This window comes from Sphingomonas sp. TX0543 (assembly GCF_048565505.1).
Classification (GTDB): Bacteria; Pseudomonadota; Alphaproteobacteria; order Sphingomonadales; family Sphingomonadaceae; genus Sphingomonas.
In genome coordinates, this window is the sequence record NZ_JBLZUS010000002.1 from 3,412,491 (window position 1) to 3,468,867 (window position 56,377).

Consider the following 56,377-nt stretch of genomic DNA (forward strand, 5'->3'; position numbering starts at 1 on the left):
TACAACTCACGCGGCAACGCGATCTGCGGATGCTTTTGCCCCGGCACTGGCATCGCGCGCACCGCCGCCACCGGATCGGCGACCAGTTCCGCAATAGACACTTCCGGGTCTGCGATTCGATTCACGAACGAGGAGTTCGCGCCATTCTCCAGCAGCCGGCGGACGAGATAAGCGAGAAGCGTCTCATGCGTCCCCACCGGTGCATAAATGCGGCACGGTCGATCGAGCTTATCCTTTCCGACAACCTCGTCATAGAGCGGCTCGCCCATGCCGTGGAGGCACTGAAACTCGTAGCGGCCGATCGAGAAATCCGGCCCGGCCATCTGGTATATCGTCGCCAGCGTTTGCGCATTGTGCGTCGCGAACTGCGGGAAGACGTGGTCCGTCGCGGCCAGCAATTTGCGCGCACAGGCGATATAGGCAACGTCTGTGTGGATCTTGCGGGTATAAACCGGGAAGTCTGAAAGGCCGTCCACCTGGGCGCGCTTGATCTCCGCGTCCCAATAAGCTCCCTTCACGAGCCGAACCATGATCCGCCGCCCGCTCCGCCGCGCCAGATCGACAAGCCAGTCGATCACGAACGGACAGCGCTTGCCATAGCCCTGCACCACAAATCCGAGTCCATTCCAGCCAGCGAGTTCGGGATCGAGGGCAAGGCTTTCGAGCAGGTCGAGCGAGAGCTCCAGCCGGTCGGCCTCTTCCGCGTCGATGTTGAAGCCGATGTCATGGCCTTTCGCCATGGCAGCCAGCGCTTTCACGCGCGGCAGCAACTCGCCCATTACCCGTGCCGCCTGGGCGCGCGAATAGCGCGGGTGCAGCGCGGATAGCTTGATCGAGATGCCCGGCCCGCCATAGACGCCGCGCCCGCCCGAAGCATTGCCGATCGCGTCGATCGCCTTTTCGTAATCGCGGTAGTAGCGGTCCGCATCCGCAGCCGTCGTGGCTGCTTCGCCCAGCATGTCGTAACTGTACTGGAAGCCTCGCGCCTCCAGTGCTTTCGCCCGCTTCACCGCCTGTTCGATCGTCTCCCCGGTGACGAACTGTTCGCCCATCATCCGCATCGCCATGTCCACCCCGCGCCGGATCACCGGCTCTCCGGCGCGCGCGATCAGCCGGGTCAGCGCAGCGCCAAGACCGCTGTCGTTGACACTGCTGGTCAGCTTGCCGGTGACGACAAGGCCCCATGTCGCCGCATTGACGAACAGCGAGCGTCCGTCCCCCACATGCGCGCGCCAGTCCCCGCCGGCGATCTTGTCACGGATCAGCGCGTCACGCGTCGCATCATCGGGGATGCGCAGTAACGCTTCGGCAAGGCACATCAGCGCCACGCCCTCCTGGCTCGACAGCGCATATTCCTGAACGAGGCCCTCGACCCCGTCGCCCTTGCGCTTGGCGCGCAGCGTCGTGATGAGCGCGGTCGCAGTGCGTTCTGCCTCGACCACCATCCACGGGGCCAATGTCGCATCTTCCATCAGCGCTCGCACGCATTCCACCTCGGGCCGGCGATAGGCGGCGGTGATCGCTTCGCGCAGCGCAGACTGTGCACGAACGGACGGGGCGAAATCTGCGAACAGCGGCGAGGTAGCGTTTGTCATGCCGTCCGGTAGCAGATTATTCGATAGCAATCCGCCTGATGATCGATCAAATCAGGACCATCTGAACTAATTGAAGCTGATGCTTTGAGTTAAACAGGCTAGATAGCATTGAAAGATAGTCCGATCGACCCATTCGACCAGCGCATCATCGAAGCGTTACGCGACGACGGACGGATGTCCGTGACCGAGCTCGCCGGAAGAGTCGGCCTGTCGAAAACCCCGTGCCAGATCCGGCTTCGGCGATTGATCCATGATGGCTATATCCGCGGCTTCCGCGCGGTGATCGATGCGACCAAGCTTGGGCTGGATCACATCGCCTTTGCCGAAGTCAAACTGTCGGACACGCGCGAAGCCGCGCTGGAGGAGTTCCGCCGCGCGGTCCTGAAGATCCCCGAGGTGGAGGAATGCCATATGATCGCGAGCAGCTTCGATTATCTGCTCAAGGTCCGCACGGCGGACATCCGGCGCTATCGCGTCGTGCTGGGTGAGCGTATCTCCAGCCTGCCGCATGTGGCCAGCACATCGACATTCGTTGCGATGGAAACGATTCGCGAAGCCTCGATGTGATCTCTTGCAAACGAAACACGGGATGGTCGGAGACAGATTCCTGACCTAATTTTTCCACGCGCTAAGGCATTGATGTTACGTCGCCACACAGCTCGTCTGTCAGCGAGTGGTAAAATACGGGGTACAGGTAGACAAGTGCTTGAGCGCCACGCAGCGGAACGCCGAAGGCGGTGCAAGACCCAAATGCGGTCATTCGGCGCAGCATTAACACTTCCCGATTCTTGCTGTTCGTTCAGCTTGAAAAAGGCGCCTCTTCCACCGCCAAATCGAATGACCGAACGTCTGGCACTGGGGGGGCGGAACGACCGCTTACGGGAACGCCGATAGCGGTAGCCGACATGCCGGGGTACCGCCTTTTCCCCGAACACGATGGTGTAGTGGGAAAGCCCTATCCGGTCAGTGACGGGTGAACGGTGGGATGAGGCGCAGGAAAGAAATATTGCCGGGTTTGCTTGTTTCGGCAGATCAGGCCGGATCCCCACCCAAGATTGCACGCTGTCTCGTCAAAAAGGATACAAGATCGTTCGCGGGCCGCCCGCTCAACCGCTCGACCTCGTCGGTCGTCCGATCCTCGACGCCATGCGCAATGGCATCGTCCATGGCGGCAAGCTTCGATGCGTAATCGCGCGGGATGCCAAAGCTGGCGTAGCGATCCGTCAGTTCGTCCGTCGAGAGGCGGTGATGACCCACGGGACGACCGCTCGCCGCGGTGATCGCGTGCGCCACCTCGTCATAGGTGAGCGCTCGCGGCCCGGTCAGCACGTGCTCGCCGGAGCCAAGCGCCGGGTCGGTCAGCGCCCGGACCGCCACGGCGGCGATGTCCGTCGCATCGATGAACGGCACGCGGCCGTCCTGCGTTGCGGAATAGATGCGGCCTTCATCGAGTATCGACGACAGATGCTGAGTCGTGAAGTTCTGCATGAACCAGCTCGGGCGCAGCACCGTCCAGCGCGGCGCATGGGCGTGGACCCAGGCATGCACCTCGCCCATCATCGGCCCACCCTCGGCCAGGGACGAAGCACTCAGCAGCACCAATCGCCCCGTCGCCTGCGCCACCGCCTGCTCCAGAAACGGGAGCATGACTGGCAGATGCTCCGTCCGGTCGGTGGGCGCGACGAGATAGACCGAGCTTACGCCATCGAGCGCCGGACCATAAGTCGTCGTATCCTCCCAATCGAACCGGACCTGATCGGGCGCTGACGGACGCCGGGTCGCTATGCGCGCCTCCGCCCCGCCGGCCACCAGCTGCTCCGCAACCGATCGGCCCGTCGTGCCGGTGCCGCCTGTAACCAGGATCCGATCACGCATGATCGGCCTTTCCGGCAACGAGCGCATCGATCAGCGCTGCACCCTTCGTTGCCCGCAGCGCGACGAGCGGATTCCAGTAATCGCGATAGTGGACGATGCGCCCGCCCGACGTGCGGATCACCGAGATGTAGCTTTGGTCATATGGCTCACCGGTCGTCACGCCGCGCCCGAAGCCTTCGAACTCCAGAACCACGATATCGGGATCGGTCGATGGATGAACGACAGGCTCCCCCATGCGATCGAAGGCGATCATCTTGCCCGCCTCCTCAAGATGGCCGGCAATGGCGGCGCGGCCCTCCAGGCGGGTGGCCAGCCCTGCTGGCGCATAAGGAAATTCCATCACTCCGTCGTCAGCCATCATCTCAACGAAGGTTGTGGCATCAGCGTCGATCCTGTCGCCCAGCGCCTGACGGAGCATGGATGAGAAGCTTTGAATATTTTCGGTCATGCATTATCTCCAAGCCGATGGAACGCCACCGTTCCGTCGTTACATAGGCAGGACACGATGGAACGCAAACGTTCCGACGAAGAAAATTCGCAAGCGCGCGCGCCAAGTGGTGCGGCTGTCATGCGCGTCGAGGTGACCGAGGCGCTGACACGCGCCTTTTTCCAGGAGTGGGCGCGCACAGGCTATTCGGGCCTGAGCCTTGAGCGCGTCGCGCGATCGGCCGGTGTCGGAAAGGCCGCGCTCTATCGGCGGTGGCCTGAAAAAGCTGCAATGGCGAGTTATCTCCTGTCGCGCGTTGGGCTGACGATCACCGATGTCGATGCGCAGGGATCGCTGGAAGACGATCTGAAAGCGACGCTGTTCGCTATTCGACGAGTGCTTCGACACCGCGCGGTGAAGCGCATCCTCATGGATCTTCACGCAGAGATCGAACGGACCCCGGCGCTGGAGCGAGCCATACGACCGTTCCAGCGCGCGCGGCGAGAAAGGATTGACGCATTGATCGACCGCGCGATCGCGCGGGGGGAGTTAGCCCCATCGATCGATCGTGGAACCGCAGCCGATCTCATTGCGGCCCCGCTATACTGGCGATTGGCGGTTCTGGGCGGGCGATCAGACCGGGCGCATATAGAGCGGCTTGCCCGGATGATCACTGCTGCGCTGCGCGGTCAGGGATGATCATCCGTCATCTCGAAAACGAACCCGTAGCGGGAAGGTGACGCTGCCGATCGCATTTCCATGATGATGCTCCTCGAAGATTGGAAAGGGGCGGGCGCGGGTCAGGCAGGCACCGGCAGCTTGCCGGCGCGCATCGCCGCGATCACGCCGCCATCGATCAGCAGGTCGCTGCCGGTGATGAACCCGGCCGTTGGGCCTAGCAGGAACGCCGCGGCCTCCGCGATCTTCTCGGGCGGGGCCATTCGCTTTGCCGGCGACGCTTCCATCACCGCGCCGCAGCCAGCTAGGGGAACAGATGAGGCATTCATCGCGCAAGCGGCCATTGAACGATTCCACGAAGCCGTTCTGCTGCGGCTTGCCGGGCGCGATGTAATGCCACTCGACGCCTGTGTTTCGACACCAGGCGGGCACGGCATGCCTGGTCAGTTCGGTGCCGTCGTCGCTGAGCAAGCGAGATCGGTCATGTGGCAGCCAGCCGCTCGGCGATTGTGGAGACCCAAATGCAATCGTCCCGAGAACACCAGCTTACTCCCGCCTTCGGCCACTGGTTCATCCGCTCGGCGACGTTTTCAAATTGGGAGCGACTCCCTCGCGCGGGAGTTTGTCGGGGATGACATCACTGCTTTTACGCTCGACGTTCCGCCTGTGTCCCGTCAAACCGCTGTTCTATGATGTGGGGAAATGGTGTCGAGCAGTCGGGCTATCTACCCTGACCGCGCTAATCAGCGCGTGCGCCTCGATCGGCCCATCGACGAAGCTTGCCGCCCCCGCCCCTGTATTTGCGCCGTTAGCCTTCTTCACCGGACATACCGTCGGCGAGGGCATTCTGCGTGTGACCCTATCACACGCACGCCGGGTCCATGTCGTCAGCGATGGCCGGGTCGAACCCGACGGTACGCTAGTTCTCATTCAACGCGTAGAGGAAGGGAGCAAGCCGCCGCGCGAGCGCACCTGGCATATGCGCGACCTCGGCGGTGGCCTGTTCGCGGTGTCGCTTAGCGACGCGATCGGTCCGGTTGAGGCCGACGTGGCCGGCAACCGATTGCATCTGCGCTTCCGAGCGAAGGGCGGGCTCGGAATTGAGCAATGGATCTACCGCCAGCCTGGCGGCGATACCGCGTTGAACCGCATGGTGGTGCGAAAGTTCGGCCTGCCCGTCGCCTCGCTGCACGAGACGATTCGGCAGGTTCGTTGATGCGATCGCGGCCCATTGTGTCGCCAGCGTCACTCGTATTGGCGCCAGGGCTCAGCCCCGGTCGCGCTTTGTCCACGCGGGAACGCCCAAATTCGCGTCTGAATGACGATCGCGCAGACCCAGAGCTGGTCGTTCACGCGACGTGATAGGTCTCCCGGAAGCAGACATCCGTTCATGTACGTCTGATGGCGTCTGACGCACATAAGGATAGACAGATGGCCGTTCGTTTGACGCGCGATGGCGCGGTTAAGGATCAGAGACTCGCGGCAACATGGAACGTCGGTGTCGTGGTCAACCTCTCGATCCGTTCGGGGTCCGGTTTAAGCAGGCCGCGGGATTGCGGAAGCGTCTGCCAAGGCCACCGCTCACGCTGGGGGCTTTTCGTAGGCCATGGCGGGTCGCGCTCCCACGTTTAGCGTAGTAGGTCTTGGGCAAGCACATTGCGATGAAGAGCAGGACTACGGTTGTCGACGTATATCGAGCAATTCGACTGGGCTTCCACCCCTCTCGGGCCCAAAGAGTCGTGGCCCCCTGCGCTCCGCACGACCTACGACATCCTGATGTCGAGCGGCTTCGGCATGTGCGCCGTCTGGGGGCCTGAGCGCACCTTTTTCTATAATGAAGCCTATATTCCGTTCCTGGCCGAACGTCATCCGCAGGCGCTGGGTCGGCCGATCGATCAGGTCTGGGTCGACGTCTGGAATGACATCGAGCCGCTGGTCGATCGGGCGATGGCGGGCGAGACCGTGCATCTCGAGAACCTGCGCCTCGTCATGACCCGCAAGGGCTATGAGGAAGATACCTATTGGACCTTCTCGTACAGCCCGCTGCGTGACGGCGACCGGATCATCGGCTTTCTCGATGTCGCCGTTGAGACGACCGAGCTGGTCGCCGCGCAGGAGCGCGACCGGGTGAACGCCGAACGCGTCCAGCTCGCGCTAGGCGCAGGCGCAATCATCGGAACATGGTTCTGGGACCTTCCGACGGACAGCTTCACTGTCGATGCGGCATTCGCCCACAGCTTCGGCATGGATCCCGCGCTGGGGCGAACGGGCATTCCGCTCGAGCAGGTCATCGCGACGGTTCATCCCGACGATCGCGATGGCCTGCTCGCGGCAATTGGTGACGTCATCGCCCGGAGCGGTGCCTACGCACACCAATATCGGGTTCGCAGGAATGACGGACGCTATTATTGGATCGAGGCCAATGGGCGTGTCCATCATGATCCCGACGGCACCCCCCGCAGCTTCCCCGGCGTATTGATCGACGTCGAGGACAGACGCGCCGTCGCGGCGGAGCGTGATCGGGCCATTGAGACGCTCAGGCATCTCAACGAAGAGCTAGAGCACCGCGTCGAAGAACGAACGCGGGAGCTGCGCGACTCGATGGATTTCGCTCGACTGGCCCTTTCCGCCGTGGGCGGCGTCGGTGTCTGGACGTTCGACGTCGCGAAGGACTGCTTCACCTGCGACGCCAACGTCGCCGAGCTCTACGACATCGATCCGATCCAAGGCGCCAAGGGCATTCCTCGAGCCGATTTCCTGGCCAACGTGCACGAGGACGACCGGGCGAAGCTGCGCACCACGATGGCGGGCGGTCTGATCGAGCCAGGCGACTTAGAGCTCGAATACCGTATCGTTCACCGCGACGGGTCAACGCGCTGGGTGCTCTCGCGTGGTCACACCTATTTCGACGACGCGGGACGGCCCGTTCGCCGGACGGGGGTGGGTGTCGACATGACGTCGCAACGGCTGGTCGAGGATCAGTTGCGGCAGGCGCAGAAGATGGAGGCCGTTGGCCAGCTCACCGGCGGGATCGCGCACGACTTCAATAACCTTCTCCAGGGTATTACCGGCAGTCTGGAGATTATTGGCCGCCGCATCGCCGAGGGCCGAACCAACGACGTTGGCCGTTTCATCACAGGCGCGACGACGGCTGCGAACCGGGCTGCCGCGCTGACCCACAGGCTCCTGGCCTTTTCCCGACGCCAGCCGCTCGATCCCAAGCCCGTCCGCGCCAACACGCTGCTCGCTTCTATGGAGGATCTCCTTCGCCGGACGATCGGCGAGACGATCGCGATGGAGTTGGCCCTGGCCGATGACTTGTGGATGACCCGATGCGATCCGAACCAGCTCGAGAACGCCGTGCTCAACCTGGTCATCAACGCCCGCGACGCCATGCCGGATGGAGGATGGCTGACAATACGGACGGCGAACGCCCATCTCGAAATGCCCCTTGAGGCCAAACAGCGCGGTGTCATGCCCGGCCAGTATGTGTGCATTAGCGTGACCGACACCGGGATCGGCATGAGCGCCGACACGATCGCGAAAGCCTTTGAACCGTTCTTCACGACCAAGCCGATTGGACAAGGCACCGGGCTCGGCCTGTCGATGATTTACGGTTTCGCGCATCAATCGGAAGGACACGCCAAGATCAGCAGTGAGGTCGGCGAAGGCACAACCTTCACCATGTATCTGCCGCGCTATTTCGGGGCTGATCTGGAGGACGAGGGCGTCGCGGCCAACGAACAAGCACGCTCCAGCGAGGCTGGCGGAGTTGTTCTCGTCGTGGAGGACGAACGGGTCGTGCGCGGACTGATCGTGGAGGAGCTCGGCGAGTTGGGCTACGCAACGCTCGAGGCCGCCAATGGGCCTGAGGGGCTGTCAATACTTCAGTCCCGCCGCCATATCGACTTGCTTGTCACCGATATCGGCCTGCCGGGTCTGAACGGGCGGCAGCTGGCAGATGCCGCGAGAGCGTTTCGTCCTGGCCTAAAAATCCTGTTCATGACCGGCTACGCAGAGAATGCGGCTCTGGCGTCGGGTTTTTTGGAACCCGGCATGGCAATGATAACCAAGCCATTCGCAATGAAAACGCTTGCCAGCCGCGTGACCGAGTTGATCGAGAGTTGAGTTTGTCGCTTCACGTCGAGGGCGCAGAGTAGAGATTCTCATCGTTTCCGTTAGTGCAGCTTGAAAAAGGCGCCTCTGCCACCGCCAAATCGAATAACCGAACCTCTGGTCGTCCGGGAAGGACGCCCGCGGCTCTCGTTCCCCGCGAGGGACGGGCTGGCAGACCCGGCTAAACCGTCTTGCCGGCGAGCCGCTCGACGAGGAAGTCGACGAACACGCGCACCCGCGCAGGGATAACGAAGCCACCGACGAAGACCGCGTGGATCAGTTCGACGTCGCCTGGATTGTAATCTTCCAGCAGTGGGACGAGCCGCCCGTCCGCGATCTCGGCTGCGACGCTGAAGCGGCCGACGCGGGTGATGCCGACCCCGGCGGCAGCGAGCTGGCCCAGCGTCTCGCCATTGTTAGCGATGATACCGCCCTCAACGCTCAGCGTGAAATCTCCGCCGCCGCGCCGGAACGGCCAGGTCGGCTCGGCCCGGCGGAAATTGAAGTTGAGGCAGTTGTGAGCGTGCAGGTCCTCCGGCAGCTGCGGGGTGCCGGCACGCGCGAGATAGCCGGGCGAGGCGACGATCACCCGGCCGGACTCGCCCAGCTTGCGCGCGGTCAGCCCGCTGTCGGCAAGCGGGCCGAAGCGGATCGCGACATCCGCCTGTCCTGCCGCGACGTCGACCAGCGTGTCGGTCAGCGCCACGTCGATCAGGATGTGCGGATAGGCGTGCGCGAAGTCGCCAAGCAGCGGTACGACGCACATCCGGCCATGCGCCAGCGCCGCACTGATCCGCAGCCGTCCGCGCGGCGCGCCATGGTCGGCGATCTGCTGCTCGGCATCGTCGAGATCGGCGAGGATCCGCCGTGCCGCGAGCAGATAGGCCTGCCCCTCGGCAGTCAGCGTCAACGCCCGTGTAGACCGTAGCAGCAGCCGCACGCCAAGCCGTGCCTCGATCCGGCCGATGGCCCGCGCCACCGCCGATGGCGTCAGCCCGAGCGTACGGCCGGCGGCGGAGAAGCTGCCTTCCTCCACCACGCTCGCGAACAAGGCAAGCGATCGGGCACGATCGTCGCTGCCGGCTGTTTTTGCGTCCAAGGCATAGATCCTTTGCATCGGCGGCCGGTTCCACCGCGCTGTTTCACCGTCCATCTATGCGCGTGACGATGAAATTCGCAAAGGATCGGTAATGGAATATCGGCAACTGGGATCGTCCGGCCTGCGCGTGCCAGCGCTGTCGTTCGGCGCGGGCACGTTCGGCGGTAAGGGCCCGCTGTTCAGCGCCTGGGGCACAAGTGATGCCGCCGAGGCGCGGCGGCTGGTCGACATCTGCCTAGACGCAGGGATCACGCTGTTCGACACCGCGGACGTTTATTCAGATGGCGCGTCGGAACAGGTTCTCGGGGAAGCGATCAAAGGGCGGCGCGGTGCCGTCCTGATTTCGACCAAAACCGCCCTGCCGATAGGAGACGGCCCGCAGAATTGGGGCGCGTCGCGGGCGCGGCTGATCGGCGCCGTCGAGGCGGCGCTGCGACGATTGGGCACCGACCATATCGACCTGCTGCAGCTTCACGCCTTCGACGCCTCCACCCGGGCCGATGAGGTGATGGGCACGCTCGACCGGCTGATCGCCGCGGGCAAGGTCCGCTATGCCGGCGTCTCCAATTATCCCGGCTGGCAGATCATGAAGGCGCAAGGTCTTGCCGATCGCCATGGCTGGCCCCGTCTGGTCGCGCATCAGGTCTATTATTCGCTGATCGGCCGGGCCTATGAATGGGATTTGATGCCGCTGGCGGCCGACCAGGGCGTCGGTGCTCTGGTATGGAGCCCGCTCGGCTGGGGCCGGTTGACCGGCAAGATCGGACGCGGACGACCGATCCCGGCGGGCAGTCGCCTGCACGACACCGCGAAATTCGCGCCCCCGGTCGAGGACGAACACCTCTACCGCGTCGTCGATGCGCTGGAGACGGTGGCGGGCGCGACGGGCAAGACCGTCCCCCAGGTCGCGATCAACTGGCTGCTGCGGCGGCCGACCGTGTCGTCGGTCATCATCGGCGCCCGCAACGAGGCGCAGTTGCGCGAAAATCTGGGGGCGGTCGGCTGGGCGCTGACGCCCGAGCAGATCGCCACGCTTGATGCAGCGAGCGACGTACTGCCGCCCTATCCGCACACCCCCTATCGGCAGCAGGAGGGTTTCGCCCGCCTTGCGCCGCCGATGGTCTGAGGGAGCCAGGATCATGAAGTTCAATCTCGGGCTAATCTCGCTGGCGGTCGGCGCCTTCGGCATCGGCGTGACCGAGTTCGCGCCGATGGGCATGTTGCCGGTGATCGCCGGCGACCTGCGGGTGTCGATCCCCGCCGCCGGGCTGCTGGTTAGCGCCTATGCGATGGGCGTGCTGATCGGCGCGCCGCTGATGGCCCTCGCTACCGGGCGTATCGACCGGCGGACCCTCTTGATCGCGCTGATGGGCATTTTCACGCTCGGCAATGCCCTGTCGGCGGTGGCGGGCGGATATTGGATGCTGATGGCGGCGCGGGTCGTCACCTCGTTCAATCATGGCGCATTCTTCGGCGTCGGATCGGTGGTCGCCGCCAGCCTGGTGCCGCCGGACAAGCGCGCGGGCGCGGTCGCGGCGATGTTCACCGGGCTGACCGTCGCCACCATCGGCGGCGTGCCGGCGGCGACCTGGGTCAGCGAGGCGATCGGCTGGCGGACCGCCTTTGCCGGGATCGCAGGCGTCGGCGCGATCGCGATGCTGTCGCTTCGCCTCGCGCTGCCCCCGCTCCCCGCGACCGAGGGCGGTGACATGCGCACCGAACTGCGCGTGCTGACACGTGGGCCGGTGGTGATGGCGCTGACGCTGACCACGATCGGCTTTGGCGGCGTCTTTACCGTCTTCACCTATATCGTGCCGATCCTCCGCGATGTGACGCACGGCTCGAGCGGTTATGTCACCGCGATGCTGATGCTGTTCGGCGTCGGCGCGACGATCGGCAATGCGCTCGGAGGCAAGCTCGCCGACCATTCGGTCGACCGGGCGCTGATGACCATGCTCGCGGTCATGGCGCTGACGCTGCTGGCCTTTACGGTGCTGATGCAATGGCCGGTGACCGCCGCCGTCGCGATCCTGATCTGGGGCATCGCCAGCTTCGCGATCGTCCCGCCCCTGCAGATGCGGGTGATGGATACCGCATCGGAGGCGCCGAACCTCGCCTCGGCGATGAACATCGGCGCGTTCAACCTCGGCAACGCGATCGGCGCGGCTCTGGGCGGGGCCGTGATCGGGGCTGGGCTTGGATTACCTGCTGTGGCGCTGGCGGGTGCCGTAATGACGGCGGTGGCGCTGGCGATGCTGCTCGCATTCCGGCGTCAGCCCCGTGCAAGGGCCTGTCCATTCTAATTGGTTGTGTCGATGCGGACGAACTCGGCCAAACAGGGAGGATGTTGATCGCCGCGATCCGGTTAACGCGAATATCGGGAAACTTGCAACGAGGATTGGGCTACTTGATCAGGACGTTTCCACGCACTTCTGCCCTCACGGCGGCAAACACATCGACTCCGCGTTGGGCGCAGCAATAGTCGCAAGGGGCGATCAGCACGACGGCCCGAACGCTATGCAAGACGCGGTTCGCTACGCTTTGCCCGCCTTCGTTCGTCCCAAACGGCTCGGTATTCGACCCCCGAACTTTAGGCGGTTCGCGGGGCGGATACGGATCGGCAGGACCGGCGGGATATGTTCGGTCAGCGGCGTCAGATGTTTGAGCGCCTCCAGCTTGATCGACAGGTCCGCCTCGTCGTCAAAGGTGCGGGCCTTCTCGGTTTCGCCTTCATGCCCGAAGATGTTGCAGCGAACGCTGTCCGGCACGACGCCCTTTAGCATCGAGGTGGCGGTACGGCGGAAGCTGTAGACGTCCTTGTCCTTCCAGGCGCCGCCCACCTGATGCTGCTTTGAGAGAAAGGTCCACGCCTCGGCGTAGGGAGAGTTGAGGGAGGCATGGTCGACGGCGGCGGTGCTGCTGGCGAACTGATCCTCAAGGATTCGCTGCAATTGCCAGCGCAGCGCGTCGCTGAATACCTTCTTGAGCTGGTCGGGGCTCACACCCGACGACGGACCGTAACCCATGCGCAAAGCTTCCTCCGCAGAACCGAGACGCAAGGCAGTAACCCGCGCGTCTGTGAAGTTCATTGCGCCCAACGGTAACCCCAGCGGTAACCGTACGCCGCCAACCGTCATTTTCTTGCGCCACCAATAGCGGCTGCCGCGCAAACACACGTTCGATAAGCCCATTCCGCCACCCCAGTGGGTACAGCAAGGGGTACAGTCGGGGGTACAACCGTCTCTTATCGCCGTCGTTAAGACGCGAAATCAAGGACTTGCGAGCGGATGGTCGGGGAGACAGGATTCGAACCTGCGACATCCTGCTCCCAAAGCAGGCGCGCTACCAGACTGCGCCACTCCCCGACGCGCGGATGCCCTTAGCTTTTCCGCCGATCACAGCGCAACAGGTTTGTCCGACACCGGCAAAACCGGGCGGAACACGGCAGGAACCAGCGACGATAGTCCCGGAACAGTCCCGGGCCTTGCCGCTGATAAACTCGGACGCTCGTAAACTCGGACGCTCGCACAGGGCATGCCCGTCGGACGATCGCGATAGTCACCAACAATCTCCCTGGCAAGTTTCCAGGTCGGGGGTTACGCAAGCATTTCAAGCCAACGTTGAGAGCAGAACGAACCGAAATGACGCTCGCGCGCACTGACGAGCAACGGATGCTCGCTGAAACCCTTGACGCCACCCTTGCACGCGGCGGCAACAATTGGGTGACCGCGATTGAGGAAACCGGGCTCGATACGCTCGGCGTCGCGGAGGAAGATGGTGGGCTAGGACAGAACCTTAGGGACGCAGCCGTAGTTGCAGCAGCATTGGGCCGCGCCAATGCCGAGTTCCCCTGGGCGGAGCATTGGGCCGCCAAGCGCGCCGCTGCTACTGACGCGACAGCGGAAATGCTCACCGTGTTGCATTGTGCCGAGATCGTCGGACTATGCCGTACAATGCTGCGCGACGCGGCGCTGTTCTCTCGCGAGCGGCGCCAGTTCGGCGTTTCGATCGCGAGCTTTCAGGTGCTGCGGCATCGCATGGCCGATATGGCGATGATCCTCGAACAGGCCGATGCGATCACCAGTGCGGCGATCGACGCACTGGACTCGGCCGATCCACATTCAGCCCGCTTTGTCAGCGCGGCACGCGTGGTGTGTGACGATGCAGCGCGGATCGTCGGCGAGGGCGCGGTACAGATTCATGGCGCGATGGGGCTAACGGCGGAATTGAACGTCGGCGGATATTTTCGCCGCGCCCGTGCCCTGATGCAGGGCGACGGTGGCGCCCGCACTCACCTCTCCCGCTACGCTGCCTGATCTACCACCGCGCGCGCGATCAGATCGCGCTGGATCTCGTTTGATCCGGCATAGATGCTGCCAGCACGATTGTTGAGATAACGCGGCATCGCTACGGCGATCGCATCTGGCGCGTCCTCAATGGCGCCATCCCACAATGCCGCCATTTCCAGCGCGAGATGATCGAGCCGCTGCGACGTTTCAGTTCCCAGAACTTTGAGCATCGAAGGCCGGATTGCGTCGGACGGCCCATCGCCCTCCAGCGCCGCAAACTCGATCGCGCGCAAGGCATCGATCGCGATCGCCTCACGCGCCAGCCGCTCGCGATTGCCCTCATGATCCAGCCAGCCCGTTCGCGCCGCCGCATCACGGATCGTGTCGAGATGCGCTGCAAGGCTGGGCGCATATCGGCCACCCCGTTCAAACGTCAGCAGATGCTTGGCGACCGTCCAGCCGTCATTTTCGGCACCTAGCCGACCGACGACCGGCACGCGGGCATCGTCGAAGAACACCTGATTGAACTCATGCTCGCCGGCGAGCGTCAGGATCGGCGTCACGGTGATCCCCGGCGTGGCCATTTCGAGCAGTAGGAAGGTTATGCCGGACTGCGGCCGCCCTTCGGTGCTGGTCCGGACGAGGCAAAACATACGGTTCGCGAAATGCGCATGGGTCGTCCAGATCTTCGATCCGTTGAGTACATAGTCGTCGCCATCGCGCACCGCGCGCATGCGGAGCGCAGCCAGGTCCGATCCGGCGCCCGGCTCCGAATAGCCCTGGCACCAGTAATCCTGTCCCGACAGGATGCGCGGCAGCAGCGCCGCCTTCTGCTCGTCCGTGCCGTAGTGCATGATTACGGGTGCGACCATCTTCAGCCCCTGCGGCGGCAGCGAGGGCGCATGGGCGCGGGCGCATTCCTCGGCAAAGATATAGCGGCGGATGCCATCCCATCCCGGCCCACCATACTCCACCGGCCAGTCTGGAGCGACCCAGCCTTGCGCGTGCAATATGCTCTGCCAGGCCAGGGTGATATCGGGATGAAGGAATACGCTCGTCGCGCGTCGCGCCGCACGCGACAAATCGGGCGGAAGCTTCTCGCGCAGAAAGGTGCGCACCTCGTCCCGGAAAGCGCGCGTTTCAGAGGTCAGCAGGTGATCCATTCGCGCATCATGCGCGGAATGCAGCGCGTGTCCACCGAACAATAACGCGCCATTGCGGTATCGGCCAACCAATCGCTCCGCTATATCAGAAGAAGCCCCCGCCAAGCGCGAGGCGCACGATCGCGATAAGCAACACGAGCAGGTTGAAGTTGCGGCCCGAATCGCTCGACGAGATCATGCCGAACAGCGCGCCCACCGCCGCGATCGGCAATGCCGCCCAGTTGAGCCAGCCGAACAACGGCAGCACGCCGGGAATCGCAAACAGCAAAGCGACGAGGCCGATCAGGATCGAGAAGATATTGAACATGGGCGGCAACATGGGTCGCGCCGCAGTGTAGTGCAAGTGCAATACGGCACGCGTGTCAACGCTTCGGCAAGCAAGATAGGGCAAGTATCTTCGCCATGATCGAGCCGCGCCACCTCGCCAAGTTCCTCGCCCCGCTGCTGGCGATCACGCTAGCCGCGTGTGGCGACTCCCGCAGCGATACCGGCAACGCGGACGAACTCGACAATATGCTCGCCGCCACGAACGAGGCGAGTGCGGCCAACGATCCCGCGCTCCGAACTGCGCTGCGCGATCCGATCATGGTCGATCCCGCGCTGGTGCAGCAGGCAAATGCAGATGTAGTCAGGCCACCGGCACAACCGGCCAGCGGCGCTTTGCCGCCAGACGATATCGCGGCGCGCGGCGGCCCCGCCGAAAGGGATAGGTTGCGGCCGGCACCGGCGCCCGGCCCGTGCCCGCAATGCGCCGCCGCGCGGCGCGCATTGACGCTGGGCGCGCTCGCGGAAGGGCAGCACGCCACCGGGGATTGTGTCGCCAAGGTAAGGTATTCGGCCGTCTGGGCGAACCGATTGCCACCCGCAACGCCACTTTATCCGGATGCACGGGTGATCGAAGCAGCTGGTGCGGACGGCAATGGCTGCGCGCTTCGCATCGTGAATTTCGCCAGCGGAGCGTCGCTGCAGCGCCTGCTGGCCTGGTATTACACCAAGGCCGGCGATGCCGGTCTTTCGGCACAGCATGGCATGGATGGAGCGGATCATGTCCTCGCCGCCTCGACACCCGGCAAAGGCGCGCTGTTCGTGATGTTCCGGCCCCGGGCGGGCGGCGGCACCGAGGTCGATCTTATCGCCGACCGCGGCAACTGATCCCCTTCCCTTCCGCCGCCGCGCCTTTCACGCTAGGGCGGCGCGATGCAGAACCTACTCATTGTCATGCTTGGGGGCGCCTTCGGATCGGGCGCGCGGCATCTGACCGGCCGGCTGATGCTTGCGCTGCTCGGGCCAAACTGGCCATGGGGAACGCTGACGGTGAATATCGTCGGCGGACTGCTGATGGGCCTGCTCGTCGGCACACTGGCGCGCTTCCCCACGGTGAGCGGCGAAGGCTGGCGGCTGCTGCTCGGCGTTGGTGTACTCGGCGGATATACAACCTTCTCCTCATTCTCGCTGGACGTGGTGGCGATGATCGAGCGCGGGGCCTGGGCGGGGGCGCTCGCCTATGTCCTGGCGTCACTGTTCGGCGCGGTTCTGGCAGTGTTCACGGGTCTGTTCATCATGCGCGCGGTGACGGCATGAACGATGCCGTCCGCCAGTTCACGGTCGCGCCCGATGACGATGGCATCCGCGTCGATCGCTGGTTCAAGCGCCATCTGCCCGATACGAGCTTCACCATCGTCGCCAAATGGGCGCGGACCGGGCAACTGCGGTTGGATGGCGCGCGCGTGGGGCCGGGCGATCGCGTCACCGTCGGTCAGGTGCTGCGCGTGCCGCCGGCCGAGCCGTTACGCGCCACGACACGCCCGGTGCGCCAGCGGGCGCCGCTGTCTGATGACGAGATCGCGTTTGCGCGCGAGATGGTGATCCACCAGGATGCCGCCGCATTCGTGCTCAACAAGCCCCCTGGCCTGGCCACGCAGGGCGGCACCAAGACCACGGCGCATGTCGACGGCCTGCTCGACGCGCTTCAGTTCGAGGCGGAGGGGCGACCCAAACTCGTCCACCGGCTTGACAAGGATACCTCGGGCGCGCTGCTGGTAGCGCGGACCGCGCGCGCCGCGGCGTTCTTTTCAAAGGCATTCTCGGGGCGTTCGGCCAAGAAGGTTTACTGGGCCCTGGTGGTCGGGGTGCCGTCGATCGAGGATGGCACGGTCGATCTGCCGATCGCCAAGCAGCCCGGAACTGGCGGCGAGAAAATGCACGTCGACGAGGCGGAAGGGCAGCCTTCCCGCAGCCGTTATCGGGTGATCGAGCGCGCGGGCAATCATGCGGCCTGGGTTGAATTGCAGCCATTCACGGGGCGTACCCACCAGCTTCGCGTGCATATGGCGGCGATCGGGCACCCGATCGTTGGCGATGGCAAATATGGCGGCGCGGCGGCGTTCCTCACCGGTGGGATCAGCCGGAAGATGCATCTGCACGCGCGGCGCATCCGCGTCGATCACCCGGACGGCGACAAGATCGACGTGACCGCCGCACTTCCGACCCATTTTGCCGAAAGCCTGAAGAGCCTGGGCTTCGACGAGGCGCTCGGCGACAACATGCCGGCTGACACACGCCCCCCGCCCAGCCGTGAGGAGAAAAAGGCGAAGGCGCGCGCCCATGCGAAAACGGTGCGCAAGGCCCGGCGCGGCGAACGGCGCGGACGTGGCACCGAGCGCGACTGATGTATTCCGACACCCTATCCGCGCAACTGTAGCGGCGTCGCATCTCGTCACGGGGGAAATGCGACCGGCGCGGACGGGCCGGCGGTGGAGCATGCGCCGGTGACGATCGACACGGCGGGCAATTTCACCTTTCATCCGTCGTGCATCAACCGGGCCATGCCGATTTCGGGCATCACGCGGGCAATCGCCAATTCTGGCGGATCAGATGGCGACATGCAGCTACGTCGTCGTCGAGGTAGGGTAGTGCTTCCGCTTTCGCTGCGCCCGCAAGGATCAGATGAGCGGCGCGCCGAAAAAGCCGAGCGCGGCGATCGCGAAGAGCATCGCAGAGAGCGCGCCGGTCAATCCGCACAACACATAACCGGTATATTGCACCACCGGCGGGTTCGGACGCCGCATTTTCGCGTTGCGCGACGCGCCAGACAACACGAAGCTCATCAACAAACCATAAGTGAATACCATCGGGCCGACCATCTGCCAGCGTCTCCATATCCAAATGTTGAAAGCCGGCGTGCCCCCCCGGCCCGTTCAGCCCATTGCTTAACCATAGCAGGAGGTACTTACCAAGCCGTTCACGCTACACCCGGCGTCCGCGCGATACGGTTCGTCGCGATGGCTGGCGCGCGCGTCGTCGATCGGTCATAGGCCTGCTATGGCCGCCCCCAATCAAGATCCCGCCAAGGTCCGCTGGTTTTACATCACGCTCTCCCGCCTGGCCGCCTCGGGCGGAGCGGTGCTCGGCGTGATCCTCCTCGCAGAAGGCGACACTGTCTGGCGGAGGGTACTTGGCGGCGCGATCGTGCTTTCGGCGATGGCAATGATGGCAATCGTGCCGCGCAGCCTTGCGAAGCGCTGGCGGACACCGCCGGAATGAAGCGCTTCTGGAACGAGGTGTCGCTGGACGAGGGCGGCGGCGTGCTGCTTGACGGTCGGACGGCGCGCACGCCGGGCCGCGCGCGGCTCGCGCTACCCACAGCGGCCTTGGCGGAGGTGATAGCCGAAGAATGGCGCGGAGTTGCCGAAACCCTCGATCCGCGCTTGATGCCTCTGACCGGGCTCGCCAACGCAGCGATCGATCGGATCGCACCGGATCCCGCTCCATTCGTCAAAGATATCGCGCGATATGCAGAGAGCGACCTCACCTGCTATCGAGCGGAGACGCCAGCCGAGCTGGTGGCGCGCCAGAAGGCGGCATGGAATCCGCTGCTCGACTGGGCGCGGCGTCGCTACGACGTGCATTTTGAGACAACCGCTGGCGTGATGCACGTCGATCAGCCCGAGGCGACGCTCGCACGGATCTCCGACGCTGTCGCGACGTATGATCCGTTTGCGCTTGCGGCCTTGCAAACGATCGTTGGAGCGACCGGCACGATCGTAGGCACGCTGGCGCTGGCGGAAGGTGTGATCGATCCCGATGCGTTGTGGCGCGCCGCGCAGATTGACGAAGACTGGCAGATCGAGAAATGGGGTGACGACGAACTCGCCACCCGCGCTCGCGAGGCGAAACGTGCGGACTTTGATGCGGCGACAAGGTTTCTCGCTGCGCTCACGCGGCGCTAGCTGGCGCGGCGCAACTTGCGAATGAAGCCGATCAGCCCGGTCTGTCGCGATCGCTTCAGGCGCTCCGCCGCCAGGATCGTGCGGACATGCTGGAAGCATTGCTCGACATCGTCATTGACCAAAACATAGTCATAGCCGTCCCAATGGCTGACCTCATTCGCGGCCCGCGACATGCGCCTGTCGATGATCTCGGTCGAGTCGGTCGCGCGCTTCAGCAGGCGCTGATGCAATTCCTCCATCGATGGTGGCAGGATGAATACCCGCACCACATCGCCGCCTGCGATCTGATAAAGCTGCTGCGCTCCCTGCCAGTCTATATCGAAGAGCACATCCTTGCCGGCCGCCAGCATCTTCTCCACCGGCGCCTTGGGTGTGCCATACCGTTCATCGAAAACATGCGCCCACTCCAGGAACTCGTGGGAGTTCGCCATTTCCCGAAAGCGATCTAGCGAAACGAAATGATAATCCGTCCCATCAACCTCGCCGGGGCGCATCGCGCGTGTGGTAGCGGAAACCGACATACAAAGATCGGCATCGTCCGCGAGCAATTTGCGCGCGATAGTGGACTTGCCCGCGCCCGATGGCGAGGACAGCACAAACAACACGCCGCGGCGCTTGAAACCGTGCGGATCGGGATGTGGGGAAGCGGCCATGCGCGCTACTGCCGCGCGCGCAGGGCATGCGTCAAGACGACATGGCGCGGCGCGGCGCGTTTAGGCGACGGTCGAGGCACTCCCAGTCTGCCGCGCCTTGTGCCGGTCGTAAGCCTTTTTCGCGACATAGGCCCCACCAACCGCCAGCCCAAGCGGACCCATACGCGTGACCGCGCGAGTCATAAACGCGCCGAGAATTGCACCTTTGACGCCACTTCCGCCTTCGCGGCGCTGTAGCTCGCTACCAACTAGTGCGCCAATAATAGAGCGAATCATTCGAATAACCCCTTAGAACTGCCTTGGAGCGAACAAGCGCTTCAGGCGCGTTCAGGTTCCGAGCATTGCCTCGGGCCGGACAAGGCGATCGAAAGTCGCGGCGTCGACCAGCCCGAGCGCCGTCGCTGCCTCGCGCAGGGTCAGTCCCTCCGCATGAGCATGCTTGGCGATCCTGGCGGCATTGTCATAGCCTATTTCTGGCGCGAGCGCGGTCACCAGCATCAGCGATCGATCAACCAGCTCAGCGATGCGCCGCTGGTTCGCCTCCAGCCCCTCGACGCAGCGTTCGGCAAAAGACGCCATGCCAACCGCAAGCAAGTCAATCGACCGCAACACTGCCGCACCAATTACGGGCTTGAACACGTTCAGTTCCAGATGCCCCTGCGCGCCGCCCACGGTGATCGCGACATGATTGCCCATCACCTGCGCGGCGACCATTGTAAGCATTTCGCATTGCGTGGGATTTACCTTGCCCGGCATGATCGAACTGCCCGGCTCGTTCGCCGGCAGATCAAGTTCGCCGATGCCGCAGCGCGGGCCGGAGCCAAGCAGGCGGATGTCGCTGGCAATCTTGGTGAGCGCAACCGCCAGTGTATTGAGCGTGCCTGATAGGTGAACAAGCGGATCGTTCGAGCCGAGCGCCTCGAAAAAATTCTCCGCCGGAATAAAAGCTTCGCCGGTAATGTCGCGCAGCGCGGCGCAGAAATCCTCCGCGAAACCCGCGGGTGCGTTCAGTCCGGTACCAACCGCCGTGCCTCCCTGAGCCAGCCGCAGCGTGCCATGTTCGATTGCCGGCTCTATCCGGCGACGACAACGATAAAGCTGGTTCGCATAGCCGGAAAACTCCTGCCCGAGCGTGAGAGGTGTGGCATCCTGAAGATGGGTGCGCCCGATCTTCACGATATGCACCCAGGCATGCGCCTTGATATCAAGTGCGTCGTGGAGCCGGTTTAGCGCCGGGAACAGGCGCTCGCGCACGCCAAGCGTCGCCGCGATGTGGAGCGCGGTGGGGAAACTGTCATTCGAGGATTGCCCGCGGTTCACATCATCATTGGGATGCACCGGCGACTTGCCACCGCGCTGGCCGGTCAGAATCTCGTTGGCGCGGCCCGCGATCACCTCATTGACGTTCATGTTCGATTGTGTGCCGCTGCCGGTCTGCCAGATTACCAGCGGGAACTGATCGTCATGGTCGCCGGAAGCGACTTCGGCCGCCGCCTGCTCGATCGCATCGGCCTTGTCCGCGGAGAGGCCGTGGTTGCGATTTACCCGGGCGGCCGCCTGCTTTACCAGCGCGAGTGCTCGGGGGATGGCGATCGGCATCCTTTCGCGGTCGCCGAATGGGAAGTTCTCGATCGATCGCTGCGTCTGCGCGCCCCAATAGGCCTGGGCCGGCACCGCGATCGCGCCGATCGAATCGGTTTCGGTGCGGCTGTCGGTCATCCGTGCTCCACGATGCACGGCCGCATGGCGCAGGTCTGTCCCGCCGCGGCCGGTCTATTTCTTGCGCTTGAAATCGACCGCCACGACGTTCGATCCATCCTCGACCGGCGTTGCGGTCGGGCCGTCGTTCTCCGCCGGATCGTGGCCCCCCGGACCGTCCTCCGGTCCTTCGGCCGCCTGGAAGCGCAATTCGAAATTCACCGCCGGATCGTGAAAGCCGGTGACCGCCGAATACGGGATCAGCAGCTTCGACGGCACCTGGTTGAAGCTTAGGCCGACCGAGAATTTCGTGTCGTCGACGGTCAGATCCCAAAAGCGGTTCTGCATGACGATCGTCATCTCGTCAGGGAAGCGCTCGATCAGACGCTTCGGGATATCGACGCCCGGCGCCTGTGTCTTGAACGTGATGTAGAAATGATGCTCGCCCGGCAGCGTGCCGCCGTTCTCCGCGACCGAGCCGAGCACGCGGCCGACCACAGCGCGAAGGGCTTCCTGCACGATCTCGTCGTAAGGTATCAGGCTATCAGGCGCGGAATCATCCATATGGCGGCTATGGGTAGCGCGGTCGCGGGCGTGGTCAAGCAAAGCTTTCCTTCCCAAATGCCGCACGCGCGCTATGGAGCGCGGCCATGCGCACAGCGACCATAACCCGTGCCACCAGCGAGACGGACATCGCCGTCACCGTCAATCTCGACGGCAGCGGCCAGTATGACGTGGAAACCGGCATCGGCTTTTTCGATCATATGCTGGAGCAGCTCGCTCGCCATTCGCTGATCGATCTTTCCGTACGCACGAAGGGCGATCTGCACATCGACCAGCACCATACGGTCGAGGACACCGGCATCGCGATCGGCCAAGCCATTGCTCAGGCGCTCGGCGACAAGCGCGGCATCCGCCGATACGGCGATGCTTTGTCGCCGATGGACGAGACGCTGACGCGCGTCGCGCTCGACATTTCCGGGCGACCGTGGCTGGTGTGGAATACGGAGTTCACCCAGAAGCGCCTGGGCGAAATGGATACCGAGATGTTCAAACACTGGTTCCATTCCTTCGCACAGGCCGCCGGGATCACGCTCCACGTCGAGACCCTGCATGGCGAGAACAATCACCATATCGCCGAAAGCGCTTTCAAGGGCCTCGCCCGCGCGTTGCGTCAGGCGGTGGAGATCGACCCGCGCAAGGCGGATACCATCCCCTCGACGAAAGGCATGTTGTGATGCCGGCCGGAAAATATCGCGCGGAGGGGCACCTGAGCCTGATCCTGCTCGATTACGTAAAGCCGCTCGAAGATGTCGATGCGCAGATGGAGGCGCATGTCGCCTTTCTCGAACAGGGCTTCGAGCAAGGCGTTTTCGTCGTGGCTGGTCGTCGTGAACCGCGTACTGGCGGGGTGATCCTGTGCCGCGGCGTTGCAGAGGATATCGAGGCGCTCGCGCAGACCGATCCGTTCGTCGTCAGCGGCGTCGCGACCGCCGAAGTGGTTGAGTTCAAGGCTAGCTTCGCGGTCGATGCGGTCGCCCGCCTCGCACGATGACGCTGGCGTTGGTCGATATCGAGTCGGGCAACCTCCGCTCGGTGGAGAACGCGCTACGGACGGCCGGTGCACGGGACGTGGTGATCACCGCCGACCCGGACGTTATTGTGCGCGCGGAACGCATCGTCCTGCCCGGAGTCGGCGCATTTGGCGCGTGCGCGGCGAATTTACGCAAGGTCGATAGTCTGCAGGCGGCGCTGACGCAGCGCGTGCTGAACGACGGCGCGCCGTTCCTCGGCATCTGCGTCGGTATGCAACTGATGGCGGAGACCGGCGAGGAAATGGGCACGCACCAAGGCCTCGGATGGATCGCGGGCCAGGTCCGCCGGCTCGCCCCAGAAGACCCGGCCGCGAAAGTGCCGCACATGGGGTGGAACGATGTAACCCCGCTCGCCTCGACGGGGTTACTGGAGGCAGGCGAAGCGTATTTTCTGCACAGCTACGCGTTCGAGGGCGAGAATGTCCTCGCGCGCACCGATCACGGCGGGCCGGTGACGGCGGCGATCGGCCGGGACAACATGCTCGGCGTGCAATTTCATCCCGAAAAGAGCCAGCGCTACGGCATCGCGCTGCTCGAACGATTCCTAGCGTGGCGCCCATGACCCTGATCGTTTTTCCTGCCATCGACCTCAAGGCTGGTCAGGTCGTTCGCCTCGCCGAAGGCGATATGGATCGCGCCACCGTCTACGGCGACGACCCTGCTGCGCAGGCGATGCAGTTTGCGGACGCCGGCGCACAACATCTCCATGTCGTCGATCTCGACGGCGCTTTCGCGGGAGAATCCGTGAATGGCGCGGCGGTGCGCACGATCGTCGAACGCTTCCCCGGTCACGTCCAGCTCGGCGGCGGCATCCGTACACCCGGCGCGGTGGAGGCGTGGTTCGATCTCGGCGTGGCGCGGGTGGTGATCGGGACGGCGGCGCTGGAGAAGCCACAATTCGTCCGCGACATGGCCAAAGCCTTTCCCGGTGGGATCGTGGTCGCGGTCGACGCGCGCGACGGCATGGTCGCAACGAAGGGCTGGGCCGAGGTTTCCGATGTCCGCGCCACCGATATGGCGCGCCGCTTCGAGGATGCCGGGGTGGCCGCGCTCCTGTTTACCGATGTGGGGCGCGACGGGCTGCTCAAGGGGTGCAACGTCGAGGCCACCGTCGATCTCGCACGATCGGTCAACATTCCGGTGATCGCCAGCGGCGGTGTGAAAGGCATCGGCGACATTCACATCCTTGCGCTTCATGCGCGCGATGGTGTGGAAGGCGTCATCACCGGCCGTGCGCTCTATGACGGAAGGCTCGATCTCTCGGCCGCGCTGTCTGTTGCGAGCGCTGCCGGATGACCGTTCGTGCCCGTGTCATCCCGTGTCTCGATGTGGCGAACGGCCGTGTGGTGAAGGGCGTGAACTTCGTCGATCTGAAGGACGCAGGCGATCCGGTGGAGCAGGCGCGCGCCTATGATAGTGCGGGCGCGGACGAGCTCTGCTTCCTGGATATAACGGCCAGCCACGAGGGGCGCGACACGATCCTGGACGTGGTACGGCGCACGGCGGCGGTGTGTTTCATGCCGCTCACCGTCGGCGGCGGGGTGCGGACAGCGGAAGATGCGCGCGCCTTGCTGCTGGCGGGCGCGGATAAGGTGGCGGTCAACTCCGCTGCGGTAACACGGCCGGAAGTGGTGTCCGACATTGCGAACCGATTTGGAAGCCAATGCTGCGTGGCAAGCGTGGACGCGCGCCGAAGCGGCGATCGCTGGGAAGTGTTCACGCATGGCGGCCGCCGTGCGACCGGGATAGATGCGGTGGAGCACGCATTGCGCCTCGCCGGTCTGGGCGCGGGCGAACTGCTTATCACGTCGATGGACCGCGATGGCACCCGCGACGGCTACGAGCTGGCGCTGATCCGCACGATCGCGGACCGGACGAAAGTGCCCGTCGTGGCCTCGGGCGGCGTTGGCAGCCTGAAGGATCTCGTCGCCGGCGTGACGGAGGGGCACGCCTCCGCCGTGCTGGCCGCATCGATCTTCCACTTCGGCGACGCTACGATCGCGCAGGCACATGCTGCGCTGGCGGCGGCTGGCGTGCCGGTGCGGACATATGCGGGCTGATTGACCCCCACTCCTGGCCGAGAGGGGCGTCCCAGCCGCTGTCCGCAGGCTGACGAAGCTTGAAACGACCTGATCCAGTTTATCAGCGCATTTGTCGCCCGTCCTACGAACGCGCAAAGCGCCCTAGCTGCGCTGAGGAAGAGGCGCTTGGATAATCTCCCCACTCACTGTGCATGATCGTGCTGAGCCAATGTCGCACATGCGCTCCGCTACCATGTAAAACGCAGAAGCCGGCAAGGCGAACAACACGAACGGCGCCGAGCCGAAGACGTGCCCCGGCCAGCGGTTAGGTCGTGACGGGTTATCCACGCACATGTGGTCGGGCCGCATTAGCTGTCCACAACTGTGGCGACGCCCGTCACCGTCGCCCAAACAGCTTCTCGATATCGCCATGCGCCAGCTTCACCCAGGTCGGTCGCCCGTGATTGCATTGCCCGGAGTGCGGCGTGACTTCCATCTCACGGAGCAGCGCGTTCATCTCCGCGACCGAAAGCACCCGCCCCGCCCGAACCGAGCCGTGGCATGCCATCGTACCGGCGACAGCATCGAGACGTTCGCGCAATGACAGCGCCTCGTCGAATGCGGCGAGTTCGTCGGCAAGGTCGCCGACCAGTCCCGACGGATCGCCGGCGCCCAACAACGCGGGCATCGCGCGCACCAGGATCGCGCGCGGCCCGAAGCGCTCGAGCTCCAACCCCAGTTCGGCAAGTTCCGTCACCCGCGCCTCCAGCCTGTCGCACGCCGGCTCGTCCAGTTCGATGACCTCGGGGATGAGGAGCGCCTGCGATGCGACCCGCCCGTCCGCGAGCGCGCGGCGCATCCGCTCCAGCACCAGCCGCTCGTGCGCCGCATGCTGATCGACGATGACGAGGCCGTCCTCCGCCTCCGCGACAATGTAAGTTTTGGCGACCTGCCCACGCGCCACGCCCAACGGATGATCCTCGCGCTCCGGCGGCGGTGCCCACGCCGGCTCGGCACGCGCCTGTGGCGGCGGCGCGGCGAAGCTCGTGCGCCGATCCGCGACCGACATCCCCGCGGGTTGGGGCGGCGGAGCCCAGATCGTTTGCTGATACTCTGCCGGGCGCGCGATCGGCTCGCTCCGCCACATCGCCAGCGCATCCTCCGCCGCGCGGTTCGACACGCGATGCCCCGCGCCATCGAGCGCACGGCGAATGCCGCTGACGATCATGCCCCGAATCATTGCGGGATCACGGAAGCGCACTTCTGTCTTGGCGGGATGTACGTTCACGTCGACCTGATCGGGCGGCACCTCGAGAAACAGCGCCACCACCGCATGGCGGTCCCGCGGCATCATTTCTGCGTAAGCGCCGCGAATCGCGCCGATCAGCAGCCGGTCCTTCACCGGACGCCCGTTGACGAACAGATATTGGTGGTCGGCGACACCGCGATGGAAGGTTGGCAGCCCTGCGACGCCACCCAGCACGACACCCTCGCGCTCCAGATCGACCGCGACCGAATTCTCCGCCAGCGCGCGATCGGTCAGCAGAGCGACACGGCCGGGGCGGCCCTCCGCCTGCAATGCGGCGAGCGCGCGGCGGCCATCGTGCTCCAACGTAAAGGCGATATCCGGCCGCGCCATCGCCAGCCGCCGCACCACATCGAGGCAGGCGGCATATTCGCTCCGGGTCGAGCGCAGGAACTTTCGTCGCGCCGGCACCCGCGCGAACAGGCCGTCCACCACGATCCGCGTGCCGAGTGGCAGGGCGGCTGGCCCTTCGCGCACCAGATCGCCATTATCGATCGTGCGCGCCCAGCCGTCGCTGCCGCGCGGGCGACTCTCCAGCGTCAACCGCGCGACGCTGGCGATAGAGGGCAGCGCCTCTCCGCGAAAACCGAGCGTTGAAACCGCATCGATATCGTCGTCGGGCAGCTTGGACGTCGCATGGCGTTCGCAGGCCAGCGCCATTTCCCCAGGCGTCATCCCGCAACCATCATCGGCTACCTCGATCCGCTCCGTCCCGCCGGCGGCGAGCGCAACACTCACGCGCGTCGCACCGGCGTCGATCGCGTTCTCCACCAGTTCCTTCAACGCGCTGGCCGGTCTTTCCACCACTTCACCGGCAGCGATGCGGTTGACCAGGTGCTCGGGTAAACGTCGTATTGACACGACAACTCCCCTAGCCCAAGCGGCGGCATCCCGCGACCCCGTGAGACGTAGATATATGCGTATCAATTACGCCTTGCGACGGCAGGCGTGGGATGCTTGGCATATCGTGCCGCGATTCTGACGCGGCGACTCGGGGACGGAATTTACCGAAACATGGCCTTTTCGCGATTTTTCAAGTTCATGTCGCACGATATGGCGATCGATCTCGGCACGGCGAATACGGTCGTCTACCTGCGCGGTCGTGGGATCGTGCTTAACGAGCCATCTGTCGTGGCGGTCGAGACGATCAACGGAATCAAGAAAGTGAAGGCCGTTGGCGACGACGCCAAGATGATGATGGGCAAGACGCCCGGCAACATCGAGGCGATCCGCCCGTTGCGCGATGGCGTGATCGCCGACATCGACGTCGCCGAACAGATGATAAAGCACTTCATCCACAAGGTGCACGGCGGCAAACAGCGGCCATGGCGCTTCCCCGAGATCGTGATCTGCGTTCCCTCTGGCTCAACCAAGGTGGAACGACGCGCGATCAGAGACGCCGCGTCTAACGCTGGTGCCAGCCAGGTGTGGCTGATCGAGGAGCCGATGGCCGCCGCGATCGGCGCCGACATGCCGGTGACCGAGCCGATCGGCAGCATGGTGGTCGATATCGGGGGCGGCACCACCGAGGTGGCCGTGCTCTCGCTGCGCGGCCTTGCCTATACCACCAGCGTGCGCGTCGGCGGCGACAAGATGGACGAGGCAATCGTCAGCTATGTCCGCCGCAACCACAATCTGCTGATCGGCGAAGCGACAGCCGAGCGGATAAAGCAGGAAGTCGGGATCGCCAAGCCGCCGTCCGACGGCATCGGACTGACGATCCACATCAAGGGCCGCGACCTGGTGAACGGCGTGCCGAAGGAAATCCAGATCAACCAAGGGCAGATCGCCGAGGCGTTATCAGAGCCGGTCGCCACGATCGTCGAGGGCGTGCGCGTCGCGCTCGAAAATACCGCGCCGGAACTGGCCGCCGACATCGTCGATCAGGGCATCGTGCTTACCGGTGGCGGCGCATTGCTTCAGGGGCTGGACGAGGTGCTGCGCGACGAGACGGGCCTCCCTGTCACCGTCGCTGAGGATCCGCTAACCTGCGTGGCGCTCGGCACCGGGCGGGCGCTTGAAGATCCGATGTATCGCGGCGTGCTGACAAACGGTTGAACAGAGGCGGTTTTCTCAAGAGGAATAGGTGATGGCGCCGACGCGGGATCGGCGCCCGGGTTTCTCGCGTCGGGCGCAATATTCTCTTTTCCTCACCTACATTCTGGCGATCGCGGGCGCGATGGTCGGCGCGGTGCTGCTCGCCCTTTCCGCGATCGATCCCACCGCATTCGCGTCACTGCGCGCGACGGTGCGCGAAGTGACGACGCCGGTATCGTCCGGCGTCTCCGCCGTGTTCGGTACGATCGCGGACGTACCGCAAACGATCGGCACCTATTTCCGCGTCCATGGCGAAAATGAGGAACTGCGCGCCGAGGTGAAGCGCAGCCGCGCGGCGTTGATACAGGCGCAGATCATCGTGCATGACAATCGCCGGCTGCGCGGTCTTCTCAAGTTGCGCGACGGTGCATTCAACCCAATCATAACCGCACGCATCGTCAGTTCCACCGCATCGAGCACGCGGCGCTTCGGGGTGCTCAACGCCGGTAGCTGGCAGGGCGTTCGCGACGGGCAACCGGTGCGCGGGCCGGACGGACTACTTGGTCGTGTCACGGAAACCGGGCCGAACACCGCCCGCGTGCTATTGCTCACCGATCCCAGCAGCATTGTGCCGGTCCGCCGCATCGGGGACGGACTGCCCGCCCTCGCCGCCGGACGCGGCGACGGAATGGTCGATATCCGCTCTGTCGAAACCGCCGACGCGAAACTGCGCCCGGGCGATCGCTTCGTCACGTCAGGCACCGGCGGCATATACACGCCGGGCGTGCTCGTTGCCCGTGTGGTGCGCCCGGGCAGCGATACTGCGCCCGCCCAACCGTTTGCCCGCCCCGACACGTTCGATTTCGCGCTCGTGAGCGAGGTATTCGTCCCGCCGCCCCCGCCGCCGCGTCCGCTATCCGCCAAGGGTAGGAAATGAGCCAGGCTCCGCGCAAACCGTTCGTTTCGGCGTTGCCGGCGGCCCGTGCACGCGCGATTCCATGGATGACGGTGATGACGGGCTCGCTCGTGACCGTGGCGCCGTTCGGGGCGACACTGGGGCTCTTGCCGCCTTGCGGGCTATTGATGATGCTGGCGTGGCGCCTGCTCGCTCCGCTCGCGCTGCGCCGCTGGTCCCCGCCGCTGCTGGGCCTCTTCGACGATCTGTCGAGTGGCCAGCCGCTCGGCAGCGCGATGATATTATGGACGCTCGCCTTCTTTCTGATCGACCTCTTTGACCAGCGCACGATGTTTCGCGCATTCTTTCAGGACTGGCTGATCGCCGCCGCCGCGATCGCCTTTTGCCTCGCCGGCGGCAGGATCGTCGCGTCGCCGCTTAGCGCGCACGTCGATGAGGTGCTAGTGATACAGATCGTCGTGTCGATTCTGCTCTTCCCCCTTGCTGCGCGCATCGTCGCCTGGATCGATCGAAAGCGGGCGATCGAATGAGCCGCGCGCCCCGGATCGCAACCGAGGCGCAGCAGGGCTACACCTTCTCGCGCCGCGCCTGGCTGCTCGGCTCCGCGCAGATCGGGGTCGGCGCGCTGCTCGCAGGCCGCATGGGCTGGCTGGCGATCGCCGAGAACGAGCGCTACAGTTCGCTGTCGGAAAGCAACCGCGTCAACAACACGATGATTCCCCCGCGCCGCGGCTGGATCGTCGATCGCGGCGGCCATCCGATCGCCGACAATCGCACCGATTTCCGCATCGACATAATCCCCGACCGTGTCGAGGATCTCGATCGCACGCTGGCACTGCTCCAGAAATTGCTTGATCTCACGCCCGAGGATCTTCTGCGCGTACGCGCGGACCTGAAGCGCGCGGCCGGATTCCAGCCCGTGCAGGTTATCGACGGCATTTCATGGGAGCGCTTCGCCGCGGTTCAGGTCCGCCAGCCCGAACTTCCGGGCGTTTCGCCTACCCGTGGTTTCGCGCGCAACTATCCGGCTGGCGCGGCCGTTGCGCATCTTACGGGCTATGTCGGCACGGCGACGGCCGAACAGTTCAAGGCGACGAAGGAACAGCTCCTCGTCACCCCTGGCTTCAAGCTTGGCAAGGACGGGCTCGAAAAGACACTGGAGAAAGAACTTCGCGGCACGCCCGGCGCAAAGCGGGTTGAGGTGACGGCGCGCGGCAAGCTCGTCGCTGAGCTGGCCACGCGACCTGATATCCCCGGCAAGACGCAGAAGCTGACGATCGACGCAGGGCTGCAGGAATATGCGGCACGCCGCCTCGGCACCAATTCAGGTTCGGCGGTGGTGTTCGATTGCATCACTGGCGAGATGCTCGCGATGGTATCGGTGCCAGCCTATGATCCCAACAGCTTTTCCGCCGGCATCAGCCATCTTGAATGGGAAATGCTGAGCGCCAACGATCACGTGCCCCTGATGAACAAGGTGACGCAGGGCCTGTATCCACCCGGCTCGACCGTCAAGCCAATGAATGGTCTGGCGCTGTTGGAGGCGGGCGTGGGCGCGGATGAGCGCATATCATGTTCCGGCTCGCTGCGCGTGGGGACCGGCGTGTTCCACTGCCACAAGCGCGGTGGCCACGGCCCGCTCGATCTGCGCGGCGCGATCGCGCAAAGCTGTGACATCTATTTCTACGAGATGGTGCGTCGGCTCGGCTACGATCATGTCGCGCCGATCGCCCGGATGGTCGGCCTGGGGCAGAAATATGATCTGCCCCTTGCCACGCAGCGTTACGGCACCGTCCCGGATAGCGCGTGGAAGCGCCGCAAGTACAAAAGCGACTGGACGGTCGCGGACTCGCTAAACGCCTCGATCGGCCAGGGCTATGTGCTGGCGAACCCGCTTCAGCTTGCGGTGATGGCCGCGCGAATCGCCTCTGGGCGGATGCTGCGGCCGAGCCTGCTGATGAGCCACGTGCATCGTGAGGCCGCGGCGCTTCCGGTAAACCCCGACCACCTGCGCATTGTCCGCGAGGGGATGTGGAAAGTTGTCAACGGCGGGGGCACCGGGGGCGCGTCGCGCATGTATGTCCCAGGCGTGGAGCTTGCCGCCAAGACCGGCACTGCGCAGGTTCGCCGTATCACCATGGCAGAACGAAGCTCGGGCGTGCTCAAGAATGCGAGCCTGCCGTTCAAGCTTCGCGACCACGCCCTGTTCGTCTGCTTTGCGCCTGCCGACAATCCGCGTTATGCCGCTGCGATCGTGCTCGAACACGGCGGCCATACCGTGCGCAATCTCGATACGCCTATGATGGGGCGCGATATCATGACCTATCTCTTCGATCGCGATCGAGCGTTGAAATCGCTGGCCGAGATCGAGCCGACTTGGGGCGGCGACATACGGACCCGCATGGCCGCGGAGGCTGCAGCCTATCGCAGCGCAACCAGCGCGGCGGCGAATGAGGAGGGTTTGGCGACCGAGACGGACGCCCCCGCTCCTACCGACGCGCCCGCCGTTGAAGCGGCGACAAGAGCAAGCAACGCCAATGCCGACGCAATCCCGGGTGACATCGCCAATACAGGTGGCGTCGCCGGAACGACCGGGTCTCCCGATCCGGGAACGCCGGATTGATGGCGCGCGCGTCGATCATTCCCGCCCCGCTCACGCGGCTCCCTTGGCGCATTCTGCTGACCGTCACGGCGATCGGGTGTTTCGGACTTGTCGTCCTGTTCTCCGCCGCCGGCGGCAGTATCCGGCCCTGGGCGCTCCCGCAGGGCGTGCGGTTCTTCGTTTTTCTTGCCGCTGCGATTGGCGTGAGCGGAGTGCGTGAGGATGTATGGCGTCGTGCCGCGATCCCGGCCTATGTCATATTGGTAGTGCTGCTGTTCGCGGTCGAATTGCTTGGCGCGGTGCGCGGCGGCAGCCAGCGGTGGCTGGATCTCGGCTTTATCCGGCTCCAACCGTCAGAGTTGATGAAACCGGGCATCGTGCTTGCCTGCGCACGCTTTTACGAGATGCTCCCGCCTTCGGAGACACGGCGGTTCGGCGCGATCTGGCCGCCGTGCGTTCTGATCGGCGTGCCTGCCGCGCTTGTGATGTTGCAGCCGGATCTTGGTACCGCGCTGATGATCTGTGCCGGTGGCATCACGGTGATGTTCCTCGCCGGAATCCCGTTGCGGCTGTTCGTCGGCGGCGCGCTGGCACTTGCGATCGCCGCCCCGCTCGCCTTTCATTTCGTGCTGCACGATTATCAGCGCAATCGTGTGCTGATCTTCCTTGACCCGGAGAGCGATCCGCTTCGAACCGGCTATCACATCACCCAGTCCAAAATCGCGATCGGCTCTGGCGGAATCCTCGGCAAGGGTTTCCTCAACGGCACACAGAGCCACCTTGACTATCTGCCGGAGGGGCAGACCGATTTCGTCTTCGCCACCATGGCGGAGGAATGGGGTCTCGCCGGCGGGCTGTTCATCATAGCCGCCTATCTATGGGTGATCCGATGGGGCGTGAATGTCGGGGTGCGGGCGAAATCGCGCTTCGCCAAGCTCACCGCAGCCGGACTTTCGACGACGATCTTTTTCTATGTCGCGATCAATCTGATGATGGTGATGGGCCTTGCGCCGGTTGTCGGAATCCCGCTGCCGCTGGTCAGCTTCGGTGGTTCGGCGCAGATGACCGTTTTGCTGTGCCTGGGCATCCTTATGTCGATTGATCGCGAAAGCCGAAGAAAAACGGGCTGGTAGACAAAAAGGTGTTTGCAAACCGGAATGCGCCTGCTAACCGCGCGCTTCCGATCGCGAGGGCGACCACGAAGTCGCCTCATACGCCGGAATGGACGCATAGCTCAGTTGGTAGAGCAGCTGACTCTTAATCAGCGGGTCCTAGGTTCGAGCCCTAGTGCGTCCACCACTTTCTCCTAACCTTTCAATTGGATACGAAGCGCTTCCGAGCGAGCGGCCGCGAGCGTTTTTGTGCTAGGTAGCTCTCTAGGTAGCAGTGCGCTTGTTTGGCGCTGCGGCTGCTCAGCCTCCACACATCAGCGTCCACGGTAAAAGATTCATGGCCTGCGCATTGTTGGACTGCACTTGAGCGAGTCTTCGTTTCACCTCCCAATCCGCGCGACTGCTAACCCATCTTGCTCCGCACCAGCATCACCGGCTAGGAAGGCCGTTAACAGCCTCGAGCATCACGGCGAAATAAGACAGCTAAGCCACCCGAGCTCCAATCCAAATCACAGACACGAAGTCCAGCGACCAGCGCTGGTTGCGGCCCTACGGGATGGCCATGGGTGCTCGAGTGCCCAGCGCCCGTTTGCGGCCGCCGCGGCGCCGCACCTGCAGACGCTCCTCGCGGTACACCCGCGGGAACTTCTTGTGGTTGATCCAAACACCCTCGCGCCCGAGAAGCCAGTGCAGACGGCGGTAGCCGAACCGGCGCCGCTCCGCTGCGAGGCCCCGCATCCGCTCCGGATCGCACCGTCATCACCGCGCCGGCTTCGATACCGCACCATCGTCCGGTCCACGCCCATCACATCACACGCCCGCCACTGGCTCACCTCGAACACCCGCTCAAGGTGAGCGACCGCTTCGCGCTTGGCAGCGGGCGCTTCCATTTACGGTATGACCCGCCCTGTCCTTCCACTCGAAGTCGGGTGATCAAGAAGGAGGATGCAATGAGCATACGCAACAAACCGAGAGATGCAGCCGTGTTAGGCATCGACATGGGCAAGACGGTCTTTCACGTCGTCGGCCTCGATGCAGCTCACGCCCCGATCCAGAAGGCCACTTTCAGACGGGAGACGTTGCTGCAGTTCTTTGAGCGGGCATCGACGGTGCTGATCAGGATGGAGGCGTGTCCCGGATCGCAGTGGCTGGCGCGCAAACTTCAGGCGATGGGCCACACTGTGCGGATCGTGCCGGCACAGTTCGTGAAGCCGTTTGGGAAGTCGAACAAGAACGACATCATCGCCGCCGAGGCAATCGCAGAAGCGGTGACCACGCCGACGATGCGCTTTGTGGAGATCGGGTCTCCGGAACAGATTGACCTACAGGCTCTGCAACGCGTCCGTGACAGGATTGTCAAAGGGCCCCGAACTTTCCGCAGATGTGGGCGCTTAAAATTCCCTATGCTGGCGGTTTGAGCTATGCGGTGATCAGCCGTATTCGGGATCGGGTTTTCCTTTCGTTGGCGGGCGGCCGCGACGCTTTGGCGGTGGATTGAACGTGACGCCGGCGCGGACGTTTTCGGGCACCAGCGCGGCGTGCTCGCGCATCCTGTAGCTGGAGCCCTCGATCTGGATGACGACGGCGTGGTGCAGCAGCCTGTCGAGCAGCGCCGTCGCCACGACGGCATCGCCGAAGACCTCGCCCCATTCGGCGAAGCCGCGGTTAGAGGTGAGGATCATGGCGCCCTTTTCGTAGCGGGCGTTGACCAGCTGGAAGAACAGGTTCGCGCCGCCGGGTGTGACCGGCAGGTAACCGATCTCGTCGACGACGAGCAGCGACGCTCTGGTGAGGAAGCGGATCTTCTCGCGAAGCGTGCCCTCGCGCTCGGCCTTGGCGAGCTGGGCGATCAGATCAGCCAGCGGGATGAAGTAGACCGCCTTGCCGGCGCGCACGGCCTCGACCGCCAGCGCGGTCGCGATGTGGCTTTTCCCGGTGCCGGGCGGGCCCAGCAGATGGACGACCTCGGCGCGCTCGATGAAGTCGAGGCCGGCGAGCGCCAGGATGCGGTTGCGGTCGAGCGAGGGCTGGAACGAGAAGTCGTAGCCGGCGAGCGTCTTGACGACGGGCAGCCGCGCCATGCGCAGGGCCGCCTTGATTCGGCGGTTCTCGCGCAGAGACAGCTCCTCGCCGAGCAGATCGTCGAGCGCCTCGATGCCGTCGATCTGGCCCTGCTCGATGCGTCGCAAGGTCGCGTCGAGGATCTCAAGCGCCCGCGGCATCTTGAGGCTGACCAGGCTGCGGCGGATCGAGTCGACGCGCGAGGATGGTGCCGCGCCGTTCATGGCCGTCCTTCCATCGCCAGGCTCGCGCCAATGGCTTCATAAACCGCCAGCGAGCGCAGCGGCACATGGTCACCGAGCCGGCCGATCATCGTCGTGCGCCGTTCCTGTGGCCGTGATTGAGGCCTTCCGGTGCGATGACGCCGGTCGATGCGATACTGGAGGCGTCCTTCGAGCACAGGGTGCTCAGCAACCACAACGCCGCGATCGATTACCCGGACTACGTCCGGTAGCTGCTCGACCTCGACGATGCGGCGCGTGCGGTCAGGCACGCTGTAGAAGTTGCCGCCGACCGCCACAAAGCCGTCATGGGTAACCCGCCGCTCGAGCTTCAGCACGGCGTTGAAGCGGTGTTCGGGCAGCCGCTGCAGTTCTCCCTGCTCCTCGGCGAAGGCCTCGGCCACCACGCGCTGCGTCGTGCCGTGCACCCGGACATTGGCCACCGTGTCGAGCCACTCGACGAGCTGGGCGTTGAGGTCCTCCATGTTGCGGAAGGATCGGCCCAGGAAGAAGTCCTCGCGGATGTAGCGGAACGGCCGCTCAACTTTCCCCTTCGTCTTGGCGCGATAGGGCCGGCACGCCCGGGGCTGGAACCGGTAGTGCTTCGCCAGCGCCAGCAGCGAGGTGTTGTAGACGATGTGGCCCTGGTCGTCCTCGCCGGTGACCGCGGTCTTCATCCGGTCATAGAGGATCTCGATCGGCACGCCATCGATCGCCTCGAACGCCTGCATGTGACAGCGCAGCAGCGTCTGCAGGTCCTGATGCAGCACATAGCGGGCGAACACGAGGCGCGAGTAGCCCAGCACCAGGCTGAACAGCCAGACGATGCGCACCACGCCCGGCTCGTCGGTGAACTCGACGACGAACCGGGCGAAGTCGACCTGGGCCTGCACGCCGGCCTTGGTCTCGAAGCGAACCTCGTAAGGCTTGGGATCATGGTCGGGCCGGATTGCTGCCAGGTAGCGCTTCACCGCGGTGTACGCGCCGGCATAGCCCATCTCCCTGATCTCGCGCGTGAGGCGCGAGGCCGTCAGCTCGGGGAACGCCGTCACGCGCTCGCGCAGGAACTCCATGTAGGGCGCGATCTTGCTCGGCCGCCCGGCCTTGCGGGGGCCGTAAACCGGCACCTCGACGCCGCGCTCGATGTATTTGCGAACGGTCTTGGGATCACGGCCCGTCCGGCGGGCGATCGCCGTCACCGACAGCCCCTGCCGGTGCAACTCCAGTATCATCATGGCTTCTCCAAGTCGGATCATCAGCGCCGCCTCCCGCAGGAGGTCATCGCGCCGATTTTGGCGTTGCCCAATGAGCCGGGGTTAACCCCGGCTCATTGGGCAACCAGGCCCAACAATCAGGGAATTTTCAAAGCCCACATCCGCGGAGAATTACACGCCCACTGACAGACTGAGGTATTCGGCGAATTTGGCGATCTCGAACAGCGCATCGCCGCCAAGAATTGAGAGGTAGAAGGCATCGCCGCGCGTAGCGATTTGATCTCCTTGAGCATCGCATCGTCTAGCATGGCTTCGGCCAGCAGCTTCTTCAGTTGCTGTTCTCGTCCTCGAGCTGCCGCCGGCGTTTGACCTCGGACACCTTCAGGCCGCCGAACTCGGCCTTCCACTTGTAGAAGGTCGCACTGCTGAGGCCGTGCCGGCGACAGACATCCGCCGTCGCCATCTCGGCCTCCTGCTACTTCAAAATCGCCATGATCTGTTCCTCGCTGAACCTGCTCCGCTTCATTCCGTCCGACCCCCTAAGTGGGCCGGACTCTACTCAAATCTGGCGGAAATTGCGGGGCTCAGACCACAACGTTCACTATCAGTCGTCCCTTTTATTTATCCGATGGGCTAGGCCTGTCGACGTTTTTATTTGAGGCCGAGTGTTTGGAACCCAACACCGGGTAACGGGGTTTTGCTGAGCATGCGCGGTCCGCACGGACCCCCGCGCGCTGCTTACCGACCTTAAAGCATCGTAGAAGCCGGATGGAATTCATGAACCCTAGCAGTGATGTGCTCGGAATTGGGAGAGCGAGATGGTCGAGCTTACCTCGCCGCTCGAGTGCGTTGTCCTCCGGCGCAAGCCGCTCCGGCCAGACCGAAATGCTTACCCGGTCCCTCCATGCACATATCTCAGACCACGCATTCCCTTGTGTGGGTGCCAAAGCCGCACTGAAAAGAGGAACACTCGACGTACTCGCCGCTCGCGATATGACAAGCGCGTGGAATGACTTGCCCATTCATGATGCGCTTCTGGCTTTCGCGGAGCGCTTCCGGAAAAGCCCATCATTGTTTCGCAGTTTCGCAGTGGTATTCGAAGGGCCACACAACTTAACGGAATCCGAATTCGAGCAGCACCTATGGCAGCGAATACAATCGCTATCCGATAAGGATACGTGGCGCGGCCAACCCTATGACGCCAGAGTGAGCCCTGATCCCGAAGACCCGCATTTTTCCCTGTCTTTCGGCGGCGAGGGATACTTTGTGGTTGGTTTGCATCCGAACGCGGCTCGCCCGGCCCGACGCTTTTCGCATCCAACAATGGTGTTCAACCTTCATGCTCAGTTCGAGCTGCTACGTGCCCAAGGCAAATATGACGGCATGCGCGAAAAGATCATGATCCGCGATGAAGCCGTCGCCGGGTCCCGCAATCCCATGCTCGCTGAGCACGGGACCATCAGCGAAGCACGGCAATATTCGGGGCGGATAGTCGGCGACGACTGGCGTTGCCCCTTTCGGTATAAAGGACGGCCATGAGCGAGCTGCGGATCATACCCGAGCGCAGCGGAACGGCATTCCGGCTGGCCAAGGGCGAGCGTCTGGTGGTGATCGATCCTTGCGGCGAGCAGGTTGCCGACCTTCTCGCGTTTGATGCGGGCGACACGCGAGAGGTGCTATCCTCGGGCCGCACACTCGATTATGCTGAACGCATTTATCTGACGACCGGCGACAGGTTATATTCAAATCGCTCACGGGTTCTTCTAGAAATCGTGGAAGACACCGTTGGCCGACACGATTTTTTACTGACGCCCTGCTCTACTGATACATTCCACCATTTCTATCCTGATTTGCCGCCCCATCGCGGATGTTTCGGGAATCTTGCTGAAGCGTTGGCGCCATTCGGAGTCGTACCGGACGATATCCCGGTGGCCTTCAACTGCTTTATGAATGTGCCGATCGACGCTGCAACCGGCAAGCTGCAGGTGTTGCCGCCGATTAGCCGGGCTGGAGATCATGTCGATTTCATTGCGGCACGCGATCTTGTCATTGGTTTAACGGCGTGCTCGGCGCCCGACTCCAACGGCGGCACATTCAAGCCAATCCATTACCGGATCGAGCCGGCGGCGGCCGCATTGTCCACATGACGCGGACAATCTTGTCTCCCGTTGCTGCTTTATTGAAGGGCTGAAGATTTGGAACACGCTTCGATCGACCGCTTCCGCGACCTCTGTGAAGGCGAAGAACAGGTAGAGCTGGCGGCTGACCAGCCGACCGGGATTATTGTTCTCGAGCGCTCGATTTACCGAGGCCCCAATATCTACAGCCGCCGGACGATGGTCCGCATTCGGATCAATCTGGGCCCTCTCGAAGCGCGCCCCACAAATACTTTACCCGGCTTCTCCGACCATTTGCTGGCTATTCTACCCGGCCTTGGGCGCCACCATTGCAGTCTTGGCCGCGTTGGCGGGCTGGTCGATCGTATGGCCGAAGGCACGTGGCTTGGACATGTTTGCGAGCATGTCGCCCTGGAGCTGCAATGCCTTGCCGGCGCGGCCGTCACGCGCGGCAAGACCCGGTCGGTGGCGGGAAAACGCGGCGTTTATGACATCCTGTTTGAATATCGGGACGAGCAGGCTGCGCTTGTCGCAGGCCTCCATGCCTTGCGGCTCGTATCCAGCCTGTTGCCTGCTGAATTTTCGAAGCTGACGGGTGATACGATACTGCCGGCGAGCGGGGTGCTGAGCTACGAAAGCCTAGACGCAGCACTGTCAGAAATTCGCAGCGCGCTGCGTAAGACTGCGCTCGGCCCCAGTACGCAGGCGATCGTCGATGCGGCGCGGCGTCGCGGCATACCCGTAATGCGTCTCGACAATCGCAGCCTCATTCAGCTTGGCTTTGGAAAGCGTCAGCACCGGATCAGGGCAACCGTCACCGGCCAGACGTCCCACATTGCAGTTGAACTCGCCGGCGACAAACAGGTGACTCGCGACATGTTACGTTCTGCCGGTCTGCCCGCGCCGCAGGGCGGCATGGTTCGCACAGTGGACGAAGCGCGCACATTGGCCGGCAGGCTCGGCTGGCCGGTCGTCGTCAAGCCGGTTGATGCCAATCACGGGCGCGGTGTGAGCCTTGGTATCGGATGTGATGCGGAACTTGAGACTGCATTTGCGGCTGCTCAAAAGCATTCATCCCGGGTGATCGTCGAACAGCAAATGCGAGGCTCAGATTACCGGTTCCTCGTCGTCGGCGGGAAGGTCGTCGCCGTTGCAAAGCGCCTTCCCGCCGCGGTTGCTGGTGACGGCCACAGCACCATCGCAATGCTGGTGGACCAGGAGAACAGAGACCCGCGCCGAGGCCCAGGACATGAAAATGTCCTGACGCAGCTCGCGCTCGATTCAACAGCTGAGCGCGTTATCGCCAGTCAGGGCTTGCAACCGGGCAGCATTCCCCCGGCAGGGCAGATCGTCTTTCTGCGCGAGACTGCCAATCTGTCGACGGGTGGTACTGCCGAAGACTGCACCGACGAGGTCCATCCTGAGAACCGATTCATTGCCGAACAGGCGGCTGCACTGATCGGACTGGACGTTGCCGGCATTGATTTCCTGTTACCGGACGCCGCCCGACCTGTCAGCGAAACCGGCGGGGGGATTGTCGAAATCAACGCGGCGCCTGGTTTGCGGATGCACCTAGCTCCCTCGTCCGGAGCACCGCAGGATGTGGGCGCGCCTGTTGTAAGTCAACTGTTTCCCAAGCCCGGCACGAGCAGGATCCCGATCCTCGCCATCACCGGCACCAATGGCAAGTCCACGACGGCGCGGATGGCGGCGCGCATCCTTGGCGAGGCTGGCATGACGGTCGGTCTCACCACAACGAGCGGAGTGTATGTCGGTGACCGTCTGATCCGGGCCGCCGATGCCAGCGGTCCGAAAAGCGCGCGGATGGTGCTGGCCAATCCTACGGTTGACGCAGCCGTGCTCGAGACTGCGCGCGGCGGGATTCTGCGCGAAGTCTTGGTTTCGATTGGTGCGACGTAGGCTGCGTGCTCAACGTCACCGAGGACCACCTCGGCATCAAGGGGATCAATACCGTCGAGGACCTGGCAAAGGTCAAGTCTGTCGTGGTGGAGGCCGTTAGCCGCCGCGGCCACAGCGTGCTCAACGCCCATGACCCCCTGACCCGCGCTATGGCGCGCCGCGCGCGGGGGAAGATTTGTTGGTTTTCGGCGGCAGGCCTCGATCCTTTTCTTGCTGACCATATCGCTGGCGGGGGTCTTGCAGCCGTGCGCGAACCGGTGGATGGCACCGATTGGCTGGTACTCTATGATAAGGGGCAACACTGGCCGATAATCGCCGTGGCCGACATTCCTGCCACGCTTGGGGGCGCGGCGGATTTCAACACAGAAAATGCGCTGGCGGCGGCTGCAATGACGAGCGCCCTCGGAATTGCTCCAGACACCATCGCTGCTGCGCTTTGCAGCTTTTCCACCACGTTTGAAGAAAGTCCCGGCAGGCTCAACATAGTCGATCGCGGCGGGGTCACGGTCATTGTGGATTATGCCCACAATCCCGCGGCGGTCACTGCGCTTGGCCGTTACCTCGCGACGCTGCGGCGACCCGGGCGCAGGTTTATCGGCACATTCAGCGTGCCCGGCGACCGGCGTGATGAGGATCTGATCGGAATGGGAACGCTTGCAGCATCGATCTTTGACAAACTTGTCTGCCGCGAAACGCCCCACGGCCGGGGCCGACCACGCGGCGAAATCAACGCTTTGATGTCGCGAGGCGCGATCGACGGCGGCCTTGCTCCCGAGCACGTGCACAGGATCGTGGAAGAGGCAGAAGCCACGGTGTTCAGCCTCAATCTTGCCAGGCCCGGAGACGTGGTCGTGTTAAGCCCGAGTCAGGTCAACATGGTCTGGGACCTCGTTTCCCGTTTTGAGCCAACGACTGCGCATCTGCTCCAGACCGAAAGTATCGCCTATGTCTGATGGTGCTTGGTCGCTGATCGTGCACGGCGGTGCCAGAACCATACCGCCAGATATCCAAGCGGCCAATCGCAGGGGATGTCTTGCCGCCGCCGAGCGCGGCGCAGCAATCCTGCGTAGAGGTGGCACAGCACTCGAAGCGGCCGAACAGGCCGTGCGCGAGCTTGAAGACGATCCAACCTTCAATGCGGGTAGCGGTTCGGTGCCGACGTCATCGGGGCAGATCGAGATGGATGCGGCGATCATGGATGGCCGCAGCCTGGAGATCGGTGCGGTCGCCGCCCTGCGCGGCATATCGAACCCCGTTGCGGTGGCGAGGCTCTTGCTGAAGGAGAAGACGGTGCTCTTGGTTGGCGAAGGGGCCCAGACATTTGCTGCCGAACAAGGCATTGCCTCTTCTTCTCCTGCGTCATGTTCGACGGCGGAGCCGCAATGCGACACGGTCGGCTGCGTTGCTCGCGACGTTCATGGCAACATCGCAGTCGCAACCTCGACAGGCGGACTGACCGGACAGCGTCCGGGGCGGGTCGGAGACGCGCCCATACCCGGGTGCGGTTTCTACGCTGACAATCAAGTGGGCGGCGTCGCAATTTCGGGGGACGGCGAGAGTATCCTACGTGTATCTCTTGCTGCGCGGGTCATCTTGCAGATGCAAGGGAAGCCGCCAACGGAAAGCGCCAGGACTGCCCTTGCCGCGCTTGATCGCATCGGCGGCGAAGCCGGGATCATCGCGGTTGGCCGGGACGGCCGTTTCGGGTTTGCGCACAACAGCGATCATTTCGCGATGGCGATTGCCGCGAGCTGGTTGGACTACCCGCAAGCCGGTATCCACTGGACTGACCTTGAAGGATACGCTCATGACGCATGACGCCCCAGGCCCGTTGATCGTGATCGGTGGCCACGAAGACAAACAGGGCGATCGTCTGATCTTGAAGGAAATCGCACAGTACCTCAACGGCGGTAAACTGGTGATCGCAACAGTCGCCAGTCACGAACCCGAAGGATACTTTGACGCCTATAAAGCGGCTTTTAGCGATCTTGGTGTAACAAATCTTGTTGAACTTTATGTCAACGAACGTGAAGAGACGCGGTCTGACAGCGTGCGCGCGCTGCTGTCAGATGCACAAGGTGTCTTTTTCACCGGCGGCGATCAGCTGCGAATCTCGAGCCAGATCGGCGACACGCCGGTCGAGGACATGGTGCGGGTCATTCATCAGCGCGGCGGCGTGATCGCGGGGACGTCTGCGGGCGCTTCGGTCATGAGCGAAACGATGTTGGTGCGCGGTGCGAGCGGAGAATCACACCGGATCGGCAACCTTAACATGGCGCCGGGATTGGGCTTGATTCGCGACGTTATCATCGATCAGCATTTTGCAGAGCGCGGCCGTATCGGGCGTCTGCTGGGCGCGGTCGCGCAAAATCCACGGGTCCTGGGCATTGGCATCGACGAAGATACGGCGATCATCCTCAACAACAACATCTTCAAAGTGATCGGCGCTGGCGCCGTCTACATTGTCGACGGTACCGACGTTACGCACTCGAATGTCGCTGAAGCGCGGGACGACCAGCCCCTCTCCATATTCGGTGTCAAACTGCACGTCGTGGCCGGCGGTGATGGCTTCGACTTGCATAAGCGAATCCCTCGGGTCGCAGCTTAAGGGTTGCTCCCGGACTGGGCCAGGCTTGTACTTGGCAATTTCGCCTAGTTCGCGTTGGGGTTGTGCTCGGCTCTGACGTTACAGGACCGTCTCGGCTCCGTAACGGAAGAACAGCGGCGTGTGGCACCGCCGGGTCTGGCGCGGATGTCAGGCGATAGGCCGTCAGCACCGCGGGAACAGCCAAACTGCCATGGCGTTTTATGCTCATGACCGCAATTTCCAACCCAAGTAGTCCGCGCTGCCAGTCGCAGTTCCTGAATGATGATTTTCAGCAAGGTCTTGCCCGTTGGAATCGTGATCGTCTGGCGCCCTCCCTTCCGCCCGACGATTGGCGCGAAATCGAACGCCGCGACATTCAGATGGCGCGCCTCGAAATCGGTTTTGTCGAGTATCTTCGCGGCGAGGTTCGACAGCGGGCCATGAGTGTCCCTACCGATCCTGATGGATTCGTGACTTGGTTTGAAGACCTGAAATCATCCGGTCCAGGTCAGGGAGATCCGTTGTTCCCTTGGTTGGCCGAAGAAGCTTCGCGCGACGAGCTGCGCTGGTTTTTCGGCCAGGAGGCGGCCGGAGAAGCGGGTTTCGACGATCTTGTGGCCTACACTCAGGTCAAACTGCCAAGTCCCGCCAAGCTCGAACTCGCCAGAAACTACTGGGATGAGATGGGGCGCGGAAATGCAAACGGGATGCATGGCCCAATGCTTGCGCGTCTTGTCGGCGTACTGGGCGTTGACCCTTCCATTGAAGCGACCGTCTGGGAAAGCCTCGCCTTGGCGAACGCCATGACCGCCATGGCTACAAATCGCCATTACGCTTGGCACTCGGTCGGCGCCCTGGGCGTGATTGAGCTGACTGCTCCCGGCCGCTCAGCCATGGTGGCCAAAGGACTTCGGCGTATCGGCCTCAGCGAGAGCCAGCGGCGCTACTTCGAACTTCACGCGGTGCTGGATGTGAAGCACAGTGCCGACTGGAACCGCGAAGCGCTGCGTCCAATCGTTGCAGCCGACCCCACTTTGGCGGTCGCGATTGCTGAAGGCGCCTTGATACGCCTCACCTGCGGCGCGCGGTGCTTCGAACGATATCGCCAGTACCTGTGGAGATGACGCGCTCCCCGTCCAGCTTGCTAACGCCCCAACTCGCGGCCTGTTTTCGGGTGTCGTTTGACTCGCACAGTGAGTGTCCATTGCAATTGCCTGTGACCGTGCCGCATGAGGCGTTGACGTGTCGCTGACGGCCAAGCTCTATGACGCGCACGGCCACGACCGAACAGTGCCGATTCACGCTGATCTGCTGGGCGATCTGGCCGAAGACCAACTGCTCTGGGTTGACGCCGAAGCGATTGATCAGGCCGACCGGCAGGCTCTATGCGCTCTTCTCGCCATAACGCAGCCGATGCTCGACAGGGTGATCGATCGCAACCGGGCTCCTTATCTGGACAACTATCCTTCATGCTATTCGTTTGCGGTTGATGCGCCCGATTTGCGCCGGGAAGATGGCACCACGGCGCCCGGCGCGCAACTCGGGTTCATTGTCGGCGCCCGTTGGTTGCTGACAATCCATGACACCCCGATCCGGTATCTCCAGGGATTTACCGCACAAGACAAAGGCGAAACAGCAATTGGGCGGCTAAGCCCCGGAGAGCTCGCTGCATCCCTGCTTGACTGGCACCTGACCGAATACCTGAGCGAAGTTGCTGCCATCGAAGCTGATGTGGACAAGCTTGATCTCGAAATCCTGAACGAGGGCACGCACAAACAGATCCTACGACGTATCGTCAGCGTTCGCACGCGCGTGTCGCGCTTGCGCGCCTTGCTCGCGGCCCAGCGGCCTATCTTTTACGGATTTACCCGGCCAGACTTTGTGCTCAATCTGCCAGACGTCGCCGTCCAGTGCTATGCGCGTCTGGCGGACCGTTTTGATCGTGCGATCGACGAAGTGGAACGCACTAGAGACGTGGTCGTTGGCAGCTTCGATCTGTTTACGTCGATGACAACCGAGCAGACCAATGCTTTGGTCAAGGCCTTGACGCTGCTGACAGCCATTATCGGCTTCTGTGGACTGGTCGCCGGCTTACTCGGAATGAACTTCGAACTGCCATTCTTCAAGTCCGGCACGACAGGGTTCTTCGAGGTGATCTCTCTCCTGGCCTTCCTGTCACTGCTGACATTGGTTTTGGCCCGTTGGCGCAAGTGGCTGTAGCGGCCGATTGGGCCAACGGGATGCATTCCTCAAACTTGCCCTGAAGCCATCAGTTCGGCCTTTCGCGACGCCAGTTGTTCGCCGAGCACCTTCAAATCCATATCGCTGGCACGGCACTCCGGAAACAGTTCGCTTTCTTCTTCCTCGACGTGGTGGTTGATGTATTCGCCCAGCACCGTCACCTTAGCGTCGAACAAAGGCTCCCCGGCCTTGCTAGCCTCGATCTGCGCAATGAGCGCCTTGGCGCTGGCGTGTTCGACCTCGGCCTCGTCGAGGAGATCATCGCCGTCGTCATCCAGCGCATCATAGGCGGCCGGGTAGAAAATTTCCTCTTCAATCTGGGCATGGACCGTCAGCGCGCGGCAGATGCGGTCTGCAAGCTCCTGCTTGGTCGCATCGTCTTCGGCCTTGTCGAATTGCTCGAACCAGCCCTTCACTTCCTTGTGATCGGCTTTCAGCAAGGCAATTGCATCGCTGGGTCGCTTGGTTCCGATTGACGCCTTGCGGGTGGCGCGCGCGCCCTTTTTCGGCTTTGCGCGTGATTTGGTCTGTGCTGCCATTTTCAGTCTCCATTCTACAAGGATTAGTTGCTCATTTCACTTTGGCTCCGGGAGATCATGAGGATTCCGGCGCCGGTCCCGCCCGCCTTGATCCGGGGGAAACTGTATCGCTCTTCATCGCCATGATCTCTCCGCTGCCACCGCGGGATTTTCGGGGGTTCTGGTCGCTGCAGGGAGCATAGCGGGCCAGTCTTCGGGTTCTATCGTCGGTAACTCGGCGAGATCCGCCCCCGACAACGTCGTGGTCACACCATCATGCGAAAAGGCCAGAAGATTTGGGTCAATAGCATGCAGCTGTTCGCCGAGCCCCCCCAAGCCGCCCACGGACACGACGACATAGCTCAGCTTGGCATCGTGACACCCCGCCATTGCGTCGACGATCGTGCCGATTGCCTCCCCATGAGGTCCAATGATCCTTGTACCGGGCAGGGCCCCCAGTGCGAACAGGGTTGGCACACGGGCACGCGCGCTACGGTGCGCGGCCCGGGCACTGCCATCATCATATTTTGCCTGCCGTCCGAGCCACCGCCACACACCGAAAAGGTTGACCAGGGTCAGGAAAGCGTTGGTGAGTACAAGGTTGGTCTGACCTGTCGCAATCCCGACTACAGACCATGCTACCGACCCGGCAACGAACACCGCGAACCCCCAGCCGGTTACGCGCGAGCCGATATTTGCCGCGGTCATCATGGCAGCGATCATAGTCGCGGCAGGCGCCGCCCAGCTGGCGACCTCGGCGATCATTGTGGCGTTTCCGACAAACCTTCGCCGTCGCCCTCACGCAGCCAGTTATGGGCTTTTGTTGCTGCGATTGCGCCATGTGCGATGGCCACGCTGATCTGGTCCAGACCGTCAACGACATCTCCTGCTGAATAAAGTCCTGGCACCGCCGTTTCGAACGGTGTGTCGGCAGGCAAACAGCCGTTTGTCTCAAAGTTGATGCCAAGACATTTGGCAAGCCGCGTACGCGGACGGCTGCCTAAAGCTGGATAAACGACATCGAAAGACATGACGGTCCCGTCTTCGAGCGTCACCGACATCGCATCCTCGGCCAGTGAATAGTCACAGGCCGCAGAAGCAATGACCTTGATCCCGTCGCGATCGAGGTCGCCTCGTTCCGAGGGCGACAGTTCGGCGTGAGACTTCGGGATCAGCGTGATGTCATCTGAATACCGCCGCAGAAACAGGGCTTCGGCCGCGCCCTGTGTGTCGCTGCCGACAACGCCGATGCGGGCCCCAATGTGTTCATATCCGTCGCAGATGGGACAATAGCGCAGAACGCCAGCTTCAATTGCCGCTTGATGCGTTGCCGCATCGAGCGGGATCTGGTTCAGATGAAGTCCGGTTGCCAGGATAAGCGTGCGAGCCCTCCACGTGTCGCCTGCCTGCGAGCTCAGCACGAAGGTGCCGCGTTCGCGGCGCGCGGCCACGATCCGCGCCTCATCGATAACCGCGCCGTAACGGACGGCATGGTCAGTCATCCGCTCGACCAGGTCTGGACCGGTTATGCCCGACCCGAATCCTGGCGCGTTGTGGGTTAGGGGAATACGTAGTGCGCGTGCGGTCCCGTCGTGGAGCACGAGAACGGTGCGGCGGAACCGGCCAAGGTAAAGCGCGGCGGTCAGTCCTGCTGGCCCTGCCCCCACGACGATAGTCTCCCAAGCTTGAGGCATCGGCCGGTTACTTGGCTTTGCGGGGTGATTTGGGGGGCTTCGCGTCAATGTCCACCGCCAGCTCCCGCGGCCAGAAGCGCAGCTGGCCCAGCATATCTACGAAGCTGTCGACGCTGCCCTTGCCGTCGAGTGAAATGAATCCCTCGTCCCGCTCGGTCGGAAGGCGCGCCGCTGCGAACAAGGAACTGGCCGCCGCGCTATGGCCGATAAACTTGCAGTGAGCATAGGCATCAGACACGAAATCCTTGGATGGGGCATCGGTCGACAGCATCGTGGCCCCATCGTTCGAAGGGAGCAGCGCCACGGCGTCAAACAGCACGGATGGGCCGCCATCTATCTTGTGACGTGCTGCGACAGTCGTGCCGTCATCAAGGGTCACGCCGCCGATCTTCGGCGCCACGACCTCCCACACTGCGCCCACCCTGTCGATTGCGGCGGTCAGCGCCTTGAAGAGTGCCGCATCCGAGTCATCGGTTAAAAGGATGCCGAGTTTGCGTCCCTTGAACGTGTTCGGTCCGTTGGCAATGATGCTCAGGGCCGCCGAGGCGGCAAGATCAAGCGTCGGCTTTGCAGCAACGGCAGCCTCTGGCAGCTCCATACCAAGACCATCGGCGACCATTGCCGCCATCTGCGCGTCAATATTGACGAGATGCGACACGGCGCGCGCCCGAATGTCGACCCTCTCGCACTTGCTTAGCTCGAATATGAGAGCGTCGCGCAGATGCTTCTGTTCGATCGGTGTCTGGCTGATATAAAACTGGCGCGCCTGGCTGTAATGGTCCGAAAACGTTTCCGAACGAATGCGCTGCTTGCTGCCATCCGCTTGCGCCGCAAAGGATCGGAAGCCGCGGGCCGGATCTTCGCGGGGACCGGCCTGCTTGCCCCAACTGTTCGGCTCGTAATTTGCCCGGCCCTTAGGATTGACCATTGCCATGTGGCCATCCTGCTGGAAATGCATGACGGGGCATCGCGGCGCATTGATCGGCAGGTGCGTGAAGTTCGGGCTTCCGAGGCGCTTGAGCTGCGTGTCGAGATAGGAAAAATTTCGGCCGTGAAGCAGAGGGTCGTCGCTGAAGTCGATGCCGGGCACGATGTTCTGCGTGCAGAACGCGACCTGCTCGGTCTCTGCAAAGAAGTTGTCCACGGTCCGGTTGAGCGTCATTGTCCCGATGATCCGGACCGGAACCACCTCCTCGGGAATCAGTTTGGTCGCATCGAGATGATCGAACTCGAACGTTTCAGCCTGTTCTTCGGTAAATAGCTGCACGCCCAAATCCCACTGGGGATAATCTCCGCTTTCGATCGCGTCCCACAAGTCTCGCCGATGGAAATCGGGATCTGCCCCATTGATCTTGACCGCTTCGTTCCAGAGCACCGATTGCAGACCTTGGCGCGGCTTCCAGTGAAATTTGACGAAGGTGGATTCGCCCGACGCGTTGACAAGCCGGAAGCTGTGAACACCGAACCCTTCCATGGTGCGAAACGACCGTGGAATGGTTCGGTCCGACATCTGCCACATGATCATATGCCAGGCCTCAGGCATGAGACTGGCGAAATCCCAGAAGTTGTCATGCGCTGACTGAGCCTGGGGAAAGCCGCGATCGGGCTCTTCCTTTACGGCATGGACCAGATCGGGAAACTTGATCGCGTCCTGAATGAAAAAGACCGGGATATTGTTGCCGACGATATCCCAGTTCCCTTGTGGGGTGTAGAGCTTGACGGCGAACCCGCGCACGTCTCTGGCCAGATCCATCGAGCCCGCCCGCCCTGCGACAGTCGAGAAGCGCACGAAGACCTCGGTCTGCTGTCCGACGTTGGCCAGCACCTCGGCTGTGGTGAACTCTGCGAGACTTTCCGTCAGCTCGAACACCCCGTGCGCTCCGAAGCCGCGGGCGTGAACCACGCGCTCGGGAATACGTTCGTGGTCAAAATGGAAGATTTTTTCGCGCAGGATGAAATCTTCCAGCAGGGTAGGCCCGCGCGGCCCCGCGCGAAGGCTGTTCTGATCATCAGCGACGGGCATGCCTTGCTGAGTGGTCATGGTTTGGCCCGCGCTTTGCGCCTGCTGGTGCGTTTCGCCGCCGTTGCCGACGGGCTCCTCAAACGTCGCGGGCAGCAGGGCCCCCTTGGGCAGCGCTGGCTCCTTGACCGCCGACTGCCCTGCAATCTTGCCATCTTCACGCCGTGAAGTCTTCGGTGCCATCGATCCGCCCTTTTGCTGAATTGGTGCATTTCTGTCATTCAGGCACACCAAACCAACCGCGAGCCGGTGTGCTGTTCGTCCGCCGTTTCATAACCCGCAACTTGCAGCACTGTTCCGCGAGCCCCTTAAAAGTTGCCGCAGACGCCGCTGATGTGACGGATATTGATAGCGGGAAGCCAGGGGGCAGCCGCAGCACCGGCGACGCCGTGTTGGCTTCAGTCGGGTTCGTCTCGGAGGGCCGATGTGTGCAATAACACACCAATCCGGCCCGATAGGGCTGTACGGTCTGATTTTGTCGATGATGGCCGCGGAAGGTCAGATCGGGCATGCGATCGTGCGATAATGTTCGCTGACAGGCAGCTACCGCACTTGTCATTGAATCGCCGCTTTACGGTATGCACAGAGTGTCAACTGCGTTAGGGACAATACTTATAATTACGCCCAATGCATTTCAATGCATTCAAATTATGCACATCGGAATTGCCTATTAGTAAGGTGCCGACATGCTGCGCTGGTTCCGGGAAGATCTTTCTATCCGCCACAAATTTCGCGTGATGATGGTCGTCCATTGCATGCTGGCATCGATGGGCCTTGTCTGTACGGCGCTGGCAACACACTCATACTGGCTTATTGCTGCAGCGTCGGCCCCGCTCCTGGCCGCGGCTTTGCTCGGCCTGCTGTTCAGCCACCTGATATGCAAGCCCTACGTCGACACGGTGGTTCGCATGGAAGCTCTGGCCAATGGCGATGTCAGCAGCCCCGTACACCACACCCAACATCTGGATTGCGTAGGCCGTATGACCCGGGCGATGGCTGTTTTCAGCCGGAACATCGTCGCCGTTCGCGACAACGAGATTGCCCTGGAGGCGATTGTCGCCGCGGTACGCGAGGGACTTCACCGCCTGTCGCAAAAAGACCTCGAGTACGTCATCACCGATCTATTCCCCGCAGAATACGACCAGCTGCGCAAGGACTTCAATGCGGCGACGGCGGCCCTGCGAGAGACGATCGCCGCGGTTCGCACAACGGCTCACGATATCCACACCAGCGTCGCGGAATTACGCGAAGCATCCGATGACCTATCAGCCCGTACAGAACAGAATGCAGCGGCGATCGAGGGCACAACGCGCGCGATGGGCGAAGTGAGCGGCGGGGTCCAATCCAACGCGGCGTTGGCTGCCGCTGTCAATGCGGCGGTTAGCCAAGTGCATGCCGAAGCCAGCGAAGGCGGCCTGGTCGTGTCCCGGGCGGTGGCCGCGATGCAGGCCATACACGCCTCGGCACAGGAAATATCGAGCATTGTCGGGGTCATCGACGGTATCGCTTTTCAGACGAACCTGCTCGCCCTCAATGCGGGCGTCGAGGCCGCACGGGCGGGCGATGCGGGAAAGGGGTTTGCCGTGGTCGCCACCGAGGTTCGCGCTCTTGCACAGCGTTCGGCCGACGCCGCCCGCGAGATAAGGAACCTGATCGGCAAATCCAACGCCCAGGTCGACGAGGGCGTCGAGCTTGTGGGCGAAACCGGCAGCGCCCTCACCCAGATCGTCGACCGCATCGGTGAGGTTGGCATGAGTGTAGAAACAATCGCGGCGACAGCTGCATGCCAGGCGGGCAACCTTGCGCAGGTCAACATGGCCATCGGCGAAATGGACCGCATGACCCAACAGAATGCGGCCATGGCGGAGCAAAGTACGGCGGCTGCACGCAGCCTCGCCGAGCGCGCTGACGCAATGATCCGCCTTGTCGATCAGTTTCGTGGCAGCCGGAACAGCACCGCGCGGCACATCGTCGCGGCAGCCTCGCCTGCACCGCGGCGGGGCGCGGACAGGGTCATGGATTCAAGAATCGCGTCTCCCAGACACACCATGACGCCCGTACTGACAGGCGCGTCCTCGCGCAGGCTCGCTATCGTCCCCAACGACGACTGGTCCTCGTTCTAGACAAAGATAGGCACCGCGGTACGCGCCATGCTTCTCGCGCAAATCCGGTTTTTTCGGTTCATCACGGCCATCGCTGCGCCAAGATTTGCACCTTCCTTGCAGGATATTGCCTTCGCCCAGCGCCGGTGATGCCGGGGCGACCGCGTTACCTTTGCCGAAAGATCCGATCGCAAGGTCGGCAGCAGTCTGCCGGCAGGGGCGGCGCCAATGGGCTCGCCTCGTTCATGGACCAGGGCCGATCCAGCAAGCGGTCGGCTTTCGTGATCAGGTCCTCACGGATGTACCGATCATGTACGACCATGGCACAGGCTTTGGTTTTGGTGGCAGCCTCAAGACACAATGCGACACTTTTCATGCAAATTGCTCCCTGCGCCCCGCCCTTCGATCGTAAACGCACGGTCAAGGCTCCGTTCCCGCCGGTTCAGCTCTCTGTCCAGTAGCAATAGCTCTAGCGAATAGCAGCCAGCGCTCCTGCAGCTGAGCGGTTGTTTTGGCTCTCGAGCCCGCCGCATCTTCTGCCAAGACACTCCCGATATCGCAGGGCCGTGGCGGGCTGACAGGATTCTGCGCCCGCCACGGCGCCGCATCGTATCTGCCATCAACCGCACTGCCTTCTGGGGCGGCTGCTTTTGCGCCTTTTCTGTGCTGGGCTGCGCTGGTATCAATCCGGCGACCTACCCGGGCCCTACTAGAGAGGCGTAAAACCTTGAGCGATGTGACTGATGTTGGCGACCCGGGTCCCATGTACTGGCATAATGCCACTAGCGCGGAAGGCATCTCCAGCGATCCGCACGACGATCCAAGTGACGCAGAATTTCGCCTGTTCGCCGAGAACCTGCCGATCTTGTGCTGGATCGCGAGGGGCGATGGCTACATCTACTGGTATAATCGCTGCTGGCACGAGTATTGCGGCACGACCCCCACGGAAATGGAAGGCTGGGGCTGGCGTGCCGTGCATGACCCGGCTCTCTTGCCGGACGTCGAAAAGCGATGGATTGACGCGATCGCGACCGGACAGCCATTCGAAATGACCTTCCCCTTGCGCGGCGCTGATGGCGTTTACCGCCCTTTCAAGACCCGCGCCGCCCCCGTTCGGGACGGCAGGGGCGAGGTGCGACGCTGGTTCGGCGTCAACAGCGAGGTGTCCGATCTGGTCGCGACCGAACGCGAGGCCCGCAGCGCGGAGGCAAGGCTCCGCCGCGTGCTGGACGGCATGGGCGAAGGCTTTGCGCTTCTTGATCACGATTACCGCATAATCGATGTAAATGCTGAAGCCTTGCGGCTCGAACAGCGGCCGCGCGATGAGCTAGTGGGCAAGACTCATTGGGCTGCGTACCCCGGCAGTGAAGGGACTGAACTTGGCTGCGCGTACAAGCAGGCAATGACCGAGCGTGTGCCGGTCGCTCTCGATCACCAGTACCAATGGGAAGACGGGCGGCGCGCCTGGCTGGAAATGCGCGCGTTTCCGGTCGAGGAAGGCCTGGCGATCTTCTATCGCGACGTGACGCAGCGCCACGATGCCGAGCAGGCGTTGAAGCGGGAAGCAGAACGGGTCCAGCTCGCCCTCGAAGCCGGCGCGATCATCGGGACCTGGGATTGGGACGTCAAGCGCGACAGCTTTGCCGTCGATGAACGGTTTGCAATTGCATTCGGGCTGGATCCCAAGCTTGGGCGAGCGGGCCTCAGCCTTGAGCAAGTCATTTCGACCGTCCATCCTGATGACCGTGCAGCCCTCAAATTGGCCATTGAGGAGGTTATCAGCCGCGGAGGCCGCTATGCGCATCAGTACCGGGTCCGCCGCGCCGATGGGCAATATTACTGGATCGAAGCCAACGGCAGGGTCGACCGGGGGGACGACGGAGAATTCGTGAGGTTTCCCGGCGTGCTCCTCGATGTCGAAAACCGACGCGCGGTCGAGCAGGAGCGTGATCAGGCGCTTGCGCTCCTGCGCACCTTTACCGAAGCGGTGCCGGGCGTCGTCTATGCAAAGGACAGAAGCGGCCGGATGCTGGTCGCCAACCGAGGCACGGCCGAACTGATCGGCAAGCCAATCGAGAGTTTCCTGGGCAAGACCGATGCCGAGTTCCTCGAGGACAAGGAACAGGCCGCCGCCGTCATGGCCAACGACGCACGTGTCATGGCGCAGGGGCAGGTGCAGCAGCTCGAAGAAGCCGTGAGTTTCCCGGATGGGCGCCGGGCCATATGGTTGTCGACCAAGGCTCCGCTCCGCGCACCATCCGGTGAAGTGATCGGTTTAGTCGGAACTTCGGTTGATGTCTCCCAGCGCGTAGAGGCCGAACAGGCCTTGCGCGAGACAACACGGCAACTTGAAGAAAGCGAAGCGCGGTTTCGCTTTGCGCTCGATGCGGCAGGCGGCATCGGCACCTGGGACTGGGACATGCGCGAAGACCGGGTTTACGGCGGTCAGCATTTTGCGCAGATGTTTGGCATCGATCCCGACCGTGCTGCGGCCGGACTGCCGCTTAGCGACTATGTGTCGTCCATCCATCCCGAGGATCGGGCCCGCGTCGCGGCATCGATCGACGCCGCGATCCGCTCAGGTGGGGAATACCGTGAGGAGTACCGGATTGCACACTCCGGCGACGATGTACGCTGGGTCACGGCGCGCGGCCGATGTGTTACCGACGCGGACGGCACTCCCCTCCGTTTCCCGGGAGCGGCGTTCGATATAACCGACCGAAAAGCCTCTGAAGCGACTTTGCGCGAAGTTGAAGAGCGTCTTCGCCTCGCAACAGAAGCAGCGGAAGTTGGTTTCTGGGATGTCGACGTGGTGAATGACGTCTTGATCTGGCCCCCCATTGTGAAAGCGATGTTCGGAATTTCCGCAGATCAGCCGGTCAGCATGGCCGATTTCTATCAGGGCCTGCACCCGGATGACCGAGCGCGCACTACGCACGCGTTCGCCGCGGCCACCGACCCGGACACGCGCGCCCTATACGATGTCGAGTACCGCACTGTTGGCAAGGAAGATCAGCGGGTCCGCTGGGTGGCAGCGAAGGGCCGCGGTGTGTTCGACCGTGACGGACGCTGCATCAGGGTTATCGGGACGGCGATTGATGTGACACGGCGCAAAAAGGACGAGGCGGCGCTTCGCGAGCTCACCGAGACCTTGGAGCGCCGTGTCGCTGAAGCGCTGGCGGAGCGGGAAGAAGCCCAGGATGCCCTGCGCCAGAGCCAGAAAATGGAGGCTGTGGGGCAGCTCACTGGCGGCATCGCCCACGATTTCAACAATCTCCTTACGATTGTCACTGGCAACATCGACATGGCCGGGCGGGCCCTCGACGCAGCCGGAGTGAGCGATCCGCGCTGCCAGCGGGCACTCGGCGCTGCCATGAAAGGCGCAGAACGCGCCGCCGCGCTCACGCAGCGGCTTCTCGCTTTCTCGCGCAAACAGCCGTTGGCGCCCAAGCCCATCGATATCGACAAGCTCGTGGCCGGAATGTCGGACATGCTCAATCGCACGCTTGGCGAGACGATCAGGGTCGAAATCGTCACCTCACCGGGCTTGTGGCGGGTCGAGGCCGATCCCAACCAGCTGGAGGCAGCGCTGCTCAACCTTGCGGTCAATGCACGCGACGCCATGCCTGATGGCGGCACTCTGACGATCGAGACGGCCAATGCGCGGCTCGACGATGCCTATGCTGCCAATCATGCCGAGGTGGCACCGGGGAACTATACGGTAATTTCCGTGACCGACACCGGAAAGGGTATGGACCGCGACACGCTGAGCCGCGTGTTCGAGCCCTTTTTTACCACAAAGGATATCGGCAAGGGGACCGGACTGGGACTGTCGCAGGTCTATGGTTTCACCAAGCAATCCGGTGGCCATGTCAAGCTTTATTCCGAAGAGGGTCACGGCACGACCGTCAAGATCTACCTGCCCCGCCTCATGTCCGATCTCCAGGTAGACACCGGGCAGGAGACTCTGGCAGGCGGCCTCGAGGTCAGCCGGCAACAGGAAACCGTCCTGGCCGTCGAAGATGATGACGATGTACGCGCCTATACGGTCGAGTGCCTGAGGGAGCTCGGCTACCGCGTTCTTGAGGCCCATGACGGGCCGTCCGCCGTCCGCCTGATGGACCGACAGGGTGAGCCGATCGACCTGCTTTTCACCGATGTCGTCATGCCTGACATGTCCGGACGGGAACTCGCGGATGAGCTGCGCAAGCGGCAGCCTGACCTCAAGGTGCTTTACACGTCAGGATACACTAAAAACGCCATCGTTCATG

At 63.1% G+C, this 56,377-nt stretch carries 52 protein-coding genes, 2 tRNA genes and 3 pseudogenes (2 of these 57 only partly in view); 34 read left to right on the forward strand and 23 right to left on the reverse strand.

All coding sequences use genetic code 11. The features are described from left to right. On the reverse strand, nt 1–1,595 hold the beginning of the coding sequence (putA, locus tag ACM61V_RS16985; protein ID WP_419714200.1) for a trifunctional transcriptional regulator/proline dehydrogenase/L-glutamate gamma-semialdehyde dehydrogenase. 2,026 nt of this gene lie to the left of the window's left edge; the window shows 1,595 of its 3,621 coding nt (coding positions 1–1,595); it begins with the start codon at nt 1,593–1,595; its stop codon lies beyond the left edge, outside the window. A gap of 108 nt (nt 1,596–1,703) precedes the next feature. Between putA and ACM61V_RS16990 the strand changes: the two genes are divergently transcribed. Then, a complete protein-coding gene (locus ACM61V_RS16990; protein ID WP_137788169.1) occupies nt 1,704–2,162 on the forward strand; it encodes an Lrp/AsnC family transcriptional regulator in 459 nt (152 codons plus the stop codon). 465 nt (nt 2,163–2,627) lie between these two features. On the opposite strand, the gene ACM61V_RS16995 is transcribed toward ACM61V_RS16990, so the two are convergent. Together ACM61V_RS16995 and ACM61V_RS17000 are read right to left on the reverse strand one after the other, a co-directional pair. After that, nucleotides 2,628–3,470 (reverse strand): NmrA family NAD(P)-binding protein, encoded by an 843-nt coding sequence (locus ACM61V_RS16995; RefSeq protein WP_137788168.1) that lies wholly within the window; start codon nt 3,468–3,470, stop codon nt 2,628–2,630. After that, complete coding sequence (locus tag ACM61V_RS17000) at nt 3,463–3,918, reverse strand: nuclear transport factor 2 family protein (protein ID WP_249341720.1); 456 nt, start codon at nt 3,916–3,918, stop codon at nt 3,463–3,465. The genes ACM61V_RS16995 and ACM61V_RS17000 overlap by 8 nt, the downstream gene beginning before the upstream one ends. A 57-nt stretch (nt 3,919–3,975) precedes the next feature. On the opposite strand from ACM61V_RS17000, the gene ACM61V_RS17005 reads away from it, so the two are divergent. Beyond that, nucleotides 3,976–4,596 carry a TetR/AcrR family transcriptional regulator gene (locus tag ACM61V_RS17005; protein WP_249341719.1) on the forward strand — a complete coding sequence of 207 codons (621 nt, stop codon included), beginning with the start codon at nt 3,976–3,978 and terminating at the stop codon, nt 4,594–4,596. Nucleotides 4,597–4,697: 101 nt separating this feature from the next. On the opposite strand, the gene ACM61V_RS17010 is transcribed toward ACM61V_RS17005, so the two are convergent. Then, nucleotides 4,698–4,862, reverse strand: coding sequence for an SDR family oxidoreductase (locus ACM61V_RS17010; protein ID WP_283214577.1), 165 nt, complete (start codon nt 4,860–4,862; stop codon nt 4,698–4,700). Between the two features lie 31 nt (nt 4,863–4,893). Then, nucleotides 4,894–5,046, reverse strand: a pseudogene (locus tag ACM61V_RS17015) (integrase core domain-containing protein); the annotation flags it as partial. Nucleotides 5,047–5,206: 160 nt separating this feature from the next. On the opposite strand from ACM61V_RS17015, the gene ACM61V_RS17020 reads away from it, so the two are divergent. After that, entirely contained in the window at nt 5,207–5,791 is a 585-nt protein-coding gene (locus tag ACM61V_RS17020; protein ID WP_249341727.1) for a DUF3833 family protein, read from the forward strand. Between the two features lie 464 nt (nt 5,792–6,255). After that, nucleotides 6,256–8,703 carry a PAS domain-containing protein gene (locus ACM61V_RS17025; protein WP_249341718.1) on the forward strand — a complete coding sequence of 816 codons (2,448 nt, stop codon included), beginning with the start codon at nt 6,256–6,258 and terminating at the stop codon, nt 8,701–8,703. 169 nt (nt 8,704–8,872) lie between these two features. On the opposite strand, the gene ACM61V_RS17030 is transcribed toward ACM61V_RS17025, so the two are convergent. Further along, on the reverse strand, nt 8,873–9,790 hold the full coding sequence (locus ACM61V_RS17030) for a LysR family transcriptional regulator (RefSeq protein WP_137788166.1): 918 nt from the start codon (nt 9,788–9,790) through the stop codon (nt 8,873–8,875). Between the two features lie 91 nt (nt 9,791–9,881). Between ACM61V_RS17030 and ACM61V_RS17035 the strand changes: the two genes are divergently transcribed. Beyond that, nucleotides 9,882–10,916 (forward strand): aldo/keto reductase, encoded by a 1,035-nt coding sequence (locus ACM61V_RS17035; protein ID WP_137785075.1) that lies wholly within the window; start codon nt 9,882–9,884, stop codon nt 10,914–10,916. 13 nt (nt 10,917–10,929) lie between these two features. Continuing rightward, the gene (locus tag ACM61V_RS17040) at nt 10,930–12,093 is read left to right on the forward strand and encodes an MFS transporter (protein WP_137785076.1); all 1,164 of its coding nucleotides are present in this window, start codon (nt 10,930–10,932) and stop codon (nt 12,091–12,093) included. Nucleotides 12,094–12,324: 231 nt separating this feature from the next. Here the strand turns inward: ACM61V_RS17040 and ACM61V_RS17045 are convergent, their stop codons facing one another. Both ACM61V_RS17045 and ACM61V_RS17050 read right to left on the reverse strand, forming a co-directional pair. Beyond that, complete coding sequence (locus tag ACM61V_RS17045; RefSeq protein ID WP_171007448.1) at nt 12,325–12,960, reverse strand: hypothetical protein; 636 nt, start codon at nt 12,958–12,960, stop codon at nt 12,325–12,327. Nucleotides 12,961–13,078: 118 nt separating this feature from the next. Then, nucleotides 13,079–13,155: transfer RNA gene (locus tag ACM61V_RS17050), tRNA-Pro, on the reverse strand. Nucleotides 13,156–13,431: 276 nt separating this feature from the next. Between ACM61V_RS17050 and ACM61V_RS17055 the strand changes: the two genes are divergently transcribed. Further along, on the forward strand, nt 13,432–14,106 hold the full coding sequence (locus ACM61V_RS17055) for an acyl-CoA dehydrogenase family protein (RefSeq protein WP_137785078.1): 675 nt from the start codon (nt 13,432–13,434) through the stop codon (nt 14,104–14,106). Here the strand turns inward: ACM61V_RS17055 and ACM61V_RS17060 are convergent. Next, nucleotides 14,094–15,242 carry an acyl-CoA dehydrogenase family protein gene (locus ACM61V_RS17060; protein ID WP_137785079.1) on the reverse strand — a complete coding sequence of 383 codons (1,149 nt, stop codon included), beginning with the start codon at nt 15,240–15,242 and terminating at the stop codon, nt 14,094–14,096. The two genes, ACM61V_RS17055 and ACM61V_RS17060, sit on opposite strands and share 13 nt — an antisense overlap. A gap of 85 nt (nt 15,243–15,327) precedes the next feature. Then, the gene (locus tag ACM61V_RS17065; protein WP_349290313.1) at nt 15,328–15,561 is read right to left on the reverse strand and encodes a hypothetical protein; all 234 of its coding nucleotides are present in this window, start codon (nt 15,559–15,561) and stop codon (nt 15,328–15,330) included. An 83-nt stretch (nt 15,562–15,644) separates the two neighbouring features. On the opposite strand from ACM61V_RS17065, the gene ACM61V_RS17070 reads away from it, so the two are divergent. Genes ACM61V_RS17070 through ACM61V_RS17080 form a run of 3 tightly spaced genes read left to right on the forward strand, consistent with a single transcriptional unit; the run spans nt 15,645 to nt 17,911 of the window. After that, nucleotides 15,645–16,394, forward strand: a complete 750-nt coding sequence (locus ACM61V_RS17070; protein WP_137785080.1) for a hypothetical protein — start codon at nt 15,645–15,647, stop codon at nt 16,392–16,394. A 45-nt stretch (nt 16,395–16,439) separates the two neighbouring features. Next, nucleotides 16,440–16,823 carry a fluoride efflux transporter CrcB gene (crcB, locus tag ACM61V_RS17075; protein ID WP_137785081.1) on the forward strand — a complete coding sequence of 128 codons (384 nt, stop codon included), beginning with the start codon at nt 16,440–16,442 and terminating at the stop codon, nt 16,821–16,823. Then, on the forward strand, nt 16,820–17,911 hold the full coding sequence (locus ACM61V_RS17080; RefSeq protein ID WP_137785082.1) for an RluA family pseudouridine synthase: 1,092 nt from the start codon (nt 16,820–16,822) through the stop codon (nt 17,909–17,911). Before crcB ends, ACM61V_RS17080 begins: the two co-directional genes overlap by 4 nt. Before the next feature lie 273 nt (nt 17,912–18,184). On the opposite strand, the gene ACM61V_RS17085 is transcribed toward ACM61V_RS17080, so the two are convergent. Next, nucleotides 18,185–18,385, reverse strand: a complete 201-nt coding sequence (locus tag ACM61V_RS17085) for a hypothetical protein (RefSeq protein WP_137785083.1) — start codon at nt 18,383–18,385, stop codon at nt 18,185–18,187. 178 nt (nt 18,386–18,563) lie between these two features. Here ACM61V_RS17085 and ACM61V_RS17090 point away from each other — a divergent pair, with 178 nt between their 5' ends. Further along, on the forward strand, nt 18,564–18,785 hold the full coding sequence (locus ACM61V_RS17090) for a hypothetical protein (protein ID WP_137785084.1): 222 nt from the start codon (nt 18,564–18,566) through the stop codon (nt 18,783–18,785). Then, nucleotides 18,782–19,471, forward strand: coding sequence for an ATP12 family chaperone protein (locus ACM61V_RS17095; protein ID WP_419714201.1), 690 nt, complete (start codon nt 18,782–18,784; stop codon nt 19,469–19,471). The genes ACM61V_RS17090 and ACM61V_RS17095 overlap by 4 nt, the downstream gene beginning before the upstream one ends. Here ACM61V_RS17095 and gmk read toward each other — a convergent pair. The 3 genes from gmk to ACM61V_RS17110 all read right to left on the reverse strand — a co-directional run bounded on the left by gmk (nt 19,468) and on the right by ACM61V_RS17110 (nt 22,386). Beyond that, entirely contained in the window at nt 19,468–20,124 is a 657-nt protein-coding gene (gene gmk / locus ACM61V_RS17100) for a guanylate kinase (protein ID WP_137785086.1), read from the reverse strand. The genes ACM61V_RS17095 and gmk overlap by 4 nt on opposite strands. Nucleotides 20,125–20,451: 327 nt before the next feature. Next, on the reverse strand, nt 20,452–21,843 hold the full coding sequence (gene fumC, locus ACM61V_RS17105) for a class II fumarate hydratase (protein ID WP_419714202.1): 1,392 nt from the start codon (nt 21,841–21,843) through the stop codon (nt 20,452–20,454). A gap of 54 nt (nt 21,844–21,897) precedes the next feature. After that, nucleotides 21,898–22,386: an SspB family protein gene (locus ACM61V_RS17110; RefSeq protein ID WP_137785089.1), complete on the reverse strand. Its 489-nt coding sequence runs from the start codon at nt 22,384–22,386 to the stop codon at nt 21,898–21,900. A gap of 86 nt (nt 22,387–22,472) precedes the next feature. Here ACM61V_RS17110 and hisB point away from each other — a divergent pair, with 86 nt between their 5' ends. The 5 genes from hisB to hisF are packed head-to-tail and all read left to right on the forward strand — an operon-like array spanning nt 22,473 to nt 25,477. After that, nucleotides 22,473–23,060 (forward strand): imidazoleglycerol-phosphate dehydratase HisB, encoded by a 588-nt coding sequence (gene hisB / locus ACM61V_RS17115; RefSeq protein WP_137785090.1) that lies wholly within the window; start codon nt 22,473–22,475, stop codon nt 23,058–23,060. Next, a complete protein-coding gene (locus ACM61V_RS17120; RefSeq protein WP_137785091.1) occupies nt 23,060–23,377 on the forward strand; it encodes a YciI family protein in 318 nt (105 codons plus the stop codon). The genes hisB and ACM61V_RS17120 overlap by 1 nt, the downstream gene beginning before the upstream one ends. Next, nucleotides 23,374–23,979 carry an imidazole glycerol phosphate synthase subunit HisH gene (hisH, locus tag ACM61V_RS17125; RefSeq protein ID WP_137785092.1) on the forward strand — a complete coding sequence of 202 codons (606 nt, stop codon included), beginning with the start codon at nt 23,374–23,376 and terminating at the stop codon, nt 23,977–23,979. The genes ACM61V_RS17120 and hisH overlap by 4 nt, the downstream gene beginning before the upstream one ends. Next, nucleotides 23,976–24,713, forward strand: a complete 738-nt coding sequence (gene hisA / locus ACM61V_RS17130; RefSeq protein WP_137785530.1) for a 1-(5-phosphoribosyl)-5-[(5-phosphoribosylamino)methylideneamino]imidazole-4-carboxamide isomerase — start codon at nt 23,976–23,978, stop codon at nt 24,711–24,713. The genes hisH and hisA overlap by 4 nt, the downstream gene beginning before the upstream one ends. Then, entirely contained in the window at nt 24,710–25,477 is a 768-nt protein-coding gene (hisF, locus tag ACM61V_RS17135) for an imidazole glycerol phosphate synthase subunit HisF (protein WP_137785093.1), read from the forward strand. The genes hisA and hisF overlap by 4 nt, the downstream gene beginning before the upstream one ends. 358 nt (nt 25,478–25,835) lie before the next feature. Here hisF and mutL read toward each other — a convergent pair whose 3' ends face one another. Next, nucleotides 25,836–27,605, reverse strand: a complete 1,770-nt coding sequence (mutL, locus tag ACM61V_RS17140; RefSeq protein ID WP_137785094.1) for a DNA mismatch repair endonuclease MutL — start codon at nt 27,603–27,605, stop codon at nt 25,836–25,838. Between the two features lie 153 nt (nt 27,606–27,758). Between mutL and ACM61V_RS17145 the strand changes: the two genes are divergently transcribed. The 6 genes from ACM61V_RS17145 (at nt 27,759) to ACM61V_RS17170 (ending at nt 33,598) form a co-directional block, all read left to right on the forward strand. After that, nucleotides 27,759–28,802 (forward strand): rod shape-determining protein, encoded by a 1,044-nt coding sequence (locus ACM61V_RS17145; RefSeq protein WP_137785095.1) that lies wholly within the window; start codon nt 27,759–27,761, stop codon nt 28,800–28,802. A gap of 31 nt (nt 28,803–28,833) precedes the next feature. Further along, nucleotides 28,834–29,718 (forward strand): rod shape-determining protein MreC, encoded by an 885-nt coding sequence (gene mreC, locus ACM61V_RS17150; protein ID WP_137785096.1) that lies wholly within the window; start codon nt 28,834–28,836, stop codon nt 29,716–29,718. Nucleotides 29,719–29,792: 74 nt separating this feature from the next. After that, nucleotides 29,793–30,227, forward strand: a complete 435-nt coding sequence (locus ACM61V_RS17155) for a rod shape-determining protein MreD (RefSeq protein ID WP_249341347.1) — start codon at nt 29,793–29,795, stop codon at nt 30,225–30,227. After that, nucleotides 30,224–32,320, forward strand: coding sequence for a penicillin-binding protein 2 (gene mrdA, locus ACM61V_RS17160; RefSeq protein WP_137785098.1), 2,097 nt, complete (start codon nt 30,224–30,226; stop codon nt 32,318–32,320). The genes ACM61V_RS17155 and mrdA overlap by 4 nt, the downstream gene beginning before the upstream one ends. Beyond that, entirely contained in the window at nt 32,320–33,432 is a 1,113-nt protein-coding gene (gene rodA / locus ACM61V_RS17165) for a rod shape-determining protein RodA (RefSeq protein ID WP_137785099.1), read from the forward strand. The genes mrdA and rodA overlap by 1 nt, the downstream gene beginning before the upstream one ends. A gap of 90 nt (nt 33,433–33,522) precedes the next feature. Beyond that, nucleotides 33,523–33,598: transfer RNA gene (locus ACM61V_RS17170), tRNA-Lys, on the forward strand. A gap of 365 nt (nt 33,599–33,963) precedes the next feature. Here the strand turns inward: ACM61V_RS17170 and ACM61V_RS17175 are convergent. Continuing rightward, a pseudogene (locus tag ACM61V_RS17175) lies at nt 33,964–34,292 on the reverse strand (IS3 family transposase); the annotation flags it as partial. Nucleotides 34,293–34,361: 69 nt separating this feature from the next. Here ACM61V_RS17175 and ACM61V_RS17180 point away from each other — a divergent pair. Next, entirely contained in the window at nt 34,362–34,829 is a 468-nt protein-coding gene (locus ACM61V_RS17180; RefSeq protein WP_419714203.1) for an IS110 family transposase, read from the forward strand. Nucleotides 34,830–34,841: 12 nt separating this feature from the next. On the opposite strand, the gene istB is transcribed toward ACM61V_RS17180, so the two are convergent. The 3 genes and pseudogenes from istB to ACM61V_RS17195 all read right to left on the reverse strand — a co-directional run. Further along, nucleotides 34,842–35,696, reverse strand: coding sequence for an IS21-like element helper ATPase IstB (istB, locus tag ACM61V_RS17185; RefSeq protein WP_419713830.1), 855 nt, complete (start codon nt 35,694–35,696; stop codon nt 34,842–34,844). Next, on the reverse strand, nt 35,693–36,949 hold the full coding sequence (gene istA, locus ACM61V_RS17190) for an IS21 family transposase (protein ID WP_419713831.1): 1,257 nt from the start codon (nt 36,947–36,949) through the stop codon (nt 35,693–35,695). Before istA ends, istB begins: the two co-directional genes overlap by 4 nt. A gap of 188 nt (nt 36,950–37,137) precedes the next feature. Continuing rightward, nucleotides 37,138–37,433: pseudogene (locus ACM61V_RS17195) on the reverse strand (transposase); the annotation flags it as partial. Nucleotides 37,434–37,756: 323 nt separating this feature from the next. Between ACM61V_RS17195 and gntA the strand changes: the two are divergent. The 8 genes from gntA (at nt 37,757) to ACM61V_RS17235 (ending at nt 45,751) form a co-directional block, all read left to right on the forward strand. Next, a complete protein-coding gene (gntA, locus tag ACM61V_RS17200; RefSeq protein ID WP_419714280.1) occupies nt 37,757–38,446 on the forward strand; it encodes a guanitoxin biosynthesis heme-dependent pre-guanitoxin N-hydroxylase GntA in 690 nt (229 codons plus the stop codon). Continuing rightward, complete coding sequence (locus tag ACM61V_RS17205; protein WP_216313552.1) at nt 38,443–39,054, forward strand: DUF1989 domain-containing protein; 612 nt, start codon at nt 38,443–38,445, stop codon at nt 39,052–39,054. Before gntA ends, ACM61V_RS17205 begins: the two co-directional genes overlap by 4 nt. A gap of 48 nt (nt 39,055–39,102) precedes the next feature. Further along, nucleotides 39,103–40,944, forward strand: a complete 1,842-nt coding sequence (locus tag ACM61V_RS17210; RefSeq protein ID WP_419714204.1) for a cyanophycin synthetase family protein — start codon at nt 39,103–39,105, stop codon at nt 40,942–40,944. 5 nt (nt 40,945–40,949) lie between these two features. Then, nucleotides 40,950–41,897, forward strand: a complete 948-nt coding sequence (locus ACM61V_RS17215; RefSeq protein WP_419714205.1) for a glutamate ligase domain-containing protein — start codon at nt 40,950–40,952, stop codon at nt 41,895–41,897. Further along, the gene (locus tag ACM61V_RS17220) at nt 41,890–42,762 is read left to right on the forward strand and encodes an isoaspartyl peptidase/L-asparaginase family protein (protein WP_216313554.1); all 873 of its coding nucleotides are present in this window, start codon (nt 41,890–41,892) and stop codon (nt 42,760–42,762) included. The genes ACM61V_RS17215 and ACM61V_RS17220 overlap by 8 nt, the downstream gene beginning before the upstream one ends. Then, the gene (locus ACM61V_RS17225; protein WP_216313556.1) at nt 42,752–43,552 is read left to right on the forward strand and encodes a cyanophycinase; all 801 of its coding nucleotides are present in this window, start codon (nt 42,752–42,754) and stop codon (nt 43,550–43,552) included. Before ACM61V_RS17220 ends, ACM61V_RS17225 begins: the two co-directional genes overlap by 11 nt. Nucleotides 43,553–43,758: 206 nt before the next feature. After that, complete coding sequence (locus tag ACM61V_RS17230) at nt 43,759–44,655, forward strand: iron-containing redox enzyme family protein (RefSeq protein ID WP_419714206.1); 897 nt, start codon at nt 43,759–43,761, stop codon at nt 44,653–44,655. Nucleotides 44,656–44,773: 118 nt separating this feature from the next. After that, nucleotides 44,774–45,751 (forward strand): magnesium transporter CorA family protein, encoded by a 978-nt coding sequence (locus tag ACM61V_RS17235; protein ID WP_216313560.1) that lies wholly within the window; start codon nt 44,774–44,776, stop codon nt 45,749–45,751. A 29-nt stretch (nt 45,752–45,780) separates the two neighbouring features. On the opposite strand, the gene ACM61V_RS17240 is transcribed toward ACM61V_RS17235, so the two are convergent. From ACM61V_RS17240 to ACM61V_RS17255, 4 genes are all read right to left on the reverse strand, one after another. Continuing rightward, entirely contained in the window at nt 45,781–46,311 is a 531-nt protein-coding gene (locus ACM61V_RS17240) for a hemerythrin domain-containing protein (RefSeq protein WP_216313562.1), read from the reverse strand. Between the two features lie 114 nt (nt 46,312–46,425). Beyond that, nucleotides 46,426–47,055: a PRC-barrel domain containing protein gene (locus ACM61V_RS17245; protein WP_216313564.1), complete on the reverse strand. Its 630-nt coding sequence runs from the start codon at nt 47,053–47,055 to the stop codon at nt 46,426–46,428. Next, nucleotides 47,052–47,984, reverse strand: coding sequence for an NAD(P)/FAD-dependent oxidoreductase (locus tag ACM61V_RS17250; RefSeq protein ID WP_216313566.1), 933 nt, complete (start codon nt 47,982–47,984; stop codon nt 47,052–47,054). The genes ACM61V_RS17245 and ACM61V_RS17250 overlap by 4 nt, the downstream gene beginning before the upstream one ends. A 7-nt stretch (nt 47,985–47,991) precedes the next feature. Then, nucleotides 47,992–50,187: a catalase gene (locus ACM61V_RS17255; RefSeq protein ID WP_216313568.1), complete on the reverse strand. Its 2,196-nt coding sequence runs from the start codon at nt 50,185–50,187 to the stop codon at nt 47,992–47,994. A 503-nt stretch (nt 50,188–50,690) separates the two neighbouring features. On the opposite strand from ACM61V_RS17255, the gene ACM61V_RS17260 reads away from it, so the two are divergent. Next, nucleotides 50,691–52,127: a methyl-accepting chemotaxis protein gene (locus tag ACM61V_RS17260; RefSeq protein ID WP_216313570.1), complete on the forward strand. Its 1,437-nt coding sequence runs from the start codon at nt 50,691–50,693 to the stop codon at nt 52,125–52,127. Between the two features lie 490 nt (nt 52,128–52,617). Continuing rightward, nucleotides 52,618–56,377: the 5' portion of a PAS domain-containing protein gene (locus ACM61V_RS17265; protein WP_419714207.1), read on the forward strand. The gene runs 485 nt beyond the window's last position; only the first 3,760 of its 4,245 coding nucleotides appear in the window; it begins with the start codon at nt 52,618–52,620; its stop codon lies beyond the right edge, outside the window.

Bases quoted from the DNA above. Each gene is read 5' to 3' on its own strand.
- ACM61V_RS17090 (WP_137785084.1), top strand. From the start codon at position 18,564: ATGGCCGCCCCCAATCAAGATCCCGCCAAGGTCCGCTGGTTTTACATC.
- ACM61V_RS17080 (WP_137785082.1), top strand. From the start codon at position 16,820: ATGAACGATGCCGTCCGCCAGTTCACGGTCGCGCCCGATGACGATGGC.
- ACM61V_RS17245 (WP_216313564.1), bottom strand. From the start codon at position 47,055: ATGATCGCCGAGGTCGCCAGCTGGGCGGCGCCTGCCGCGACTATGATC.
- ACM61V_RS17145 (WP_137785095.1), top strand. From the start codon at position 27,759: ATGGCCTTTTCGCGATTTTTCAAGTTCATGTCGCACGATATGGCGATC.
- ACM61V_RS17085 (WP_137785083.1), bottom strand. From the start codon at position 18,385: ATGGTCGGCCCGATGGTATTCACTTATGGTTTGTTGATGAGCTTCGTG.
- ACM61V_RS17255 (WP_216313568.1), bottom strand. From the start codon at position 50,187: ATGGCACCGAAGACTTCACGGCGTGAAGATGGCAAGATTGCAGGGCAG.
- fumC (WP_419714202.1), bottom strand. From the start codon at position 21,843: ATGACCGACAGCCGCACCGAAACCGATTCGATCGGCGCGATCGCGGTG.
- ACM61V_RS17230 (WP_419714206.1), top strand. From the start codon at position 43,759: ATGACCGCAATTTCCAACCCAAGTAGTCCGCGCTGCCAGTCGCAGTTC.
- istB (WP_419713830.1), bottom strand. From the start codon at position 35,696: ATGAACGGCGCGGCACCATCCTCGCGCGTCGACTCGATCCGCCGCAGC.
- ACM61V_RS17070 (WP_137785080.1), top strand. From the start codon at position 15,645: ATGATCGAGCCGCGCCACCTCGCCAAGTTCCTCGCCCCGCTGCTGGCG.
- ACM61V_RS17240 (WP_216313562.1), bottom strand. From the start codon at position 46,311: ATGGCAGCACAGACCAAATCACGCGCAAAGCCGAAAAAGGGCGCGCGC.
- ACM61V_RS17095 (WP_419714201.1), top strand. From the start codon at position 18,782: ATGAAGCGCTTCTGGAACGAGGTGTCGCTGGACGAGGGCGGCGGCGTG.
- ACM61V_RS17220 (WP_216313554.1), top strand. From the start codon at position 41,890: ATGTCTGATGGTGCTTGGTCGCTGATCGTGCACGGCGGTGCCAGAACC.
- rodA (WP_137785099.1), top strand. From the start codon at position 32,320: ATGGCGCGCGCGTCGATCATTCCCGCCCCGCTCACGCGGCTCCCTTGG.
- ACM61V_RS17005 (WP_249341719.1), top strand. From the start codon at position 3,976: ATGGAACGCAAACGTTCCGACGAAGAAAATTCGCAAGCGCGCGCGCCA.
- ACM61V_RS17180 (WP_419714203.1), top strand. From the start codon at position 34,362: ATGAGCATACGCAACAAACCGAGAGATGCAGCCGTGTTAGGCATCGAC.
- hisF (WP_137785093.1), top strand. From the start codon at position 24,710: ATGACCGTTCGTGCCCGTGTCATCCCGTGTCTCGATGTGGCGAACGGC.
- ACM61V_RS17000 (WP_249341720.1), bottom strand. From the start codon at position 3,918: ATGACCGAAAATATTCAAAGCTTCTCATCCATGCTCCGTCAGGCGCTG.
- gmk (WP_137785086.1), bottom strand. From the start codon at position 20,124: ATGGCCGCTTCCCCACATCCCGATCCGCACGGTTTCAAGCGCCGCGGC.
- ACM61V_RS17060 (WP_137785079.1), bottom strand. From the start codon at position 15,242: ATGGATCACCTGCTGACCTCTGAAACGCGCGCTTTCCGGGACGAGGTG.
- ACM61V_RS17205 (WP_216313552.1), top strand. From the start codon at position 38,443: ATGAGCGAGCTGCGGATCATACCCGAGCGCAGCGGAACGGCATTCCGG.
- ACM61V_RS17010 (WP_283214577.1), bottom strand. From the start codon at position 4,862: ATGGAAGCGTCGCCGGCAAAGCGAATGGCCCCGCCCGAGAAGATCGCG.
- mrdA (WP_137785098.1), top strand. From the start codon at position 30,224: ATGAGCCGCGCGCCCCGGATCGCAACCGAGGCGCAGCAGGGCTACACC.
- hisB (WP_137785090.1), top strand. From the start codon at position 22,473: ATGCGCACAGCGACCATAACCCGTGCCACCAGCGAGACGGACATCGCC.
- ACM61V_RS17120 (WP_137785091.1), top strand. From the start codon at position 23,060: ATGCCGGCCGGAAAATATCGCGCGGAGGGGCACCTGAGCCTGATCCTG.
- ACM61V_RS17035 (WP_137785075.1), top strand. From the start codon at position 9,882: ATGGAATATCGGCAACTGGGATCGTCCGGCCTGCGCGTGCCAGCGCTG.
- ACM61V_RS17055 (WP_137785078.1), top strand. From the start codon at position 13,432: ATGACGCTCGCGCGCACTGACGAGCAACGGATGCTCGCTGAAACCCTT.
- ACM61V_RS16995 (WP_137788168.1), bottom strand. From the start codon at position 3,470: ATGCGTGATCGGATCCTGGTTACAGGCGGCACCGGCACGACGGGCCGA.
- ACM61V_RS17225 (WP_216313556.1), top strand. From the start codon at position 42,752: ATGACGCATGACGCCCCAGGCCCGTTGATCGTGATCGGTGGCCACGAA.
- ACM61V_RS17040 (WP_137785076.1), top strand. From the start codon at position 10,930: ATGAAGTTCAATCTCGGGCTAATCTCGCTGGCGGTCGGCGCCTTCGGC.
- ACM61V_RS17260 (WP_216313570.1), top strand. From the start codon at position 50,691: ATGCTGCGCTGGTTCCGGGAAGATCTTTCTATCCGCCACAAATTTCGC.
- istA (WP_419713831.1), bottom strand. From the start codon at position 36,949: ATGATCCGACTTGGAGAAGCCATGATGATACTGGAGTTGCACCGGCAG.
- ACM61V_RS17250 (WP_216313566.1), bottom strand. From the start codon at position 47,984: ATGCCTCAAGCTTGGGAGACTATCGTCGTGGGGGCAGGGCCAGCAGGA.
- ACM61V_RS17065 (WP_349290313.1), bottom strand. From the start codon at position 15,561: ATGTTGCCGCCCATGTTCAATATCTTCTCGATCCTGATCGGCCTCGTC.
- ACM61V_RS17110 (WP_137785089.1), bottom strand. From the start codon at position 22,386: ATGGATGATTCCGCGCCTGATAGCCTGATACCTTACGACGAGATCGTG.
- ACM61V_RS17020 (WP_249341727.1), top strand. From the start codon at position 5,207: ATGACATCACTGCTTTTACGCTCGACGTTCCGCCTGTGTCCCGTCAAA.
- ACM61V_RS17155 (WP_249341347.1), top strand. From the start codon at position 29,793: ATGACGGGCTCGCTCGTGACCGTGGCGCCGTTCGGGGCGACACTGGGG.
- mreC (WP_137785096.1), top strand. From the start codon at position 28,834: ATGGCGCCGACGCGGGATCGGCGCCCGGGTTTCTCGCGTCGGGCGCAA.
- crcB (WP_137785081.1), top strand. From the start codon at position 16,440: ATGCAGAACCTACTCATTGTCATGCTTGGGGGCGCCTTCGGATCGGGC.
- hisA (WP_137785530.1), top strand. From the start codon at position 23,976: ATGACCCTGATCGTTTTTCCTGCCATCGACCTCAAGGCTGGTCAGGTC.
- hisH (WP_137785092.1), top strand. From the start codon at position 23,374: ATGACGCTGGCGTTGGTCGATATCGAGTCGGGCAACCTCCGCTCGGTG.